Source organism: Streptomyces sp. NPDC056883, assembly GCF_042788835.1.
Taxonomy (GTDB): domain Bacteria; phylum Actinomycetota; class Actinomycetes; order Streptomycetales; family Streptomycetaceae; genus Streptomyces; species Streptomyces stoeckheimensis.
Window position 1 is genome coordinate 1 of the sequence record NZ_JBHUBS010000003.1, and the last position, 55,592, is coordinate 55,592.

49 protein-coding genes and 1 pseudogene (1 of these 50 running past the window's edge) are annotated in these 55,592 nt (G+C 73.7%); 26 read left to right on the top strand and 24 right to left on the bottom strand.

Features of this window, described 5'->3' with window-relative positions:
- The first annotated feature begins 755 nt into the window (after positions 1 to 755).
- Both ACFRU2_RS09045 and ptsP read left to right on the top strand, forming a co-directional pair.
- On the top strand, positions 756 to 1,205 hold the full coding sequence (locus tag ACFRU2_RS09045) for a PTS glucose transporter subunit IIA (protein WP_250751358.1): 450 nt from the start codon (positions 756 to 758) through the stop codon (positions 1,203 to 1,205).
- Between the two features lie 74 nt (positions 1,206 to 1,279).
- Positions 1,280 to 2,950, top strand: coding sequence for a phosphoenolpyruvate--protein phosphotransferase (gene ptsP / locus ACFRU2_RS09050; RefSeq protein WP_274547812.1), 1,671 nt, complete (start codon positions 1,280 to 1,282; stop codon positions 2,948 to 2,950).
- Positions 2,951 to 3,052: 102 nt separating this feature from the next.
- On the opposite strand, the gene ACFRU2_RS09055 is transcribed toward ptsP, so the two are convergent.
- Together ACFRU2_RS09055 and ACFRU2_RS09060 are read right to left on the bottom strand one after the other, a co-directional pair.
- Positions 3,053 to 3,970 (bottom strand): hypothetical protein, encoded by a 918-nt coding sequence (locus ACFRU2_RS09055; RefSeq protein ID WP_351441105.1) that lies wholly within the window; start codon positions 3,968 to 3,970, stop codon positions 3,053 to 3,055.
- A gap of 70 nt (positions 3,971 to 4,040) precedes the next feature.
- Positions 4,041 to 6,020 carry an acetoacetate--CoA ligase gene (locus tag ACFRU2_RS09060; protein WP_382969665.1) on the bottom strand — a complete coding sequence of 660 codons (1,980 nt, stop codon included), beginning with the start codon at positions 6,018 to 6,020 and terminating at the stop codon, positions 4,041 to 4,043.
- Between the two features lie 249 nt (positions 6,021 to 6,269).
- Here ACFRU2_RS09060 and ACFRU2_RS09065 point away from each other — a divergent pair, with 249 nt between their 5' ends.
- The gene (locus ACFRU2_RS09065) at positions 6,270 to 8,720 is read left to right on the top strand and encodes a glycoside hydrolase family 31 protein (RefSeq protein WP_382969668.1); all 2,451 of its coding nucleotides are present in this window, start codon (positions 6,270 to 6,272) and stop codon (positions 8,718 to 8,720) included.
- Between the two features lie 46 nt (positions 8,721 to 8,766).
- Here the strand turns inward: ACFRU2_RS09065 and ACFRU2_RS09070 are convergent, their stop codons facing one another.
- A complete protein-coding gene (locus ACFRU2_RS09070) occupies positions 8,767 to 9,285 on the bottom strand; it encodes an NUDIX domain-containing protein (RefSeq protein ID WP_382969671.1) in 519 nt (172 codons plus the stop codon).
- A 272-nt stretch (positions 9,286 to 9,557) separates the two neighbouring features.
- On the opposite strand from ACFRU2_RS09070, the gene ACFRU2_RS09075 reads away from it, so the two are divergent.
- The 4 genes from ACFRU2_RS09075 (at position 9,558) to ACFRU2_RS09090 (ending at position 12,381) form a co-directional block, all read left to right on the top strand.
- On the top strand, positions 9,558 to 10,277 hold the full coding sequence (locus tag ACFRU2_RS09075; RefSeq protein WP_382970802.1) for a M15 family metallopeptidase: 720 nt from the start codon (positions 9,558 to 9,560) through the stop codon (positions 10,275 to 10,277).
- Between the two features lie 13 nt (positions 10,278 to 10,290).
- Entirely contained in the window at positions 10,291 to 10,641 is a 351-nt protein-coding gene (locus tag ACFRU2_RS09080) for an Mpo1-like protein (protein ID WP_382969674.1), read from the top strand.
- An 85-nt stretch (positions 10,642 to 10,726) separates the two neighbouring features.
- A complete protein-coding gene (locus ACFRU2_RS09085) occupies positions 10,727 to 11,194 on the top strand; it encodes a Zn-ribbon domain-containing OB-fold protein (RefSeq protein WP_382969676.1) in 468 nt (155 codons plus the stop codon).
- Positions 11,191 to 12,381, top strand: a complete 1,191-nt coding sequence (locus ACFRU2_RS09090; protein WP_274547821.1) for a lipid-transfer protein — start codon at positions 11,191 to 11,193, stop codon at positions 12,379 to 12,381. Before ACFRU2_RS09085 ends, ACFRU2_RS09090 begins: the two co-directional genes overlap by 4 nt.
- A 222-nt stretch (positions 12,382 to 12,603) precedes the next feature.
- On the opposite strand, the gene ACFRU2_RS09095 is transcribed toward ACFRU2_RS09090, so the two are convergent.
- From ACFRU2_RS09095 to ACFRU2_RS09110, 4 genes are read right to left on the bottom strand one after another with little or no spacing between them, the layout of a single operon-like run.
- Entirely contained in the window at positions 12,604 to 13,227 is a 624-nt protein-coding gene (locus ACFRU2_RS09095) for an ATP/GTP-binding protein (RefSeq protein WP_382969679.1), read from the bottom strand.
- Entirely contained in the window at positions 13,208 to 13,654 is a 447-nt protein-coding gene (locus ACFRU2_RS09100) for a DUF742 domain-containing protein (protein WP_274547822.1), read from the bottom strand. Before ACFRU2_RS09100 ends, ACFRU2_RS09095 begins: the two co-directional genes overlap by 20 nt.
- A gap of 10 nt (positions 13,655 to 13,664) precedes the next feature.
- Complete coding sequence (locus ACFRU2_RS09105; protein ID WP_250751327.1) at positions 13,665 to 14,102, bottom strand: roadblock/LC7 domain-containing protein; 438 nt, start codon at positions 14,100 to 14,102, stop codon at positions 13,665 to 13,667.
- A complete protein-coding gene (locus ACFRU2_RS09110; protein ID WP_382969682.1) occupies positions 14,099 to 17,158 on the bottom strand; it encodes a nitrate- and nitrite sensing domain-containing protein in 3,060 nt (1,019 codons plus the stop codon). Before ACFRU2_RS09110 ends, ACFRU2_RS09105 begins: the two co-directional genes overlap by 4 nt.
- A 359-nt stretch (positions 17,159 to 17,517) precedes the next feature.
- Between ACFRU2_RS09110 and ACFRU2_RS09115 the strand changes: the two genes are divergently transcribed.
- A complete protein-coding gene (locus ACFRU2_RS09115; protein WP_382969685.1) occupies positions 17,518 to 18,000 on the top strand; it encodes a hypothetical protein in 483 nt (160 codons plus the stop codon).
- Between the two features lie 359 nt (positions 18,001 to 18,359).
- Here ACFRU2_RS09115 and ACFRU2_RS09120 read toward each other — a convergent pair whose 3' ends face one another.
- The 3 genes from ACFRU2_RS09120 to ACFRU2_RS09130 form a co-directional block, all read right to left on the bottom strand.
- Positions 18,360 to 23,090 (bottom strand): hypothetical protein, encoded by a 4,731-nt coding sequence (locus ACFRU2_RS09120; protein ID WP_382969688.1) that lies wholly within the window; start codon positions 23,088 to 23,090, stop codon positions 18,360 to 18,362.
- 83 nt (positions 23,091 to 23,173) lie between these two features.
- The gene (locus ACFRU2_RS09125) at positions 23,174 to 24,106 is read right to left on the bottom strand and encodes a hypothetical protein (RefSeq protein ID WP_382969690.1); all 933 of its coding nucleotides are present in this window, start codon (positions 24,104 to 24,106) and stop codon (positions 23,174 to 23,176) included.
- A 322-nt stretch (positions 24,107 to 24,428) separates the two neighbouring features.
- A complete protein-coding gene (locus ACFRU2_RS09130) occupies positions 24,429 to 25,934 on the bottom strand; it encodes a hypothetical protein (protein ID WP_382969693.1) in 1,506 nt (501 codons plus the stop codon).
- A gap of 119 nt (positions 25,935 to 26,053) precedes the next feature.
- Here ACFRU2_RS09130 and ACFRU2_RS09135 point away from each other — a divergent pair, with 119 nt between their 5' ends.
- From ACFRU2_RS09135 to ACFRU2_RS09155, 5 genes are all read left to right on the top strand, one after another.
- A complete protein-coding gene (locus ACFRU2_RS09135) occupies positions 26,054 to 26,866 on the top strand; it encodes a LamB/YcsF family protein (RefSeq protein ID WP_382969695.1) in 813 nt (270 codons plus the stop codon).
- A complete protein-coding gene (locus ACFRU2_RS09140) occupies positions 26,863 to 27,489 on the top strand; it encodes an allophanate hydrolase subunit 1 (protein WP_382969698.1) in 627 nt (208 codons plus the stop codon). The genes ACFRU2_RS09135 and ACFRU2_RS09140 overlap by 4 nt, the downstream gene beginning before the upstream one ends.
- Positions 27,486 to 28,364 (top strand): biotin-dependent carboxyltransferase family protein, encoded by an 879-nt coding sequence (locus ACFRU2_RS09145; protein ID WP_382969700.1) that lies wholly within the window; start codon positions 27,486 to 27,488, stop codon positions 28,362 to 28,364. Before ACFRU2_RS09140 ends, ACFRU2_RS09145 begins: the two co-directional genes overlap by 4 nt.
- Before the next feature lie 72 nt (positions 28,365 to 28,436).
- Entirely contained in the window at positions 28,437 to 29,009 is a 573-nt protein-coding gene (locus ACFRU2_RS09150; protein WP_382969702.1) for an RNA polymerase sigma factor, read from the top strand.
- Positions 29,006 to 29,674 (top strand): hypothetical protein, encoded by a 669-nt coding sequence (locus ACFRU2_RS09155; RefSeq protein ID WP_382969704.1) that lies wholly within the window; start codon positions 29,006 to 29,008, stop codon positions 29,672 to 29,674. Before ACFRU2_RS09150 ends, ACFRU2_RS09155 begins: the two co-directional genes overlap by 4 nt.
- Before the next feature lie 136 nt (positions 29,675 to 29,810).
- Here ACFRU2_RS09155 and ACFRU2_RS09160 read toward each other — a convergent pair whose 3' ends face one another.
- Together ACFRU2_RS09160 and ACFRU2_RS09165 are read right to left on the bottom strand one after the other, a co-directional pair.
- Entirely contained in the window at positions 29,811 to 31,208 is a 1,398-nt protein-coding gene (locus tag ACFRU2_RS09160) for a HEAT repeat domain-containing protein (RefSeq protein WP_382969706.1), read from the bottom strand.
- A gap of 344 nt (positions 31,209 to 31,552) precedes the next feature.
- Positions 31,553 to 32,014 (bottom strand): ankyrin repeat domain-containing protein, encoded by a 462-nt coding sequence (locus ACFRU2_RS09165; RefSeq protein ID WP_382969708.1) that lies wholly within the window; start codon positions 32,012 to 32,014, stop codon positions 31,553 to 31,555.
- A gap of 280 nt (positions 32,015 to 32,294) precedes the next feature.
- Here ACFRU2_RS09165 and ACFRU2_RS09170 point away from each other — a divergent pair, with 280 nt between their 5' ends.
- Both ACFRU2_RS09170 and ACFRU2_RS09175 read left to right on the top strand, forming a co-directional pair.
- The gene (locus ACFRU2_RS09170; RefSeq protein ID WP_007262923.1) at positions 32,295 to 32,489 is read left to right on the top strand and encodes a hypothetical protein; all 195 of its coding nucleotides are present in this window, start codon (positions 32,295 to 32,297) and stop codon (positions 32,487 to 32,489) included.
- 50 nt (positions 32,490 to 32,539) lie between these two features.
- Positions 32,540 to 34,180, top strand: coding sequence for a hypothetical protein (locus ACFRU2_RS09175; RefSeq protein ID WP_382969711.1), 1,641 nt, complete (start codon positions 32,540 to 32,542; stop codon positions 34,178 to 34,180).
- Positions 34,181 to 34,183: 3 nt separating this feature from the next.
- Here ACFRU2_RS09175 and ACFRU2_RS09180 read toward each other — a convergent pair whose 3' ends face one another.
- Positions 34,184 to 35,686 (bottom strand): PLP-dependent aminotransferase family protein, encoded by a 1,503-nt coding sequence (locus tag ACFRU2_RS09180; protein ID WP_274547833.1) that lies wholly within the window; start codon positions 35,684 to 35,686, stop codon positions 34,184 to 34,186.
- Positions 35,687 to 35,832: 146 nt separating this feature from the next.
- On the opposite strand from ACFRU2_RS09180, the gene ACFRU2_RS09185 reads away from it, so the two are divergent.
- The 4 genes from ACFRU2_RS09185 (at position 35,833) to ACFRU2_RS09200 (ending at position 39,476) form a co-directional block, all read left to right on the top strand.
- Entirely contained in the window at positions 35,833 to 36,492 is a 660-nt protein-coding gene (locus ACFRU2_RS09185) for a hypothetical protein (RefSeq protein WP_382969714.1), read from the top strand.
- Between the two features lie 73 nt (positions 36,493 to 36,565).
- The gene (locus tag ACFRU2_RS09190; RefSeq protein WP_382969717.1) at positions 36,566 to 37,336 is read left to right on the top strand and encodes a glycerophosphodiester phosphodiesterase; all 771 of its coding nucleotides are present in this window, start codon (positions 36,566 to 36,568) and stop codon (positions 37,334 to 37,336) included.
- 68 nt (positions 37,337 to 37,404) lie between these two features.
- A complete protein-coding gene (locus tag ACFRU2_RS09195) occupies positions 37,405 to 38,781 on the top strand; it encodes an MFS transporter (protein WP_382969719.1) in 1,377 nt (458 codons plus the stop codon).
- Positions 38,782 to 39,101: 320 nt separating this feature from the next.
- Positions 39,102 to 39,476: an RNA polymerase-binding protein RbpA gene (locus ACFRU2_RS09200; RefSeq protein WP_007262928.1), complete on the top strand. Its 375-nt coding sequence runs from the start codon at positions 39,102 to 39,104 to the stop codon at positions 39,474 to 39,476.
- 157 nt (positions 39,477 to 39,633) lie between these two features.
- Here ACFRU2_RS09200 and fxsA read toward each other — a convergent pair whose 3' ends face one another.
- The 4 genes from fxsA to ACFRU2_RS09220 all read right to left on the bottom strand — a co-directional run bounded on the left by fxsA (position 39,634) and on the right by ACFRU2_RS09220 (position 43,769).
- Positions 39,634 to 40,227, bottom strand: a complete 594-nt coding sequence (gene fxsA / locus ACFRU2_RS09205) for an FxsA family membrane protein (RefSeq protein ID WP_382969722.1) — start codon at positions 40,225 to 40,227, stop codon at positions 39,634 to 39,636.
- A gap of 112 nt (positions 40,228 to 40,339) precedes the next feature.
- Complete coding sequence (locus ACFRU2_RS09210) at positions 40,340 to 41,122, bottom strand: polyprenol monophosphomannose synthase (RefSeq protein ID WP_382969725.1); 783 nt, start codon at positions 41,120 to 41,122, stop codon at positions 40,340 to 40,342.
- Between the two features lie 336 nt (positions 41,123 to 41,458).
- Entirely contained in the window at positions 41,459 to 43,120 is a 1,662-nt protein-coding gene (locus ACFRU2_RS09215) for an amidohydrolase (RefSeq protein ID WP_382969727.1), read from the bottom strand.
- 208 nt (positions 43,121 to 43,328) lie between these two features.
- Positions 43,329 to 43,769: an Lrp/AsnC family transcriptional regulator gene (locus ACFRU2_RS09220; RefSeq protein ID WP_030240692.1), complete on the bottom strand. Its 441-nt coding sequence runs from the start codon at positions 43,767 to 43,769 to the stop codon at positions 43,329 to 43,331.
- A gap of 218 nt (positions 43,770 to 43,987) precedes the next feature.
- Between ACFRU2_RS09220 and ACFRU2_RS09225 the strand changes: the two genes are divergently transcribed.
- Entirely contained in the window at positions 43,988 to 44,437 is a 450-nt protein-coding gene (locus ACFRU2_RS09225; protein WP_382969730.1) for a hypothetical protein, read from the top strand.
- A 27-nt stretch (positions 44,438 to 44,464) separates the two neighbouring features.
- On the opposite strand, the gene ACFRU2_RS09230 is transcribed toward ACFRU2_RS09225, so the two are convergent.
- Together ACFRU2_RS09230 and ACFRU2_RS09235 are read right to left on the bottom strand one after the other, a co-directional pair.
- A complete protein-coding gene (locus ACFRU2_RS09230) occupies positions 44,465 to 45,568 on the bottom strand; it encodes a phosphotransferase family protein (RefSeq protein ID WP_382969733.1) in 1,104 nt (367 codons plus the stop codon).
- An 85-nt stretch (positions 45,569 to 45,653) separates the two neighbouring features.
- On the bottom strand, positions 45,654 to 46,787 hold the full coding sequence (locus tag ACFRU2_RS09235) for a hypothetical protein (RefSeq protein ID WP_382969736.1): 1,134 nt from the start codon (positions 46,785 to 46,787) through the stop codon (positions 45,654 to 45,656).
- Between the two features lie 1,348 nt (positions 46,788 to 48,135).
- On the opposite strand from ACFRU2_RS09235, the gene ACFRU2_RS09240 reads away from it, so the two are divergent.
- From ACFRU2_RS09240 to ACFRU2_RS09250, 3 genes and pseudogenes are all read left to right on the top strand, one after another.
- Positions 48,136 to 48,351 carry a hypothetical protein gene (locus ACFRU2_RS09240; RefSeq protein WP_382969738.1) on the top strand — a complete coding sequence of 72 codons (216 nt, stop codon included), beginning with the start codon at positions 48,136 to 48,138 and terminating at the stop codon, positions 48,349 to 48,351.
- Between the two features lie 366 nt (positions 48,352 to 48,717).
- Positions 48,718 to 48,804 (top strand): annotated as a pseudogene (locus ACFRU2_RS09245) (IS5/IS1182 family transposase); the annotation flags it as partial.
- Positions 48,805 to 49,006: 202 nt separating this feature from the next.
- Positions 49,007 to 49,771 (top strand): maleylpyruvate isomerase family mycothiol-dependent enzyme, encoded by a 765-nt coding sequence (locus tag ACFRU2_RS09250; protein WP_382969741.1) that lies wholly within the window; start codon positions 49,007 to 49,009, stop codon positions 49,769 to 49,771.
- Between the two features lie 86 nt (positions 49,772 to 49,857).
- Here ACFRU2_RS09250 and ACFRU2_RS09255 read toward each other — a convergent pair whose 3' ends face one another.
- The 3 genes from ACFRU2_RS09255 to ACFRU2_RS09265 all read right to left on the bottom strand — a co-directional run bounded on the left by ACFRU2_RS09255 (position 49,858) and on the right by ACFRU2_RS09265 (position 52,593).
- On the bottom strand, positions 49,858 to 50,382 hold the full coding sequence (locus tag ACFRU2_RS09255; RefSeq protein WP_382969744.1) for a hypothetical protein: 525 nt from the start codon (positions 50,380 to 50,382) through the stop codon (positions 49,858 to 49,860).
- Between the two features lie 150 nt (positions 50,383 to 50,532).
- A complete protein-coding gene (locus ACFRU2_RS09260) occupies positions 50,533 to 51,702 on the bottom strand; it encodes an acyl-CoA dehydrogenase family protein (protein WP_382969745.1) in 1,170 nt (389 codons plus the stop codon).
- A 144-nt stretch (positions 51,703 to 51,846) separates the two neighbouring features.
- Positions 51,847 to 52,593: a TetR/AcrR family transcriptional regulator gene (locus ACFRU2_RS09265; RefSeq protein ID WP_382969748.1), complete on the bottom strand. Its 747-nt coding sequence runs from the start codon at positions 52,591 to 52,593 to the stop codon at positions 51,847 to 51,849.
- Positions 52,594 to 52,799: 206 nt separating this feature from the next.
- On the opposite strand from ACFRU2_RS09265, the gene ACFRU2_RS09270 reads away from it, so the two are divergent.
- Genes ACFRU2_RS09270 through ACFRU2_RS09280 form a run of 3 tightly spaced genes read left to right on the top strand, consistent with a single transcriptional unit; the run spans position 52,800 to position 55,215 of the window.
- Complete coding sequence (locus ACFRU2_RS09270; protein WP_274551695.1) at positions 52,800 to 53,348, top strand: DUF6230 family protein; 549 nt, start codon at positions 52,800 to 52,802, stop codon at positions 53,346 to 53,348.
- Positions 53,339 to 54,304: a DUF6114 domain-containing protein gene (locus ACFRU2_RS09275; protein WP_382969751.1), complete on the top strand. Its 966-nt coding sequence runs from the start codon at positions 53,339 to 53,341 to the stop codon at positions 54,302 to 54,304. The genes ACFRU2_RS09270 and ACFRU2_RS09275 overlap by 10 nt, the downstream gene beginning before the upstream one ends.
- Positions 54,301 to 55,215, top strand: coding sequence for a hypothetical protein (locus ACFRU2_RS09280; protein WP_382969753.1), 915 nt, complete (start codon positions 54,301 to 54,303; stop codon positions 55,213 to 55,215). Before ACFRU2_RS09275 ends, ACFRU2_RS09280 begins: the two co-directional genes overlap by 4 nt.
- Here ACFRU2_RS09280 and ACFRU2_RS09285 read toward each other — a convergent pair.
- On the bottom strand, positions 55,190 to 55,348 hold the full coding sequence (locus tag ACFRU2_RS09285) for an SCO1431 family membrane protein (protein WP_382969756.1): 159 nt from the start codon (positions 55,346 to 55,348) through the stop codon (positions 55,190 to 55,192). The two genes, ACFRU2_RS09280 and ACFRU2_RS09285, sit on opposite strands and share 26 nt — an antisense overlap.
- 119 nt (positions 55,349 to 55,467) lie before the next feature.
- Positions 55,468 to 55,592 carry the end of an SPW repeat protein gene (locus tag ACFRU2_RS09290; protein WP_382969758.1) on the bottom strand. Its footprint extends 301 nt past the window's final position, so 125 of the gene's 426 nt are visible here — the last part of the coding sequence; its start codon lies off the right edge, out of view; its stop codon occupies positions 55,468 to 55,470.

Sequence of the window (55,592 nt, forward strand, 5' to 3'; positions counted from 1 at the left end):
GTTTACCCGTAATCGGGTGCACACGCACTTAGAGCGGGACAGTCATGTCGGAATAAGACCGACCGTCCACTGCGTCCTCGCTGTGTAATTGCCTGCAAGCGAAGCAGCCGAAGCTGCGACCTCACAGGTCTTTTTTCAAAGGAACCTCATCCACCGAGGTGGACGGGGTATCAACTTTTTGGCGTTGATTTTTGGCACGCTGTTGAGTTCTCAAGGAACGGACGCTTCCTTTGTACTCACCCTCAGTAACAATTACTGGGGCTTTCCTCCGGGCTTTCGTTCTGTTCTGTTCTTGCGTTTCAGACTCTATCAGAGTCTGTCTCGCTTGTTTTCCGCCTTCCAGGTCATCCGCTTTCGCGGCTTCCCTTTCCGGCGAGTCCGACTCTATCAGTCCTTTTCCTTCTCCCTGACCACTCTCCGTTTTGCCGAATAGGCATGCGGAAAGAACGCAGAGATCAAGATCGGAAACTAGAGAGAGGGGGAGTCCCGTCCATCTGCCGTTCGCGAAATGTTCACGCGGGGCTTCCTGGCGGGAGTCACGACAGTACAGGTCGGGCAGGGCCCAAGCAAATCGATTCAGGCGTATGGTCTAGTCCACCGGTCTAGTCCACTAGTCTCCGTGCCGAAGGACCAGTCCAGTTCGGGACCAACATCGGGCGAACCCGAACATCTTGTGACTTATCCTTCTGGAGAGTACGCCGTTCGCGACAGGTAGTGACGGCGACACGACGAAGCCCCACCCCTGGGAGGCCCCCATGACCAGCGTGACGTCCCCACTTGCCGGGACCGCGATCGGACTCGCGGCAGTGCCCGATCCGGTGTTCTCCGGCGCGATGGTGGGACCGGGTACCGCCATTGATCCCGTGCGCGAGCCTTCGGCGGCTGTGTCCCCCGTGGACGGTGTAGTGGTCTCCCTGCACCCGCACGCGTACGTGGTCGTCGACAGTGAAGGCCACGGTGTGCTCACGCACCTGGGCATCGACACCGTTCAGCTCAACGGCGAGGGCTTCGAGCTGCTCGTCAACAAGGGCGACACCGTGACCCGCGGCCAGGAGGTCATTCGCTGGGACCCCGCGGCCGTCGAGGCTGCCGGCAAGTCCCCCATCTGCCCCGTCGTGGCGCTGGAAGCGACTGCCGACTCCCTCACTGACGTCGTCGAGGCCGGAGACATGAAGGCCGGAGACGTTCTCTTCGGCTGGCAGTGACGTATCCGCCTGCTCAGGCGAACTGGACATCCAACGCGGCGGGTGGACCCGCCGCTCAATCGGAGACGGGTGAAATGGAGACAACGCTGCGAGGCGTCGGCGTGAGCCACGGTGTGGCGATCGGCGAGGTTCGGCACATGGGCACGGCGGTTCTCGAACCGCCGGCGAAGCAGATCACCGCGGACGAGGCGGAGCGCGAGCAGGGGCGCGCCCGTCAGGCCGTGGAAGCCGTATCGGCCGACCTGATCGCCCGGGGCCAGCTGGCCGGTGGCGAGGCCCAGCACGTGCTCGAGGCCCAGGCGATGATCGCCACGGACCCCGAGCTCATGGCGGACGTCGACCGGCGCATCGCCGTCGGCAGCACCGCCGAGCGCGGTGTGTACGACGCGTTCGCCGCCTACCGTGACCTGCTCGCCGGTGCGGGTGAGTACATGGCGGGCCGCGTGGCCGACCTGGACGACGTGCGCAACCGCATCGTCGCGCGCCTGCTCGGCGTGCCGATGCCGGGTGTGCCCGACAGCGACGAGCCGTACGTGCTGATCGCTCGGGACCTGGCTCCCGCCGACACCGCTCTGCTCGACCCGGCGCTGGTCCTCGGTTTCGTGACCGAGGAAGGCGGCCCGACCAGCCACAGCGCGATCCTCGCGCGGGCGCTGGGCGTGCCGGCCATCGTGGCGCTGCCGGGTGCCGGTGAGATCGCCGAAGGTACGGTCATCGCCGTCGACGGCAGCACCGGCGACCTGTTCGTGGAGCCGAGCGCGGCGAAGCGGGCCGAGCTGGAGGCGGCGGCCGCCGAGCGCAAGGCGGCTCTCTCCGCTTCTTCCGGTCCGGGCGCCACGTCCGACGGTCACAAGGTTCCGCTGCTCGCCAACATCGGCGGTCCCGCGGACGTGCCGGCGGCCGTCGATGCCGGGGCCGAGGGTGTGGGCCTGTTCCGCACCGAGTTCCTCTTCCTGGACGACAGCAAGCACGCGCCGACCGAGCAGAAGCAGGTCGAGTCGTACCGCAAGGTCCTCGAAGCCTTCCCCGAGGGTCGTGTCGTCGTACGCGTTCTGGATGCCGGCGCCGACAAGCCGCTGGACTTCCTGACCCCGGCCGACGAGCCGAACCCGGCTCTGGGTGTCCGTGGCCTGCGTTCGCTGCTCGACCACCCGGACGTGCTGCGTACGCAGCTCACCGCGCTGGCCAAGGCCGCCGAGGGGCTGCCCGTCTACCTCGAGGTCATGGCCCCGATGGTGGCCGACCGCATCGACGCCAAGGCGTTCGCGGACGCCTGCCGCGAGGCCGGTCTGAAGGCGAAGTTCGGTGCGATGGTGGAGATCCCCTCCGCCGCGCTGCGGGCGCGCTCGATCCTCCAGGAGGTCGAGTTCCTCTCGCTGGGCACCAACGACCTGGCCCAGTACGCCTTCGCCGCCGACCGTCAGGTCGGTGCCGTATCGCGGCTGCAGGACCCGTGGCAGCCCGCGCTGCTCGACCTGATCGCCATGTCGGCCGAGGCCGCCAAGGCCGAGGGCAAGAGCTGCGGCGTCTGTGGCGAGGCCGCCTCCGACCCGCTGCTGGCCTGTGTGCTGACGGGTCTGGGTGTCACCTCTCTCTCGATGGGTGCCGCTTCGATTCCCTACGTGCGGGCGACGCTGGCCAAGTACACCCTCGCTCAGTGCGAGCGTGCGGCTGCCGCCGCGCGTGCCTCGGACACCGCCGAGGAGGCCCGGGTGGCCGCCCAGGCAGTGCTGTCCGGGGAGTAGGAAGAGGAAGCACCGCGCCGGTTGGTGTGGAGTGACGTTCGAGGGGCCTTCGCCGGTGGCGGGGGCCCCTCGGCCGTTGCCTGCGGGTGGGGTGCGCCCGGCTCAGTGGTGCGGGCCCGGCTCGTCCACCTCGTAGCCGGGGCAGTATTCGACGCCGGGCTCGGGGCCCACGGGCTCTCCGGTGTCGGCGTCGGTGCAGTAGGCGTTGAAGACTGCGGCTGCCGAGAGGGGTACCAGGCGGCCGCGGTCCAGGCGCCAGCCGTGGACGCGGTCCCGGTCTCCCTCGGTGGTGGTGCGCAGGACCAGTCCCCCGGGTCCGCCGAGGGCCAGGCCCGCGGCGAGTACGGTCACGAAGTCGAGGCCGTCGCGGCCGTCGACCCGGGGCCGGCCGCCGGGGCCGGTGTCGGCGTGCAGGACCGCCACGAGCTGTTCCTCCGGGGCCGGGACGCTGCACACCAGGTGGTGGTGGCCCGGACCGGCCCGGTCCACGAGGCGCCGGAGCGCCTCGGCGGCACGCTCGAAGGAGGCGGTCCCGATGTCCTCCCCGCAGTCGGCGCAGCGGCCCACTTCGGCCAGCAGCGAGCTCGCGTACTCCCAGGTGGCCTGCCGGACGGCCGAGTCCACGAGGAGCGGGACCAGTTCGTCGATGGGCTGGCCGGCATAGGGGAGGCCGCCGGTGGCGCCGCCCAGTTCGGCGGTGAAGCGGGTGCGGGCTCCTGGGGTGTCCGGGTCCAGTCCGCGGTCCGCGCAGAAGTCGGCGTACTCCACCGGGTCGAAGAGGGCGACGGTGATGTGGATGCCCCGGGCCGCGAGGGAGCGGAGCAGCCGGTCCACGTGGTCCAGGTAGTCGCGGTGGTCGTCGAAGGTGAAGCTGCGGTACCCGCGCATGGCCGCGAAGTCCCCGGCGTCGGCCAGGAGGCCGACGGTGCTGGGGACTTCGCGGCGCAGGGTGCGGCGCCTGCCGGTGCGGGCGGGACGGCCCGTGGTGGTGGCGGTCCCGGTGTCGTTCGAGCGTGGCATGGTTCCCCCTGAGTGAAGCGATCGCTTGCTCACTCAGAGTAATCATGGCCACTGACAGTGGCCGCTCGCGTCAGCCGCGGGTGCGGGCGAGCTCCTCGTAGAAGCGCAGGAGGTCGAGGTTGTCCACCGAGCCGGGGTTGACCGCCTTGGCCATCGGGGCGCCCTGGAGGAGGCGCTTGACCGGGACCTCGATGCGCTTGCCGGTGAGGGTGTGGGGGATCCCGGGGACCTCGATGATCTCGTCGGGGACGTGGCGGGGGGAGAGCTCCTCGCGGATCGTGGCCTTGATCCGGGAGCGGAGGGCGTCGTCGAGGACGGCGCCGGGCACGAGGTGGACGAAGAGCGGCATCCAGTACCCGCCGTTCGGCTCCTCCAGACCGATGACCAGCGATTCCTTGATTTCGGGCAGTCGCTCTACGGCCTCGTAGATATCGGCGGAGCCCATCCGGACGCCCTGCCGGTTCAGGGTGGAGTCGGAGCGGCCGTGGATGACGACGGAGCCGTGGTCGGTGATCGTGATCCAGTCACCGTGGCGCCAGGTGCCCGGGAACATCTCGAAGTAGCTGTCGCGGTAGCGGCTGCCGTCCGGGTCGTTCCAGAAGCGGATCGGCATGGACGGCATGGGGTTGGTGACGACGAGCTCGCCGACCTCGCCGATGACGGGCTTGCCGGAGGGGTCCCAGGCCTGGAGGTCCGTGCCCAGGCAGGCGGCCTGGAGCTCGCCGATGTGGACGGGGAGGGTGGGGACGGCGCCGGCGAAGCAGCTGCAGACGTCGGTGCCGCCGCTGACGGAGGCGATCCAGAGGTCCTCGGCCACCTCGTCGTGGAGCCAGCGGAAGCCGTCGGGCGGCAGCGGGGATCCGGTGGTGGCCACGCACTTCACCGCGGAGAGGTCGAAGTCGCGGGAGGGGTGGACCTCGGCCTTGCGGCAGGCCATCACGTAGGCGGCGGAGGTCCCGTAGAGCGTGGCCCCGGTCCGCTCCGCGATGCGCCATTGGGCACCGGTGTCGGGGAAGCCCGGGCTGCCGTCGTAGAGCACGACGGTCGTTCCGGTGAGCAGGCCGGAGACGAGGAAGTTCCACATCATCCAGCCGGTGGAGGTGTACCAGAAGAAGCGGTCCTCGGGGCCCAGGTCGCAGTGCAGGCCGAGCTGCTTGAGGTGTTCGAGGAGGATGCCGCCCTGGGACTGGACGATGGCCTTGGGCAGGCCGGTGGTGCCGGAGGAGTAGAGGACCCAGAGCGGGTGGTCGAAGGGGACCGGTTCGAAGACCGGCTCGGTCTCGGCCGCGGTGAGGGCCGACCATTCGAGGGCGCCCGCGGGGGCCGGCGTACCGAGGAGCGGAATGTGGACGACGGCGCGCAGCGAGGGGAGCTCGGCGCGCAGTTCGGCGACGGTGTCGCGGCGGTCGTGTTCCTTGCCGCCGTAGCGGTAGCCGTCGACGGTGAAGAGGACCACCGGCTCCACCTGCTGGAAGCGGTCCAGAACGCTGCGCGCGCCGAAATCGGGGGCGCAGGAGGTCCAGACGGCGCCGACGGCTGCGGTGGCGAGGAGGGCGGTGACGGCCTCGGGGATGTTGGGGAGGTAGCCGCTGACCCGGTCGCCGGGGCGCACGCCGAGGGCGCGCAGTTCGGCGGCGAGCGAGCCGACCTGGCGGCGGAGCTCGGCCCAGGTGACGGGGGTGGGCTCGTGGGTCTCGTCCACGTGGAGCAGCGCCGCGTCGGCGGCGCGGGCCGGGTCCTCGGCGGCGCGCAGGGCGTGCTCGGCGTAGTTGAGGGTGGCGCCCTTGAACCAGACGGCCCCCGGCATGGAGCGGTCCGCGAGGACGGACTCGTAGGGGGTGGTGAACCGTACGTCGAACCACTCGGCGACGGCCTGCCAGAAGGTGTCCAGCGCGTCGACGGACCAGCTGTGCAGGGCCGGGTAGCCGCCGTCCGCGGGGGCGCCGTGGTGTTCGGCGGCCCAGGACTGGAAGGCGGTGATCCGGGCCGCGGCGATCCGGTCGGGGCCCGGGGACCAGAGGGGCTCGGAGGAGGTGGCTGCTGCGGTCATGCGTCGGCTCCCGGTCACGTCTGCGGTTCGCGCTTCGTGGGCGTGTCGTGGTCTGGCGTGTGGTGTGACATGTGGTGTTCGTACGGTGCCATCGCGCGCGGGGTGTGCGCACGGGGGCTCACAGGGACGATGCCATGTGATCGACATCCGCACCAGAGCCGTCATCGGCGGTCGGCCGTGATCCTTTTGCGGGTGAACGGCAGTTGAACGGCGCCTTCTGGGCCAGGTGGCGGTGGCAGGGTGGGCGCCATGGATGGTCGTGGGCTGGTGCGTGCGGTGAAGGACCTGGGCGGCGAGCGGGGACGGCGCGCCTGGCGCTCGGCCTGGCGCAACCGGCGCGTGGACGCGGCGGGGCTCGCGCCCCGGGGTGCGGAGCGGGCGCGGGTGCCGGGCCTGCTGACCGGTACCGAGGCCCGGCCGGGCGGCGGGGTGCTCCGGTTCACCCGTTCGGAGCTGCTGATCCGGGTCACCGTGGGCGGGGCGGTGTTCTGGGGCTGGGACGGTGCCGCGCCGACGCCCTCGTACGCGGTGGTGGGCAGCGGCCCGGAGCCGGATCCGCGCGCCGAGCTGGAGCCGGACACCGACGGCGGGTGGCGGGTGGTGTCCGAGCGCGTGACGGTGGCGGTCTCCCGGCACGGGGCGGTGGAGGTGCGCACCCCCGGCGGGACGGTGCTGCGGCGGGATCTGCCGCCGCGGTGGTGGGACCCGGTACCGGGGGGCTCCGCCGGGTCCGGGAGCGGTGCGGCGGGCGGCTCCGCCGGCGGTGGCGGGGCGGGCGGAGCCGGGGGGACGGGCGGCGGCGACGGTGCGAGCGGGCGGGGCCGTGGCGCGCGGTGGCTGTTGCGGAGCGAGGTGGCGGCGGACGCGCGGGTGTTCGGGCTGGGCGGGCGGGCGGTGGGGCCGCGGTTGCGGGACGGGAGCTACCGGCTGTGGAACACCGATCCCGAGGGCGGGTTCGGGTCCGGGCCCGGCGAGGACCCCCTGTACATCACGATGCCGGTACAGCTGGTGGTCGCGGACGCGGGTACGCACCTGGTGTTCCACGACAACTCCTGGGACGGGCGGGTGGTGTTGCGGGAGGGCGAGGAGGGCGCCGGCTCGGGGGCGGACCGGCCCGGCTCCTGTGAACTGCGCATGGAGGGCGGCCCCTTGCGGTGCTGGGTGCTGGTGGGGCCGCCCGGGCGCGTGCTGCAGGGCTGGTCCGGACTGACGGGTGGGGCCGCCGTGCCTCCGGACTGGGCGCTCGGGTACCAGCACGCCCGCTGGGGGTTCGGCAGCGCGGCGGAGGTGCGCCGGATCGTGGCGGGGTACGCGGAGCACGGGCTGCCGCTGTCGGCCGTACATCTGGACATCGACCACTACGACGGCCACCGGGTCTTCACCGTGGACCGCGGGCGCTTCCCCGATCTGCCGGGGCTGGCACGGGAGTTGGCGGATGGCGGCGTCCGGCTGGTCTCCATCGTCGACCCGGCGGTGAAGGCCGGGGATCCGGTGCACACCGCGGGGCTCGCGGTCGGCGCGCACGGAGCCTTCGTACGGGACCGGGCGGGCCGGGAGGTCCGCGGCGAGGTGTGGCCGGGCGAGTGCGCGTACCCGGACTTCACGGATCCGGCGGTGCGGCGGTGGTGGGGCGGGCTGTACGAGGAGCGGCTCGCGCAGGGCTTCGCCGGGGTCTGGCACGACATGAACGAGCCGGTCTCCTTCGCCCCGTTCGGGGAGCGGACGCTCCCCCGTTCGGCGCGGCACGCACTGGAGGGGGCCGGCGGGGACCACCGCGAGGCGCACAACGTGTACGCCCTCGCGATGGCGCGCGCCGGCTGGGAGGGGCTCGTACGGCTGCGGCCGGCCGAGCGGCCGTTCCTCTTCTCCCGGTCGGGGTGGGCGGGGATGCAGCGGTACGGGGGCACGTGGTCGGGTGACGTGGCGAGCAGCTGGGACGGGCTGCGGGCCTCGCTGGCCCTGGTGCTGGGCCTCGGGCTGTGCGGGGTGCCGTACTCGGGGCCGGACGTCGGGGGCTTCTGGGGTTCGCCCTCGCCGGAGTTGTACCTGCGGTGGCTGCAACTGGGGGCGTACCTGCCGCTGTTCCGCACCCACTCGGCGATCTTCGCCGGCCGTCGGGAGCCGTGGGAGTTCGGGGAGGAGACCACCCGGGCCGCGCGGGCCGTCCTGGCGGAACGGGAGCGGCTGCGCCCGTACTTCGTGACGCTGGCCCATCTGGCGCGGCGGACCGGGGCGCCGTACGTGCGGCCGTTGTGGTGGGGGGCTCCGGAGGACCGGGCGCTACGGGACTGCGAGGACGCGTTCCTGCTCGGTGACGCCCTGCTGGTGGCTCCGGTGCTGGAGTGCGGGTCGGACCGGCGGGCGGTGCGGTTGCCGCGCGGGCGCTGGTACGACACGGCGACGGGCCGGGCGTACGAGGGACCCGGCCAGATCCTGCTGGACGCCCCGGCCGACCGGATCCCGGTGCTGGCACGGGCGGGCGCGCTGCTGCCGGTGCGGGCGGCCGACGGGTCGGTGGCCCTGGAGGTGTGGGCTCCGGCGCGGGGCCGCACGGGCGGCGGGGTGGTGATCCGGGACCCGGGGCCGGGCTTCGAGCCGGGGGAGGTGGAACGGTACGTGGTGCGGTGGTCCGGGGACGCGGTGGTGGTGGAGGACGAGGCCGGGGAGCGGGTGGACGGGGTGGTGCTGCGGGGGCTCTGAGCGGCCGGGGGCAGCGGCTGGGGCCCGGCCGGCCCGGCCCGGCCCCCTAGGGCGTACGCGTGTACCGGCCCTCGAACCAGGCTCCGGCGGCCTGCGTGTGGAGCGGGAACGCCAGCTGCTCCGGGCCTCGCAGGATGTGCCAGCCGGTGGTTTCATCCGTCGGGGCCGACGCCGGGAGGGAGGCGGCGGGGCGGACGGGCAGGAGGCCGAAGACGAGCAGGTGGCCGGCCGGGGAGCTGAGGGTGTCGGCGAGGGCGACCTCGGAGGCCGGGGCGTGGATGCCGGTCTCCTCGCGGAGTTCGCGGACGACCGACTCGCGCCAGTCCTCGCCGAAGTCCATGAACCCGCCGGGCAGGGCGATGCCGCCGAGGGCGGGCTCGATGGTGCGGGTGATGACCACCAGGCCGGTGCCGAGCTCGTCCTCGACGGGGAGCAGGGCGACGGCGACCGGGAGGGGATTGCGGTAGGCGACGGCGCCGCACGAGGGGCAGGTACGGGGCCAGTCGGCCGAATCGAACAGGGCTCCACAGGCGGAGCAGTGCGAGTCCTTCAGGTGCGCCGGCATGCGGTGATGGTATGCCAAGGGGCATGCGGATGGCTGTCGTTGCGGGATGGGTGGGCGCACTGGGACTGCTGGCGGCGGCGGTCACGCCGGGCGCGGCGGCTGCGCCAGGGGTAGCGGCAGCGCCAGAGGCGGTGATCCCGTCTGGAGCGCACGCGCCGGGAACCGGGACCGGGCCCCGAACAGCAGGGGCGCCCGGGGCGGTGACTGCGCCGGGCACGGTGGGCACTGTGACTGCGCCAGGCGCGGTGAGCGAGGTGGCTGCGCCGGACGCGATGGCTGCGGCGGAGGCGGTGAGGGCGGCGGGCGCGGTGAGGGCGGCGGGAGTAGTGGCCCCGGGCGGTGTCGTTGGGGTGAGGTCGGGCGGGGTCGGGGGCCGGGGGTTCGCCGTGGTTGCCGAGGTGGATGCGACTATCGGGCAGGACATGCGGTACGCCACGGCGCGGAACTTCACCGGGGCGGTCGTGGACGGATACGAGGAGCCCGTCTGCCTGCTCGCCCGGCCCGCCGCCGAGGCGTTGCGGCGGGCGCAGCGGGAGGTGCTGCGGCGGGGGTACTCGCTGCTGGTGTACGACTGCTACCGGCCGCAGCGGGCCGTCGACCGGTTCGTGCGCTGGGCCGGGGACGTGGCGGATCAGCGGACCAAGGCGGAGTTCTATCCGGAGGTGGCCAAGGACCGGCTGATCCCGGAGGGGTACATCGCCGAGAAGTCCGGGCACAGCCGTGGCAGCACCGTCGACGTGACCTTGACCCGGCTCGGGCGGGGGCCGCTCGACATGGGGACTCCGTTCGACTTCTTCGATCCGCTCGCGCACACCGACAGCCCGCGGGTGACGGGTCCGGCCCGTGAGAACCGGGACCTCCTCAGGCGGGTGCTCGGCCGGCAGGGGTTCGTGAACCTGCCCCAGGAGTGGTGGCATTTCACCTACCGGCCGGAGGCGTTCCCGGACGCGTACTTCGATTTCCCCGTCTCTGTCGCCTCCGTGCACCGCTGAGTACCGTGCCCGCATGACATTCAGTTCGTACGAGGAGTTCTGGCCCTACTACGTCGCCATGCACTCCCGCGCCGCCACCCGCTGGATCCACCTGACCGGCACCCTCTCCGGCCTCGTCCTCACCGTCTACGGGCTGGCCCGCGGCCGGAAGCGGTACCTCGCCGCGCTCCCGCTGATCGGGTACGGGACGGCGTGGCCGGCGCACTTCCTGATCGAGCGGAACAACCCGGCCACCTTCGGCAACCCGGGGTGGTCGCTGCGCGGGGACGCGCAGATGATCCGGATGATGCTGGCCGGGCGGGACGCGGAGCTCGGCGAGATCGCGCGGAAGTGGCTCGCCGAGAACCCGCGTGAGAAGGCGTAGGAGGACCGCGTTCCCGGGGGTGCGCTCCCGCTCGTTCCCTGACAGACTTCTGACGCTTCGTCAGATGTCGGTTTCGGGAGGGGTCTTGGAACGCACACGCACACCCGTGGTCAGCGGGTGGTTCACCGGGGATGCCGCGGACGGCGCGGACGGCGGGTTCCGGCTGCTCGGCACCCGGTGCTCCGCCTGCGCCGCCGTGTTCTTCCCGCGCGAGGACGCGTACTGCCGCAATCCGGGCTGCCCGGGCGGCGGTGAGCTCGCCGAGACCCCGCTGTCCCCGCGCGGCCGGGTCTGGTCCTACACGGACGGGCGGTACCGGCCGCCCGCGCCGTACGTGTCCGACCCGGACGCGCCCTGGACCCCGTACACCCTGGTCGCCGTGGAGCTGGAGGCCGAGGGGATGGTCGTGCTCGGGCAGGCCGCGCCCGGGGTGGGCGTCGGTGACCTGGCGGTCGGGATGGAGGTCGAGGTGGTCGGCGGCGTGCTGAACGAGGATGCCGACGGCACCGCCTGGACCACCTGGAACTTCCGCCCCGTGGGGGTGGAGCAGTGAGCGCCGACATCGCCGTCCTCGGGGCCGGCATGCACCCGTGGGGCAAGTGGGGCCGCAGCTTCGTCGAGTACGGGCGGGCCGCCGCGCGGGCCGCGCTCGCCGACGCCGGGCTGGACTGGACCGACGTGCAGTCCATCGTGGGGGCCGACACCGTGCGCTCGGGCTACCCCGGCTACGTGGCCGGAGCCACCTTCGCGCAGGCACTCGGCTGGCAGGGCGCACGCGTGACCAGCGTGTACGCGGCCTGCGCGTCCGGCGCCCAGGCCATCGGCGCGGCCCGGGCGCAGATCCTGGCCGGGCTCGCCGACGTGGTGCTGGTGGTCGGGGCGGACGCCGCCCCGAAGGGGTTCTTCGCGCCCGCGGGCGGGGACCGCCCCGACGACCCCGACTGGTTGCGCTTCCGGGTCCTGGGGGCCACGAACCCGGCGTACTTCGCGCTGTACGCCCGGCGCCGGATGGCCCTGTACGGGGACACCGGTGAGGACTTCGCGCAGGTCAAGGTGAAGAACGCGGCGGCGGGGCTGCTGAACCCGAACGCCCGCTACCGCAAGGCCGTGACCGCAGAGGAGGTGGCCGCCTCGGCGATCGTCGCCGATCCGCTGCGGCTGCTCGACATCTGCGCCACCTCCGACGGGGGCGCGGCGCTGGTGCTGAGCAGCATGGACTTCGCACGCTCGCGCGGGGTCGCGGACCCGGTGCGGATCCGGGCCGTGTCCACGGTGACGCCCACCTATCCCCGTACCGTCCTGGACCTGCCGGACATCGCCACCGACTCGGTGACGGCCGGGGTGGCGGGGTCCGGCTCCTTCCGCGCCTCGATCGCACGGGCCGCGTACGAGGAGGCGGGGCTCGGGCCGGACGACCTCTCGCTCGCCGAGGTCTACGACCTGTCCACCGCACTGGAGTTGGAGTGGTACGAGGACATCGGCCTGTGCGGCGAGGGCGAAGGGGCCAAGCTCGTGCGTGAGGGCGCGACCGCGCTGGGCGGGCGGATCCCGGTCAACACCAGTGGTGGACTGGCCTCGTTCGGGGAGGCCGTGCCGGCGCAGGCCATCGCCCAGGTGTGCGAGCTGACCTGGCAGCTCCGGGGCACGGCCGGGGAGCGGCAGGTGGCGGGGGCGCGGGCCGGAATCACCGCGAACCAGGGCCTGTTCGGGCACGGATCGGCGGTCGTCGCCGTGCGTTGAGCGGCGGTCCATGCCGGTGGGGCCGCTGAACTGCGGCTGCTGTCCGAACGCTTGACGGCCCCCGGTGGCGGGTTCACACTCTCTCCACGGTCCCGCGACGCGACCGGGATCCCCTGATCCCCCCATGAGAGCTGCGGCCCGTACCCCAGTCGGCGGGGGTACGGGCCGCCTCCATGTCGCGGCCCGGTCCGAGGGAGGCGCCGGGAGGCGCCGGGAGACGGCCTAGGGCGTCGTCAGGCTCTGGCGGCGGGCCCTGGCCAGGGTCATCGCGTGTTCCACGACCCCCACCAGGACGTCCTTCACCGACTCCCGGTCCCGTGCGTCGCACAGCAGCACCGGTACCTCGGGAACGAGGTCCAGGGCTTCCCGCACGGTCACCACGGGGTACTGCTCCGCTCCGTCGAAGCAGTTCACGGCGACCACGAAGGGGATCTCGCGGCGCTCGAAGTAGTCGATGGCGGCGAAGCAGTCGGAGAGCCGCCGGGTGTCCGCGAGGACGACGGCGCCGAGCGAGCCCTGGGCCAGCTCGTCCCACAGGAACCAGAAGCGGTCCTGTCCGGGGGTGCCGAACAGGTACAGCACCAGGTCCTCGCGCAGGGTGATGCGCCCGAAGTCCATGGCCACCGTGGTGGTGCTCTTGCCCTCCACTCCCCCGGTGTCGTCGATGGTGCGGCCCGGCTCGGAGAGGCGTTCCTCCGTCCGGAGCGGTCTGATCTCGCTCACCGCACTGACCAGGGTGGTCTTGCCCACCCCGAAACCGCCCGCGACCAGGATCTTCAGGGTCAGCGGCTCGACCGGCGTCACGGCATGCATGGCGCCGGTGCGGCTAGAGCGCCCGAAGGCCATCGATCACCTCACGCAGAATGGATTCGTCGGGCAGTTCGGCCGGGGGGACCGGCCGGGTCACGTGCACCAGTTCGTCATCGACGAGATCGCCGATCAGCACGCGTACGACCCCGACCGCGAGGTCGAGTTCGGCCGCGAGTTCCGCGACGGACTGCGGGCGGAGCAGGCAGAGCCCGAGGATGTCGGCGTGTTCCGGGGACAGCGTCGTGTCCCAGACCGGGTCGTCGGCCGCGGACTCGGCGACCACCAGTGCGATCAGGTCGAGGCGGTGCTGCCCGGCGTGGCTGGTCCGGCCGCGGGTCATCGCGTACGGACGCACCACCGGACCCGCGTCGTCGTCGAACCACTGCTCGGCGGCGGCGTCGGAAGCCGCGTCGGCGGCGGTGCCGGGCGGGTGGGCGGGGTGGTCCTGGCCAGGATCGCTCATGCCGTCCGACTCACCCTCCGGCTGGCAGCCCGGTGCGCGGGGCGGTCGCCAGGTGGTCACCGACCCGCTTGACCATGAGGGTCATCTCGTACGCGACCTGGCCGACGTCGGAGTCGGAGTCCGCGAGCACGGCCAGGCAGCTTCCGTCGCCGGCCGCCATGACGAACAGGAACGCCTCGTCCAGCTCGACCACGGTCTGGCGGACCCGACCGGAGTCGAAGTGGCGGCCGACGCCCTTGGCCAGGCTGTGGAAACCGGAGGCCACGGCGGCCAGGTGCTCGCTGTCCTCCCGGGTGAGGTCCTTGGAGCTGCCGGTGGGCAGGCCGTCGCCCGAGAGGACCACTGCCTTGCGGATGCTGGCGACCCGGTCGACGAGCTCGTCGAGGAGCCAGTTGAGGGGGCCGGAGCCACGGCCCCTGGTGTCGTTGCCGGACTGCGGTGCGGTCATCGACCGTCCCCTTCGTTCTCGCTACCGGAACCGGTGGCGGCAGGAGTGCCGGCCTCGGTCACGGACTGGTGTGGTGCGTTCTGCTGCGCTTGGCGTGTCTGTTCGGCCTGCTGAGGGTGCGGGGCCTGCGTGGTCTGCTGCGCCGGTGCGGCCTGTTCCGCCCGTTGCCGCGCGTGGTGGTCGCGGCCCGCGGTCCAGCCGCGCTGGAGCGAGGACATGCGACGGCGTACGTCCTCGGCGTCGCGGTCGGCCACCGGCTCGGCGGCGGCTCCGGCGGGTGCCTTGGCCGGCCCGTCCTTGAGCTGGGGCGCGAGGCTGGCCTGGCGGATCCGCCGGGGCAGGGTCGCCCCGGCGGGCGCCGTCGCGGGGTGGACCGGGCCGTTCGGAACCGGCCCCCCCTGCGCGGGGTCGGGGACCGCCGATACGGGGCGGGGCTCGACGCGGCGGCCGTGCTCGGCCACCAGGGTCGGGGTGGGGCGGCGGCGCGGGAGCGGTACGGCGCCGGGCGAGCGGGCGCCGTCGGGGCGGACGGATTCCGCGCGCGCCGGCTCCAGGCGGACCGGGCCGGTGGGCGGCAGGGGCTCCCGCTCGCGGTCGCGGTGGTCGCGGTCCCGGTGGTCGCGGTCGCGGCGGTCACGGCTGCGGTCGCGGTCGCGGAAGCCCTCGCCGAGCCGGGCGCCGCCCCGCTCGGCGGGAGCTTCGGCGGACCGGTCGCCCTTCCAGAGGCCCGTGCGGTCGCCGGAGCCGTCCGCGGCCCGCTCGCCCTTGCGGGAGCCGCCTCGGTCGGCGTGCCGGTCCGTGTGCGGGCGAGCGCCCGGGCGCAGGCCGAGCAGGGAGTTGCGCGAGATGCCGTTCGGCGGGGTCTCGTCGTCGAGGGTGGCCATGGCGGGCCTGCCGTTGGCTCCGGAGACCCCGGTGAGCCCGATGGTTCCGGCGGAGCCCGCGCGGGCGGTGGCGGTGTCTTCCTGGGCCGGGACGGGCTCGTCCAGCCCCAGCATGCCGATCGGGGCCTCCAGCTCGACGGGGCCGCGCAGTTCGGCGCCGGCCGGGAGCAGGCGGTCGGTGCCGTTGCCCTCGGCGACGGCCTTCGGGCGGGCGGGGCCGACCGCGCCTCCGGACACCCTGCCGCCGGCCAGCCGGATGCCGGTGCCGTTGGTCTCGGGAGCCTCCGTCAGCAGGGTCACCGGGAGGAAGACCACCGCGGTGGTGCCTCCGTAGGGGCTGATCTGGAGCCGGACCTTGACCTCGTGCCGGTGCGCGAGGCGGCTGACGACGAACAGGCCGAGCCGGTCGGTGTCGGAGAGTTCGAAGTCGGAGGTCTCGCTGAGCCGGAGGTTCGCGTCGAAGAGCGCCTCGGGGGTCATGCCGAGGCCGCGGTCGTGGATCTCCAGGGTGAAGCCGTTGGCCACGCGCTCACCGAGCACCTGGACCGCCGTGTGCGGCGGGGAGAAGACGGTGGCGTTCTCCAGGAGTTCGGCGATGAGGTGGGTGACGTCGGCCACGGCCGGACCGGCGATGCCCAGGCGCGGCAGCCGGCGTACCTCGACGCGCTCGTAGTCCTCCACCTCGGCGACGGCGGCCCGTACGACGTCCATCAGCTGGATGGGCTTGCGCCACTGGCGGGAGGGCGCGGCGCCGGAGAGGATCACCAGGCCCTCGGCGTGGCGGCGCATGCGGGTGGTCATGTGGTCGAGGCGGAAGAGGTCGGCGAGCTCCTCGGTGTCCTCGGTGCGCCGCTCCATGGTGTCGAGCAGGGTGAGCTGGCGGTGCAGCAGCACCTGGTTGCGGCGGGCCAGGTTGACGAACACCTCGGACACGCCGCGACGGAGCTCCGCCTGCTTGACGGCGGCCTCGATGGCCGCGCGCTGGAGGGAGTTGAGGGCCTGGCCGACCTGGCCGACCTCGTCCTTCTCGTACTCCAGACGCGGGGCCTCGGTCTCCACGTCCACGTGCTCGCCCGCGGCGAGGCGGCGCATCACGCCGGGGAGGCGGATGCCGGAGACCTCGTGGGCCTCCTTGCGGAGCCGGGACAGGTCGCGGATCAGGTCCCGGCCGACGCGCACGGACAGGACGAGGGAGACGACGAGGGCGATGAACCCGAGCACCCCGGCGAGGGCGGCCTGGATGAGGACGTCCATGGCGACGGGCTCGACGCGCTTCTGGTAGCGGTCGCCCGCGGCGGTGCCCATGACGGCGAGGTCCTGGAGCACCTTGGAGGTTGCCTCGTCCCACTGGGCGGCGGTCACGTTGCGCGGGCTGTGGGTCGCGCCCTGGACGAGGAACCGTTCCTCCGCCTCGCGCAGGGCGCGGCTCTCCGGACTGGTCCAGTACTGCTCGAACTGCTCCCGGTCGGCGGCGGGGAGGATCGCGAGGTTGAACTCGTAGAGCAGCTTGCGGTTGGCCACGAAGTCGGAGACGTGCCGGACGTCCGCCTGGCTGACGTTGCGGGCGGCCAGGGCTCCGGCGACGAGGGCGTCCTGGCGGGAGAGCGTTTCGCGGGCGCGGGTGATGCCGACGAGGGCGCGGCCCTGCTTGTCCATCTCCACGTCCTCGAGCGCGTGGAGGTTCATGAGGAAGTCGTAGCAGGGGTCCACGAGCCGGTTGTAGAGCTCCAGCGCCTGGTTGGTGTCGACGGAGCCCCCGTCCACCGCGCTGCGCAGTGCCCCGATGCTGCGGAAGGCTTCGAGGATGGAGCTCAGGTGCCGGGCGCTGGACGGCTCGAGTTCGTCGACGACCTCGGGGTCCTTGGCGTCGGCGGAGATCCTCTCCACCGCCTCGTCGGTGGCCGCACGGCTCTTGGCCAGCTCGGAGGTGGCGTTGGAGGCGCGCGGGTCGCCGATGACCACGAGGGTCTGGCGGCGTTCCTTCTGGATGACGCGGACGACGTCCTCCACCGGGTAGCCGACCTTGTCGATGACGTAGGCGACACCGAGCAGTTGGACGGCCTGGCGGCCGGTGATCACCGTTGCGAAGCCCCAGAGGGCGGTCAGGGAGACGAGCGGCACAAGGAGCAACGCCACGATCTTCCGGCGGATGGACTTCCCGCGAAAGCGCATGGCCTCCCCAGCCTCCCCCAGCTCAACCCCGTTACCGGGGGTTGGTGTTCCGTCATTTAAACGGCGTGAGCCTACTACTGCCACGGCGAACCTTCGAAGGCCTGTCCGGACGTTTTCGGCCTGACCCCTGGGCGAAGATCACGAGTTGTCCGGAAGATCCGGTGAAGTGCGGCCCGATATGTGGCAGATGACACTTGGTGGGGCCTCGGTCCCCGTCGCAGAATGGATGGCTGGAATTCTTCGTTCCGCGATACTTCGGGGCGTCCCGCGCGTCCGGGATCCGGGAATCTCTCGGCGTCTTCGTGCGTCTACCTGTTCGGGGCGGGCATGAGCGGCCGCGAGGAGGGGAGGGAGCGACCATGGCGAAGAAGTACGAGGACGGCGGCGACGGCGCCAACAGCACGGACGGCACGGGGCCCGGGGGGCAGCGGGGGCGGGTCCTGTGGGTGGACCAGCCGGCGGGACGACGGCGCATGCCGGATCCGGTGCGGACGTCCGCCGTGCGGGCGGTGCTGATCGTCGCCGTGACGCTGACGGACGCGACGATCGCCTTCTTCCTGACGGTCACCGGCTCCTGGCTGGCCCTTCCGCTGTCGCTGTGCGGGATAGCGGGGGTGGTCGTGGCCACCTGGGGCGTGCTCGACGTCATGATCACCCGGCAGGCGTGGAACCAGCGCTACGGAGTGCTCTCGGAGCCCAGCAGCACGGCGCGCGGCCGGCGGCGCGAGCGCCGCAGGGCGCGCCGGGAGGCCCGCTCGGCGCCTCCGCTGCCGCCCCGCGCACCCGGGCGCGGCGAGGCGACCGGCATCTGGCCGCCGCCGACGGGCACCGGGCGGGGCTGAGCCGCGCCCGCGCCGATGCCCTGGCCGGCGCCCCCGGACTCCGGCGCCCCCGGACTCCGGCCCGCCGGACGGAGTCCGGCGCAGCGGCGCGAAGCCGGGGAGGCCCGCCAGGGCCGAGCCGTGCGAGCGGCGCGTCAACAAGGCTGGGCCCGCCAGGGCCGAGCCTCGCGAGCGGCGCGTCAACAAGGCTGGGCCCGCCAGGGCCGAGCCTCGCGAGCGGCGCGCCAAGAAGGCTGGGCCCGCCAGGGCCGAGCCTCGCGAGCGGCGCGTCAACAAGGCTGGGCCCGCCAGGGCCGAGCCTCGCGAGCGGCGCGTCAAGAAGGCTGGGCCCGCCAGGGCCGAGCCTCGCGAGCGGCGCGTCAAGAAGGCTGGGCCCGCCAGGAAGGCTGGGCGCTCCGGCGGTACATGCGGGTCGCCGTGATCTCGCCGTGGATGGTCTCCCCCTCCGCGAACTGCTGGGGCAGGCCCGGGCGCAGGTGTTCCTCGACGCTGATGTACTTGAGCCCCGCGCGCAGGTCGGCGTCGTTGCGGAGCCGGATGACCAGCGGGAACTCGGCGAGCGCCGTGGTGTCGAACAGGCCCGTGGTGTAGAGCAGCTGGACGCCGAGCGCGTCCGAGACGGCCCGCTGGAGTTCCAGCAGGTACGTGGCGTTCGCGCGCCCGATCGGGTTGTCGAGGAAGAGCGTGCCCGCGTGCCGGTGCTTGTCGCGGCCCCGGTCGTTGCTGCGCAGCGCCGCCATCGTGCAGTACAGCGCGATCGCTGCGGTGAGCAGCTGGCCGCCGGAGAACACATCGCCCATCTGGCCCACCGGGACCCGCTCGGCGCGGAGCACCGCGTCGGGCTTGAGGATCTCCACCGCGATGCCCTTGGGCTCCAGGGCCGCCTGGACCCCGTGCAGCAGCAGCGACATGCCGTCGCGGCGGCCCTCGCCGAAGGAGGCGGTGCTGTTCTTCTTCACGGCGGCGCGGGTCGCCTCGTCGATGACCTCGCCGAGCCGCTCGGTGAGGGTGGCCTGGTCGGGCTCCTCGAAGCGGATGCGCAGGAACTCCTGGCCCGACCACTCCCCCAGGCCCTCGGGGAGCTGGGAGAGCCGCTGGGCGGAGCGCAGGGTGGCCAGGGCGGACTCCACGAGGCCGCGCAGCCGGTCCACGATGCTGTCCCGGTTGCGCTCCAGCTGCGCCAGCTCGTCGGTGAGGACGCGCAGCCGGGGGGCGAAGGCCACGGCCCAGGCCGCCGCGTGCTCGGGCAGGGCGGAGGCGGGCAGTTCGCGGATCTGCTGGCGCGCGGGGGTGCGCACCTGCTCGTAGCGGTTGGCGTTGGCGTGCCGGACCAGGATGTCGCTCGCCTCGCGGACGGCGGCCTCGGCGGCCGACAGGTCGGCGGCGCAGCCCCGTAGCGAACGGCGGGCCTCGGTGGCCGACTGGCGGGCCTCCTCCAGGCTGCCGGGGTGGGCCACCGGCTCCTGCTCGTCCTCCTGGTGGGTGTGGTCCCGCAGGAGGTCGCGGAGCATGGCCGCGGTCTCGTCGAAGCCGCCCGCGCCCTCCTCGGCGGTGCGGTGGGCGCGCAGCAGGTCGGCGTGGGCCGCGCGGGCGGACTCCACGGCGGCGGTGTGGGCGGCGAGTTGGGCGGTGGCGGTGCGGAGCCTGGCCTGGGCCTCCTCGACGTTGTCGGGGATCAGCTCCTCGGGCAGCTCGGTGTGTGCCTCGCCCTCGGCGGGGGCGTGCCGTTCGGCCTCGCCGCGCAGTCGGCCGAGCTGCTCGCTCGCGGTGGAGGCGCGGGTCTCCAGCATCTGCACGAGGGCTTCGGCGCGGGCGGCGGCGGCCTGCCGGGAGGGGCCGTCGGCTCCGTCGGTGCCTTCGAGGAGCTGGGCGGCGCGGGTACGGACCTTGTTGGTGAGGCGGTCGAGTTCGGCGAGGGCCACCGACTCGTCGCTCTCGGCGCGGGCCTGTTCGGAGCGCAGGTCGGCGCCGACGCCGACCTTTTCGTAGAGCTGGGAGGCGGCGCGGTAGGCCTCGCGGAGGGCGGGGAGCGGCGCCTTGGCCGTGGCGCCGTTGCCTGCGGGCGCCTCGGGCAGCGGGTCGGGGGCTCCGGCGATCTCGGCGCGCTCGGCGCGCAGGGCCCGGGCGGTGCGGCGGGCGTCGTCGGCGGCGCGCTGGGCGGCGCGGCGGTCCTCGTCGGCGGCCCGGGCCCGGTCGAGGCAGACCTCGGCGCGGGCTTCGGACTCGGCGGCGTCGTCGGCGAGTTCGCGCAGCTTGGTCTGCCAGCCGGCGCGTTCGCGGAGCCGGTAGGCGAGGCCCGCGAGGGCGTCCGCGACCCGGCGGGCGCGCTGGGCGGTGTCCTGGCGCTCGTCGCGGACGCGGGCGGCGTCGGCGGCGGCCTCGTCGGCCTCGGCGCGTACGGTACGGGCCTCCGCGAGCTCGGCGTCGGTCTCCTCGGCGAAGCCGCGGGCGGCGGCGGCCTGCTCCGCGAGCTCGGCGAGGCGGCCGGGCGGGCAGCCGGTGCGCCAGGACAGCAGCCGGGCGGCGAGCTCGCGGTCGCCGGACAGGCGGGCGGCGAGCTCGCGGATCTCGGTGTCGCGGGCGGTGGCCCGGGCGCGCAGCGCCTGGCGCTCCTCGTCGGCGGCGTGCTCGTCGTGCATGGCCGGGTTCGGAGGCACGATGAAGATGCCGGACCCCGTGGCGTCCCCGGCCGGGGGGACCGGCGCCAGCAGGGCCGCGGCGGTGCCGACGGCGACGGTGGAGCGGGGCAGCAGGGCGGCGCCGGAGAGGACCTCGCGGGCCCGGGAGTGGGTGTCGGGGTCGGTGATGACCACGCCGTCGACGAGTTCGGGGCGGGCGGCGAGGACCGCGGCGTGGTCGGCCGGGTCCACGGACTGGGCGAGGTAGCGCCAGCCGGGGAGGGCCGGGATGCCGTGTTCGCCGAGGAACTCCACGGTCGCGAGGACGTCGGGGCCGGGCGGCAGCAGGCCGCCGTCACCGAGGGCGCCCAGGATGCGGGAGTCGTCGGCGGCGGCGGTGCGCAGGTCGAAGAGCTGGCGTTCGGCCGATGCGACTGCGCGGGTGAGCAGTTCGCGCAGCTCGTCGGCGCCCCGGTCGAGGTCCTCGACGGTGAGCCAGCCGGTGGTGGCGGCGTTGCGGGGCGTGCCCGGACCCGTGGCGGGGTCCTGGGAGGCGCCCGCGGCGTCGGTCCCGTCGGCCTGCGTACCGCCGTCGGTACGCGGGGAGGCGCCCTCGGCGCCGGGGGCCGACGGGGCGCCCAGCAGGGCGGCCAGGCGCGGGGCCCCGGCGAGGGAGGCGGCGGCCCGGTGCTCGGCGTCGTGGGCGGCCTCGGCCGCGTCGGCGGCGTCCGCCGCACGGGCGGCGGTGAGTTCCGCGCGGGATTCCGCCGCGGCGGCCTCGCGGGCGGCCTCGGCGGCTGCGCGGGCGGCGTCGCGGGACTCGTCCCAGGCGGCCACGGCCGTCTTCTCCGCGTCGGCGGCGGCCAGCGCGGCGCGCGCCGGGTCGGCGTCGGGGGCGGAGTCGTCGAGCCAGCCGGCCCGGACGGCCTCGGCGGTCTCCTGCTGGACCTCGGCGAGGCGGGCGCGCAGGTGCTCGGCCTCGCTGCGGGCCCGCTGGGCGGCCGTGGCTGCGGCGGTGGCCGCGCGGTGGGATGCCTCGCCGGTCTCCTGGAGGACGGCGGAACGCTCCTCCTCCTCGTTGGCGGCCCGCTCGCCCTGCTCGGCGGCGGCGTGCAGGGCCCGTACGAGCTCGGTGGCGGCGGTGGCCCGGGCGGCGAGCGCCGGGGCGGCGTCCCGTTCGGCCTCCAGGATCGCGGCGGCGACCCGGGCGGAGCGGTCGGCGGCGGAGCGGTGGCGCAGGACGTGCTCGGCGGCCTGCCAGGCGGAGTGCAGGGTGCGGGCTTCGAGGAGTTCGCGGCGCTGCGCGGCGGCGGCCTTGTCGGCGACGGTCAGGGCCAGCGAGGCGTGTCGGTAGGCGAGTTCGGCCGAGACGGCGGCGCTGCGGGCGCGCGCGGATTCGGCGGCGGTGACCTGGTGGGCGGCGCCGGTGACGCGCTGCGCGAGGTCGGCGGCGCGGCCGCGCTCTTCACCGGCGCGGGCGGACAGGCGCCGGGCGAGGGTGCGCGTACGGCGTTCGGCACCGGCGTGGACGTCGCGCAGCCGGGAACGGGCCGCGGCGGCCTCGACGATCTTGTTCAGGAGTTCCACCGAGCCCGCGGTGAAGTCCCGTTCGGCCATCAGCTCGGCGCGGCGGCCGAGCTTGTTGCCGAAGCCGTGGACGAGGTCGGCGAGGCCGTCGGTGTCCCGGGTGTCGGTGACGGCGCGCAGCAGCAGGTCGGTGAAGTCGGAGTCCTTCTTGACCGCGAAGAGGCCGGCGGCCTCGCCCTCGTCCGCGTTCATCTCGCGCTGGTAGCGGAAGAGTTCGGGGTCGAGTCCGAGCTCGGTGAGGTGCTCGTTCCAGCGGTCGTGGATCTCCTCGAAGTACACCTCGAGGTGCGGGTACGCCTTGCCCGCTTCGGTCAGGGCGTCGCGGAAGCCCTTCATGGTGCGGCGCCGCCCCTGGGCGCCGGAGGCGCCTTCCACGGGCGGGCGGACCGAAGTGGCCTCGGCCACCGGGAGGTTGTCCAGGCTGAGGCCCGGGCCGGGGCGGAAGGAGTACCAGGCCTCGGCGAACTTGCGCGGGTCGTTGGAGACTTGGCGGCCGCGCCATTCGCTGACCTTGCCGACGACCACGCACTCGCCGGTCTGCGTGTGCTGCCATTCCAGTGCCACGTGGCCGCAGTCGTCGGCCAGCAGGAACTTGCGCAGGACGCCGGAGCTGGCGCCGCCCAGGGTGTTGCGGTGGCCGGGCAGCATCACCGAGAAGATCAGCTTGAGCAGGACCGACTTGCCGCCGCCGTTCTCCAGGAAGAGCACTCCGGCGGGCGCGGGGCGGCGCGGCGGGCCGGTGGGCTCGTCCTCGAAGAACTCCGCCTGGGTGGGCGCCGGGTGGGGCACCGGCTCGCCGACTCCGCGCAGGTCGAGCACGGTGTCGGCGTAGCGCGCGCCGGCGGGCCCGATGGAGTAGAGGCGGATCCGGGACAGCTCGTACATGGCGGCGGACTCTCGTCGTTTTTCGTAGGTCGTACGGAGGCCGTACGGGGACGGGTGGCGGGCGGTGGCCGGGGGCGGGCGGCTCAGGCGTGGAAGGGCAGGCCCGCGTCGGCGGCGAGTTCGAGGTCGTCGCCCTCGGGCGGCGGCAGGAGGCTGGCGGAGCCGTCGCTGACGGGGACGACGCCCAGGTCGAGGAGCTCGGCCATGGCCGCGCTGCCCGCCATGTCGCGGACCTGGAGCTGGTAGCGGGGGGTGGTGCGGTACGTGCCTCCGGCCTCGTCGCCGGTGCGCTGGAGGAAGCCGGAGTCGGTGAGGAAGGCGGCGGCCTTGCCGACGATGCCGGTGGTGGAACCGGCCAGGCGGCGGGCGTCCTTGGTGGCGCCGGTCGCGCTGCGGCGGGCGTAGACCCGCCAGGCGGCCTCCAGGCCGGGGGCGTCGGAGGCCGGGTCGGTGTTCTCGCCGAGTTCCTCGGCGCGCTCCTCCAGGCGGCGGCAGGTCTGCCGGACGAAGGCGTCGACGCCGTTGACGGTGATCCGGCCGATGTAGCCGTCGTCGGCGAGGTCCTCGGGGCGGGGGAAGGCCAGGGCGGCGACGGCGAGGTGGGCGAGCCCGTGCAGGAAGCGGTCCGCGGAGTCGGCGGTGGTGCGGCGGGCGTAGTCGCCCATGCGGACGGCGAAGACGGAGTCCTCGCCGGCGGCCACCGCCATGCCGGCGCGGGAGGACACCTCCAGGACGACCAGGCCGAGGCCGGTGGCGACGGCGTCGGCGAGCCGGGCGAAGGCGGGGTCCTCGCGGTAGCGGCGCAGCAGTTCGGCGTACTCGGCGTCGCGGGCGGGCAGCAGCTTGGGCTGGAGCCCGAAGGCGACGAGGCGGGCCGCGTCCGCGGCGTCCGCCGGGGTGACGGCTCCCTGCGGGGCCGGGGCCGGCGCCTGTGGGTGTGCCTGGACCGGAGCCGGGGCCTCGTGGGCGTCGGGCTCGCTCCACGCGGGGTGCTGCTCGGCGTGGTGGTCGCTCACGGGTGGGTCTCCTTGGCGGTGCGGGTGGGGCTCACGCGGGTGGGGCTCAGGTGGGTTCGGCTCAGGCCAGTGGGGCTCAGGTGGGTTCGGCTCAGGCCAGTGGGGCTCAGGTGGGTTCGGCTCGGGCCGGTGGCGTGCTGCGGGGCGGTGGCTTCGGCGGCGGGGGGTCTTCCCCCACCCCGCCCCTTCCCGAAAGCAGGGGCAAGCCCCCACACCCCCGGGTGGGACCGGGCCCCCAGGGGCTCCGCCCCGGCGACGCAGCCTGCGGCCGCGGCCGCACGAAGGGCCGGACCCGTACAGCACAGACCCGGCAGGTGCGGGGTCATGCCGCCTCCGTGCGGTCTGCCGTCATGGCTGCTGCGTCCAGGAGGGCGGTGCCGACGATGAGGTCCGCGCCGCCGAATTCCGGGTCTTCGAGTTCCGTGCCGTCGTCGACCGCGAAGAGGAGCCGCTCCTCGCCCTGGCGGTACGCCGTGCCCACCGCCGGGCTCGCCGCGTGGACGGCCAGCAGGGCGACCAGGTACGGCAGGTCCGGGTCGGAGCGGCGGGCCTCCGCCAGGAGGCCGGACAGGCGGCGCGGGGCGTCGTGCGGGAGTTCGAGGAGTGCCATCGCGGCGGCGAGCTGCTCCTCGCTGAAGCGGCTGTCGTCGGGGGTGGCGATCAGGTCGGGCTCCGGCATCTCCAGACCCAGGTGCTCGCGCTCCACGGGCGGGGTGAGGAGGATCTCCACCAGGTCCGCGACGCGGACCGAGACGGGGGTGCGCAGGCCCGCGCCCGACGCGAAGAAGGCGTCCGTGACCCGGATGGCCTGGGCGACGGGGAGGGGGAGGGCGGGAGCCACCAGCTGTCCGTACAGGTCGATCCCGGAGCGCGGCGCGGGGGCCGCGAAGGCCTGGCGGTCCTGTTCGGCGCGGAAGAGCGGGCCCGCGTCCAGCAGTCGGGACTGGAGCTGGGTGTGGCGGCGGATGCAGTCCTTGACGATGTCGACCAGTTCGGCGGCGCGCCGCTTGTTGTCCGGCTCCTCCGCCTCGTCGCGGGCCTTGCGGATGTTGGTCAGGATCGCGTTCTCGTGGCGGTAGCGGTCGGCGACGTGGTCGAGGGCCTCCGCGATCATGTCGGGGACCGTCACCAGCCAGTCCACCGCCCGTACGTTGCGCCGGGTCGCGTCCAGCGTGCGGCGCAGGGTCTCGGCGTACTGGACGGTGCGGTAGCGGGCCTGCTCGGCGGCGAGTTGGGCGTCGGCGAGCCGGCCCCGGCTGATCAGGACCTCCAGCTTCACCTCGGCGGCGATCTGCGCGCTGGTGACGTCCGTGTCGAGGGCGCCGACCAGGACGTTGACGGCCTCGTCCGTCGTGCGCAGGTACACCGCGCCGCCGTAGCCCGGGACTTCCTCGATCAGCTTGAAGTCGTAGTCGCGGCGGACGTACACCCCGTCCGGGCCGAACGTGCCGTAGATCGCGCGGAATCCGCGGTCGACGCTGCCGACGTTGATCAGGTTCTCCAGCACCCAGCGGGCCACCCGCTCGTGCTCGGCCGCGGGGCGCGCCGGTGCCTGGGCGGCGACGCGGGGCAGCAGGCGGGCCACTATCTGCTCGTGGTCCGCGCCGGTGTCGAAGTCCATGTTGAGCGTGACCAGGTCGATCGCGGAGAGCGCGACCTCCGCCATCGCGTAGACCCCGTACTCGCCGGCCAGATTGGCCTTGCGCACGTCGAGGTCGTGGAGCGGGGCGGTGCAGGCGAGCGCGCGCAGCCGCCGGGCCAGGCCCTCGTCGGCGGCCGGGCCCGGCGCCGGGGAGGGAAGGGTCTTCGCCGGGGCAGGGAGAGTCACGGGCAAAGACTAGGCGCTGACCCTGACAACATCCCAAACGGGATGGTTCGCCCGATCCTCCCGCCGGCCCTCCCGCCGTCGGCGAGAACGCGGCCCGCGCCCTGTTCTACGCTCACCGCATGGCTCCCATGATCACGCCGGAACCCCCGGCGGCCACCCAGGCGGACGTCCCCGTGATCGATCTCAACGCCGACCTCGGCGAAGGCTTCGGCCGGTGGACGCTGACCGACGACGAGGCCCTGCTGTCCGTCGTCACGAGCGCCAACGTCGCCTGCGGCTTCCACGCCGGCGACCCGTCCATCATGCGCCGCGTCTGCGAGCTGGCGGCCGCGCGCGGGGTACGGATCGGCGCGCAGGTCTCGTACCGGGACCTGGCGGGCTTCGGCCGCCGCTCCATGGACGTGCCGGCCGGTGAGCTGGCCGACGAGGTGGCCTACCAGATCGGGGCGCTGGAGGTCTTCGCGCGGGCGGCCGGCTCCCGGGTGTCGTACGTGAAACCGCACGGCGCGCTCTACAACCGCACCGTGCACGACTCCGGCCAGGCCGGGGCCGTGGTGGCCGGCGTGCTGCTCGCGGCCGGTCCCGCCGGGCTCCCGGTGCTCGGGCTGCCCGGATCCCTGCTGCTCGCCGCCGCCGGGCGGGCCGGGCTGTCGGCCGTCCCGGAGGCCTTCGCCGACCGCGCCTACACCCCCGCGGGCACCCTCGTACCGCGCGGCGAGCCGGGCGCCGTGGTCCACGACCCGGACGCGGTGGTGGCCCGCGCGGTGGAAATGGCCGCCGGGCACGCGGTGACGGCCGCCGACGGCTCCCGGATCCCGGTGGCCGCCCGCTCCCTGTGCCTGCACGGGGACACCCCCGGCGCCGCCGACCTGGCCCTGCGCGTGCGCGGGGCGCTCGCTGGGGCCGGGGTCCGGGTGGAGGCCTTCGCGTGAGGGCGCTGGAAGCCGGCGCCGGGGCGCTGCTGCTGGAGGTGGACTCCGCCGAGGAGGTGGCCGCGCTCCACGCGGAGCTGCTGCGTCGGCGGGACGCCGGCGACGAGCTGGGCGGCGTACGGGAGATCGTGCCGGCGGCCCGGACCGTCCTGCTGGACGGGGTGCGGGAGCCGCGCGCCCTCGCGGCCCGGATCGCCCGCTGGCGGGTCCCCCCGCTCGCACCGGCCGACGGGCCGCCCCCGGTGACGGTCGCGGTGCGCTACGACGGCCCGGACCTCGCGGAGGTGGCCGCCCTGTGGGAGGTGTCGCCCGAGGAGGTGCCCGGCATCGTCGGCGCGGTCACCTTCCGGGTGGCCTTCTGCGGGTTCGCCCCGGGCTTCGGCTACCTGACGGGCCTGCCCGCCCGCCTCCGCCTGCCCCGGCGCGCGACGCCCCGTACGGCGGTACCGGCGGGCTCGCTGGCCCTCGCGGGCGAGTACGCGGGGGTCTACCCGCGCTCCTCCCCCGGCGGCTGGCAGCTGATCGGATCCACCGACGCGGTGCTGTGGGACCCGGCGCGCGAGCCGGCCGCGCTGTTCGCGCCGGGGGTACGGGTGCGGTTCGCCGAGGAGGGATCGGCATGAGGGGGCTCGAGGTCGTACGGGCGGGCGCGCTGACCACCGTCCAGGACCTCGGGCGGCCCGGGTACGCCCACCTCGGCGTTCCCCGCTCCGGGGCCCTCGACACGGGGGCGCGGGCGCTGGCCAACCGGCTGCTGGGCAATCCGCCCGGGGCGGCCGTCCTGGAGACGACCCTGGACGGCGTGGAACTGCGGGCGGTGGGCGGCCCGGTGACGGTGGCGGTGACCGGAGCGCCCTGTGCGGTACGGGTCTGCGGGCGCGCGGTGGCCTGGGGAGCCCCGGTCCTGCTGCGCGCCGGGGCGGAGCTGGAGGTGGGCCGGGCGGAGTCCGGGGTGCGCGGCTACGTGGCGGTGCGGGGAGGGTTCGCGGTCGAGCCGGTGCTGGGCAGTCGCTCGACCGATCTGCTGTCGGGCCTCGGGCCGCCGGTCCTGGCGGTGGGGGCGCTGCTCCCCGTGGGCGCTCCGGGTCCGGATCCGGTGGCCGGGGTGGATGGTCCGGCGGCGCCGGGTCCGCCCTCGGAACTGGTGCTTCCGCTGCGGCTGGGGCCGCGGGCCGACTGGTTCACGGCGGAGTCGGTGACGGGGCGGCTGCTGCGGGCGGCGTACCGGGTCTCGGCCGCTTCGAACCGCATCGGGCTGCGTACGGAGGGGGCGCCGCTGGTTCGGGCGCGGGGTGGTGAGCTGCCGAGCGAGGGGATGGTGCTGGGGGCTGTGCAGGTGCCGCCGGACGGGCAGCCGGTGGTGTTCCTGGCCGACCATCCCGTGACGGGCGGCTACCCGGTGGTGGGCGTGGTCCCGCCGGGCCCGGCCCTGGACGCGGCGGCGCAGGCCCGGCCGGGCACTCCCGTCAGGTTCCTCCGGTCCCCGGGGTCCCGATGAAACACTTTCCGGCGCTCCGGCCAATTACTGGGTGAGGGGGCCGACCGGGCCCCTGCACAGGGGAGGAACCGGGTGCACATCCCACGACACGAGACCGGGCCACCGGATCTCACCACGCCCGAGGGGTTCGGGGCGTTCTACGAGGACCATGTCGACGCCGTAGTCGGCTTCGTCACCCGCCGGGTCGCCGATCCGCACCTGGCGGCCGATCTGACGGCGGACGTCTTCCTCGCGGCGATGGAATCGGCCGGGGCCCACCGGAGCCGCAGGGGAGCTCCGGTCGCTTGGCTGTTCGGCATAGCCGGCAACGTCCTGTCGGGCCACGCCCGGGGGCTGACCCGCGAGAGCGCGGCGCCGACCCGGCTGAGCGGGCGCCGGCTGCTCGATGCCGAGGACATCGCGGCGCTGGAGGAGCGCATAGCCGCCGAGCGGGCCTTCCGCGACCTGGCAGAGCGCCACGCCACGCTCTCCGAACCGCTCCGGGCCGCCCTCGACCTGGTCGTCCTCGACCAGCTCACCCCCGCCGAGGCCGCCCGGGCACTCGGTGTCACCCGGGCGACGGTCCGCGTCCGCCTGCACCGGGCCCGGCGCGCCCTGCGCGGCCCGGCCCCCGTCACCGATAGCCAGTTGGAGGCAGTCCGATGAGTACCCGGCCCAGCGGCTTCGAGGACCGCCTGAAGTCCGCCCTCCTCGCCCGCCTCCCGGAGCCCGCGCCCGTGACGCCCGCCCGGTCCTTCGCCCGGCGGTACGGCGTCCCGCTCGCGATAGGCATCGCCACGGCCTCCGTGGTTGCCGTCATGGCCCTCCCGGGCAGCGCCCGCACCGCCTCGATACCGGGCGGCGGCCCGGCGAAATCGCCGAGCCCCTCGGGCACGGACGCACCCGAGATCAAGAAGGATCCGGACGGATCGCTCAGTTTCTCGCTGCCCACGCACGACCAGGTCCCGGCTCTGGTGCAACGGCTGAAGGCACTGGGGGTTCCGGCGGTCGTGGTCCCGAAGCAGCCGCGGTCGCAGTGCTCCGAACTCGGGGGCGGGGGCCGCGGACCGCAGGCCGACCCCGAGGCCGAGATCCTGCAGAACGGCGGTGACGGCTTCATCATCAAGATCAACGCGAAGACGGTCCCACCCGGGCACACGCTCATGTTTCCGTTTGCGGAGCACTACCTGCCGGGCGCACCGGGGATCGCCTTCGGCGTGGTCGAGACCGCCAAGCTCCCGTCCTGCGTGATCGACTACTCCGACGGCCAGGATCAGTTCCCGCCGCCGGCGGCGGGGACCCCGGGCACCAGCCCGACCCCGGCCCCCTGACCACCCCCGCGCCACGGGATCGCTCGGCCCCGCGGGATCGCTCGGCCCCGCGGGGTCGTGGCCGCACAGCACACGGCCCGGCCCCCCTCGGGTCAGGGGGCCGGGCCGTATGCGTGTCGGTGGGAGGCCGGCGGGGCTACATCGCCGACTCCGGGGTGATGCGGCTGCGGACCGCCGACTGGACGTCCTCTTCCTCGGCCGGGTCGGCCGCCAGGCGGCGCAGGCGGGGGGCCACTCGGGCGTCGGCCGTTTCCGCGTGGCGGGCGGCCACCTCTCGGGTGGTCTCCTCGCAGTCCCAGAGGCACTCGACGGCGAAGCCCGCCGCGAAGGAGGGGTCCGTCGCCGCCAGGGCCCGCGCGGCGCGGCCGCGGAGAGCGGAGGAGGCCGTCTCGCGGTAGATGTGGCGCAGGACGGGCGCCGCACAGGCGATGCGGAGCCGGCCGGCTCCGTCGACCAGGGTGAACAGCGGCGTCGAGTCCGGGCCGGAGCCGCGGACGGTGGAGCGCAGGGCGCCGAGGACGAGGGGGGCGTCCTCGATGTCGCCGCGGGCGGCCAGGAGGGTCGCTGCGGCCGTTCCGAGGGCGTCGGGGCGCTGGACCCAGCGCCGGGCCCGCTCGACGGCGGCGGGGCCGCACATGCGCTCGTAGGCGGCCACGGCCGGCTCGTCGCCGGCGGCTTCGATGAGGTCCAGTACGGCCGGGTTCTCCGGCTCGGCGAGGACCAGGTGGTGCAGCGCGGTGGCGCGGGCGGCCTCTCCGGATGCCCCGGCGGCGGCCGCCAGGATCGCGGAGCGGTCCTCGGGGGTGGCGACGGCGGCGAGGCAGCGGGCGGCCGGGACGTGCAGGGGGGTGCCCCGGCGCAGTCCGTCGGCGGCCCAGTCGAAGACGGCCTGGACGCCCCAGCCGGGCTGGGGGCCGCGCGGGGTCAGCTGGCGCTGCCAGCGGTCGAAGGAGCCCTGCTGGCGGGCGGCGCGCAACCGCTCCCCGTATGCGGGGTCCTCCTCCCACAGGCACCAGGGCCTGGGTTCGTAGGCGTCGCGGACGGCGGCGGCGAGCCGCGCCTCACCCTCGGCGTCAGCGGGGAAGCGGGCCAGTACGGGGGCGCCCAGCGAGCGCAGCCCCTCGTCGTCGTCGCGCAGGGCGAGCTCGTCGAGGGCCCAGGCCCAGTTGGCGCCCGTGGCGGCGTAACGGCGCAGCAGCATGAGCGCGTCGTCGCGGCCGTACGAGGCCAGGTGGCCCAGGACGGACAGGGCGAGGCCCGTGCGGTGGTCGTCCTCGTCGACGAGGTCGTCGACGCTGAAGAGGTGGGCCTCGATCTCGCCCAGGGGGCCGTCGAGGTCCAGGTACAGGCGTGCGTAGTACAGGGAGCGGTTCTCGACCTGCCAGTCCTGGCGCGGATCGCCGGCCACGCAGAGGTTGAGCGCCGCGAGGGCCTCGCCCCTGGGCGCCGCGAGTGCGTGCAGCGTGCCGTCGCCGCGGCCGCGCTGGAGGAGCCCGAGCAGGGTGCCGCTCGGCGCTATGACTGGTTCGAACATGGGAATGGCCTCAAATCAAGCTGGGGACGCAACCGGGAATCGGAATTCACAGGGCCGCGTAACAGCATGCGAGGACGTCCGCCGTCAGGTTCCGCTCGATGTAGACCATTGCCTTCTCACTCTCGTCGGTGCTTCGCGGCCAGGGCGGCGGTCCCCCGGCAGGAGTGGGGGTCGGACACCCGTTGTGTCCTGCCCGCTCCTGCCCGTCCGTCCTGTCCGCGAATCGAATCCGACGCCATGATGACCCAGGCGGTTTGTGCGCCGCGACCACATTTAAGGCCGCCGTGACCAACCCGTGAGGTCTGGACCAGCACAGAACCGGCCAGGGAGCGGCCAAAACCGGACTACTTGGCTCCGAAAAGCTCCAGCAGGTCGGCCTTGGCGAACATGCGGGCCGTGTCCACGGCGGAGGGCGTTCCGGCGTTCGGGTCGGCGCCGCCGGCGAGCAGCGCGCGGATGACGGCCTCCTCGCCCTTGAAGACCGCCCCGGCGAGCGGGGTCTGGCCGCGGTCGTTCGCGCGGTCGGCCTCGGCTCCGCGGGCCAGCAGGGCCGTGACGGCTTCGGCGTGGCCGTGGTAGGCGGCGAGCATGACGAGGGTGTCGCCGCGGTCGTTGGTGAGGTTCGCCGGGACGCCCGCGTCGACGTACGCGGCCAGGGTCTCGGTCTCGCCCCGACGGGCGAGGTCGAAGATCTTGGTCGCCAGCTCGACCACGTCCTCGTCGGGAACGTCCGGGGAGCTCGGAGCGCCCTGGGAGCCCTGGGGGGCCTGGGAGTCCTGGGAGCCGTTCTCGACGTGCTCACTCATCGGTCGTACCGCCTTTCACGGGCAGGGCTGCGCACGGCACTGCCTCCGTACGGGTGAAGCGTCAGCGTAGCGCCCGGACCTGCACATGAGAGGCACGGGCCGAGGCAATGATCACCTTGCGGCCCGCGTGCCCCGATCCCGCCAGGCGCGCCAGCCGGGATGGGCCGGTCAAGTGAAAAATTGCCAGATTCACCCGTATGCACCTTTTATCGCATTGATACTTCCTGTGAGCCTGGAAGAACTGATGGTGACTGTCCCCACCCACCAGGAGAACTGACTCATGGTCCTGTCCATCTCAGGTGTCGTCCTGCTCGGCATCATCTGCTTCCTGTTCTTCAAGAAGGACGGCATGAAGCTCACGCACGCGTTCGTGTGCGCGCTCTTCGGCTTCTTCCTCGCCGGTTCCGCCATCGCCCCCAGCATCACGGCGAGCACGGCGAGCCTCGCGAGCCTTCTCGGCGGGATCAAGCTCTAGCGGCCGGCCCCGGCACCCACCCGAAGCTTCCACAACTCCAGGAGACGCCCGTGGCCCGGCGCCCACTTCCCCGCATCCTCAAGCGCGGCAGCGTGTCGCTGACCCGGGGCCGCGACTTCGCTCGCACGGCCGCCGACAGCGCCACGGACGTCCTCCATCCGCTCCTCACCATCGGACGCGGCCTGCGCGTCCTGGCCTCGGCCGGACGCCGCAAATGGTGCGACACCCCCAAGGACAAGCGTGGTCCCGCGCTGTTCCTGGGTGCCGCTTGCGTCCTCGTGGTCGCACTCGTCCCCTACGGCCCGCTCACCGCCCTGATCACCCTCATGGCGGCGGCGGCCTGGCAGGGACGCGACCGCACCCCGGTGAAGACCGGGCCCAGCGATGCCGAGACCGAACGGCTCGGCTCCCTCTACGAAGCCCTCGTGCCGTACTTCTCCATCCCGGAGGACCCGAGCCCCCTCTTCGCCCACGGCGGGGAGTGGGACAAGGCCTTCAGCGGCTACGAGTTCGACGAGGCGGGCCGCGTCACCCGGCTCCACATCCGCTACCCGGCCTACTTCACCGATGGCGAGGCCGCGTCACGGGCCCGGATCGAGGCACTGCTGCACGCCAAGTCCGGGCGCGGACGGGAGTATCTCTTCGACTGGGACGAGGAGGGCAACCAGCTCGACCTGAGCGTGCTGGCGGCGCTGCCCACAGGCATCGCCGCCCAGCCTTTCGTCACCTCCCCCGGTGAGACCGTGCTCGGCTTCACCGACCCCGGCAGCGTGCAGCGCACCCTGCCCGTCCTGGACGGCGACGAGCCCCGGGACATGCCGCCGGTCATCTGGCGCACCGGCTCCCGCTCCGCCGAACCCCATCTGCTGGCCGTGGGCCAGCCCGGCAGCGGTACGTCCACGCTGCTGCGCTCCATCGCCCTGCAGGCCCTGCGGCACGGGGGCGAGGTACTGATCGTGGAGGGTGGCGGCACCGGCGAGTACTCCTGCCTCTCCGGCCGCGCCGGCGTCCTCGCCGTGGAGTGCGGGCCGAGCGGGGCGCTGGCCACCCTGGAATGGGCCGCCCGCGAGACCGAGCGGCGCCTGATCGCCACCCACCGGGCCCGCGAAGCCGGCCGGCCCGCCCCCGAGGACACCCGGCGCCCGCTGTGGATCCTGCTCGACCGGCCCAGCGTGCTGGCCCACCTGGCCACCGCCGAGGGCGCCCCCGACCCGATCGTGCAGCTCCAGGTGCCGCTGCGGCACGGGCGCGCCGCGCACGTCACCGTGGTGGTGGCCGAGCAATTCGACCACCTGGAGCTGCTGAACGACTCCGTCTGGCAGCACACGAGGGCCCGGGCCGTGCTCGGAGCCGCCACGATCCAGCAGATCGCCGACGTGCTGGGACTGCCCCCGCACACCACGCCGACGGCCGTACTGCCGCCGGGGCGCGGGTACGCCCGGCTCGGCGCCGGTCCCGTGCACCGGCTCCAGGTGCCGGCCACCCCGGACCCGTACGACGAGGCCACCCACCCGGGACACCGCCAGGCGGTACTCGGCCTGCTGCCCGAGCGGCAGGCGCCGCCCAAGCCCGTCCCGGACCACGTCACCCTGGGCAAGCCGCTGCACATCGTCCAGGCGCCCGCCCAGGCGCAGGGCCCGGCGATCGACGCCTCGGACATCCCCGAGGTCCCGGCGGACGCCCCGACGTAGGCCCTACGCGACGAAGGTGCGCGGCGGCTCCGCCCCGCCGCCGCCCGCTCCGGTGGCGACCAGCCGGGCCGCGGCGGCCAGCCGGGCGGCCGCTTCCTCGGCCACCGGGCCGCCGACGGTGAACGGAAGCCTGACGTATCCCTCGAAGGCCCCGTCGACACCGAACCGGGGCCCCGAGGGGACCCGTACGCCCACCCGCTCCCCCACCTCGGCCAGCCGGGAGCCGGAGAGCCCGCCGGCGCGGGCCCACAGGGTCAGGCCGCCGAGCGGGACCCGGAACTCCCAGTCGGGCAGCTCCCGGCGGACCGCCGCCACCAGCGCGTCCCGGTTCTCCCGGGCCTGGTCGCGGCGGATCTCCACGGCCTGCTCCCAGCCTCCGGTGCGCATCAGCCAGTCCACCGCGAGCTGTTCCAGCACGGGCGTGCCCAGGTCGGCGTAGGCGCGGGCGGCCACGAGGCTGCGGATGACGTCGGGGGCCGCACGGACCCACCCGATGCGCATGCCGGCCCAGAAGGCCTTGCTGGCGGAGCCGACGGTGATGACGGTGGAGCCGGCCGGGTCGAAGGAACAGACGGGGCGGGGCATCTCCAGCGCCGGGTCGAGCTGGAGCTCGACCATGGTCTCGTCGGCGACGAGGACGGTGCCGGCCGAGCGGGCCGCGTCCACCATCGCGCGGCGCTGTTCGTCGGAGGCCAGGGCCCCGGTCGGATTGTGGAAGTCGGCGACCACGTAGGCGAGGCGGGGGGCGGAGTCGCGGAGCACCTGGCGCCAGACGTCCATGTCCCAGCCGGTCAGCCCCTCCCCCATGGCGACGGGCACGAGGCGGACGCCGGCGGCGCGCATGAGCTGGAGGATGTTGGCGTAGGACGGGGATTCGACGGCGATGCGTTCTCCGCGCCCCGCGAAGAGGCTGCAGATGGCGTCGATGGCGCCCATCGCGCCCGTGGTGACCATGATCTGCTCGGGCATGGTCGGGATGCCGCGCTCGGTGTAGCGGTCGGCGAGCATCCGGCGCAGCGCGGGCAGCCCGGCCGGGTAGTCCCCGTGGGTGTGGGCGTACGGGGGGAGTTCCTCCAGGGCGCCCTGGACGGCCTTGGTGAGCCAGGGCTCGGGGGCCGGGAGGGCGGCGCAGCCGAGGTCGATCATCGAGCCGAGGGACTCGGGGGGCAGGGGCTCCAGGCCGCGGGCCGGCATGGGGTTGCCGGCGGGCACCGAGGTCCAGCTGCCCGCGCCCCGCCGGGATTCGAGGAACCCCTCGCCGCGCAGGGCCTCGTAGGCGGCGGCGACGGTGGTGCGGCTGACGGAGAGGGCCACGGCCAGCTCCCGCTCGGCGGGGAGCCGGGCGGCGACGGGGATGCGGCCTTCGAGGACGAGCAGGCGGATGCCGTCGGCGAGCGTGCGGTACGCGGGCAGCTTGCGCCCGCCGGGCGCGGCGGCCCGGCCCTGCTGGGAGGTGATGAGCCGGCCGAGCTGTGCGGCACCGACGGCCGAGGTCCACTGCGCCATGCGTTCGGGTCCACCTTCGTCGAATTGGCTTCCACCGGACCCTGGCGGGCCGGTATTGGATTGCTTCTACCGGTCCAGAGTGCCACGGAGCGCTCCGGGGGAAATGGGGAGGCCCCCTGCGGGGTCTAGTCGGTAGCGTCCGGAGGGTGGCCATCGACCTCTTTCCCCACGGCGCCGCCGTCCCGGACGGGCTGACCCGGCGGGCCCTGTCCTTCCTCTGGATCCACTGCGTCCGGGTGCCCCCGGGGGATATTCGCTCCCATCGGGAGAGCTGGCTCGCCCACGGGGTGCCGGCGCGGGAGATCGACCGGGCGGAGGCATACTCGGCACGCTGGGGCGGCCTGGTCCTGCCACCTTCGCGCCACTTCGAGGGCGGCCCCAAGGTCCTGGATTCCGACTTTCCGGAGGGTTCGCCGGAGGAGGGGTGGTGGATCCCCGCGGGACCGGTCCGGTGCTCGGTCAATTTCGGCTTCCTGATCGGTCCGGACGGCGAGTTCGGCGTCCACGGCATCCGCTGGACCCCCCTGCACGCCACGGTCGAGGGGTGGATCGAGGCCCAGGCCCTGGACCAGCACGCCTCCCGGTGGGCGCGGAAAGTCACCCGGCTCAGCGGTGACGCGGTGGACGAGCTCGACCTCACCGGCTTCGAGCGGGTGCCCGAGGTCGCGGGGCTGGCCGACGACTGGTGGCGGGGGCCGGACTCCCTCGTTGCGGTCCTCGGGGGCGAGGCCGAGTACTACGGCGAGCCGCGCGACCGAACCGCGTACGTGTATGCGGGCCTCCCGCCGCACGCACTGCGGGACTGATCCCCCGCGGCCGTTCACCGGCCGGACACGGGGGCGGTCCCGGTCCGGTACGGGCAGGGGGCATACTGCCGCGGTGACGCACGTACGCCTACCCCACCCTTATCTCGACCACCCCGGCCCGATCCCCTTCGCGCATCGCGGCGGGGCCGCGGACGGGCTGGAGAACACCGCCGCCGCCTTCCGGGCGGCGGCCGCCGCGGGCTACCGGTACTTCGAGACCGATGTGCACGCCAGCGCCGACGGGAAACTGGTCGCCTTCCACGACGCCACCCTGGACCGGGTCACCGACGGGCAGGGGCGCATCCGCGAGCTGCCGTGGAGCCGGCTCCGCGAGGTCCGGGCGGGCGGCAGCGAGCCCCTCGCGCTCTTCGAGGACCTGCTGGAGGAGTTCCCCGACGCGCGGTGGAACGTGGACATCAAGGACGAGTCCGCCGTGCACCCGCTGGTCGGCCTGATCGCGCGGGCCGGGGTCTGGGACCGGGTGTGCGTGGGCTCCTTCTCCGAGCGCCGGGTCGCCCGGGCCCAGAAGATCGCCGGCCCGCGGCTGGCGACCTCGTACGGGATGGCGGGGGTGGTCGGGCTGCGGCTGCGGTCGTACGCGATCCCGGCCGCGCTGCGCGCGGGCGCGGTGGCGGCGCAGGTGCCGGAGACCCAGGCGGGCATCCGCGTGGTGGACCGCAGGTTCGTGCGGACGGCCCACGAGCGGGGGCTCCAGGTGCACGTGTGGACCGTGAACGAACCGGAACGTATGGAGGCTCTCCTGGACCTGGGAGTCGATGGCATCATGACCGACCGGATCGACATCTTGCGCACGGTGCTGGACCGACGCGGAGCCTGGGCCTGACCGGCCCTTTCGGCTGCGCGCCCGGTGGAAGCGGCCGCAGCGGTACGGGGACCAGCGAGGGGGCACCAATGAGTGCGCAGACGACGGAAGACGCAGAACCGGGGGCCGAGGACGGCAGAGCCGCCGCCACGGCCGCGCGCAAGCGCGAGCAGCGTGGCTGGTACTTCTACGACTTCGCGGTGTCCGTCTACTCGGCGAGCGTGCTCACCGTGTTCCTCGGGCCGTACCTCACCTCGATCGCCAAGGCCGCGGCGGACGCCGAGGGCTTCGTGCATCCGCTGGGGATCCCGGTGCGGGCCGGTTCCTTCTTCGCCTACACGGTGTCCGCCTCGGTGATCCTGGCCGTGCTGCTCATGCCGCTGGCGGGGGCGGTCGCCGACCGGACCGGCCGCAAGAAGCCGCTGCTGGCCGTGGCCGCGTACACGGGGGCCGCGGCGACGGCCGGCATGTTCTTCCTGGCCGGCGAGCGCTACCTGCTGGGCGGGCTGCTCCTGATCGTCGCGAACGCCTCGCTGTCGGTCTCGATGGTGCTGTACAACGCCTATCTGCCGCAGATCTCGACGCCGGACGAGCGGGACACGGTCTCCTCGCGCGGCTGGGCCTTCGGATACACCTCGGGCTCGCTGATGCTCGTGATGAACCTGGCGCTGTACATGGGCCACGACTCCTTCGGTCTCACCGAAGGCATGGCGATCCGCATCTGCCTGGCCTCCGCGGGCCTGTGGTGGGGGGCCTTCGCGCTGATCCCGCTGCGCCGGCTGCGGGACCGCGCCGTGGTCCGGGAGCCGGGCGCGGCCCCGGCGGTCAGCGGCTGGAAGCAGCTCGTCGCCACACTGAAGGACATGCGGCGCTACCCGCTGACCCTGTCGTTCCTGCTGGCGTACCTGATCTACAACGACGGCGTGCAGACGGTGATCTCCCAGGCCTCGATCTACGGGTCGGAGGAGCTGAAGCTGGAGCAGTCCACCCTCATCGGGGCGATCCTGCTCGTCCAGGTCCTCGCGGTGGCCGGTGCGCTGGGGATGGGCCGGCTGGCCCTCCGGTACGGCGCCAAGCGGACGATCCTCGGCTCGCTGGCGGCCTGGGGCCTGACGCTGGCCGCCGGATACTTCCTGCCGGCCCGGACCCCGGTGTGGTTCTTCGCACTCGCCGCGATGATCGGACTGGTGCTCGGCGGCAGTCAGGCGCTGTCGCGCTCGCTGTTCTCGCACCTGGTTCCGGCAGGCAAGGAGGCCGAGTACTTCTCGGCGTACGAGATGAGCGACCGGGGGCTGAGCTGGGTGGGCCCGCTGGTTTTCGGGCTCACTTACCAGGTCACGGGCAGCTACCGGGACGCGATCATCTCGTTGGTGGTCTTCTTCGCACTGGGTTTCGTGCTGCTCGCCCGAGTGCCGGTGCGGCGCGCGGTGGAGGCGGCGGGGAATCCTGTACCCGAGCGGATCTGACCGGGGATCCGACGCAACCGACGGATCCGAGGGGTCACAGCCGCGCGAATTCGGAACGAATTTCGACGTTCAAGCTAAGGGCCGGTAGTGTACGCCTTTGGCCTGCCAGGCGGACCGTTACTGCGTGCTTATGAAGTGAAGACGTTGGGTGACATCTGCTGCCAGATGTGACAAAACGGGCACTGGTGGGTACAACAAGGGGCGGTACGACGGGCGACGCATGACCCGGAGCGGGAATCTATACCGCCGACCGGACGTTGACCGGATGACGACGACAGCGACACCTGTCCTGTGGGCGACAAGCCCGGGAGGCACGATTCATGAGTGAGCGAGCTCTCCGCGGTACGCGGCTCGTGGTTACCAGCTACGAGACGGACCGCGGCATCGATCTGGCCCCGCGCCAGGCGGTGGAGTACGCATGCCAGAACGGACATCGATTTGAGATGCCGTTCTCGGTTGAGGCAGAAATTCCGCCGGAGTGGGAGTGCAAGGCGTGTGGCGCCATGGCACTCCTGGTTGACGGGGATGGGCCCGAAGAGAAGAAGGGCAAGCCTGCGCGAACGCACTGGGACATGCTCATGGAGCGGCGCACCCGCGAGGAGCTGGAGGAAGTGCTGGCCGAGAGGCTCGCGGTCCTTCGTTCCGGCGCCATGAACATTGCCGTGCATCCGCGCGACAGCCGTAAGTCCGCCTGACAGCCGGACGCCACACAGCGGCAAGCAGCACCCGCAGCACCGTAAGACAGCACGAAGCCGAGGGGCCCCACCACACACTGTGTGGTGGGGCCCCTCGGCTTTGTCGTGTGCGCCGTGCGACGCCGTGCGGCTTCGCCGTGTGCGCCGTGCCGGTCCCTCAGGGGGTCAGCGGCGGCCGGTAGCCGTTGTCGGGCCGCTGCGGGCCGTCCTCGCGGATGACCTCGCCGTGGATGACCTCGCCCGGGACGATCTTGCCGTCCGGGTAGTGGATCCGGGCCTGCTGGAAGGCGTCGCCGAAGGTACCGGCCGGCGCGGAGGCCATCTTCCGCTCCAGGGAGCGGGCGGCCCGGCGGCCGATCAGGGCGCGGACGGGCGGGAGCAGGAGCAGCAGGCCGGCCGCGTCCGAGATCAGGCCGGGCATCATCAGGAGCAGACCGGCCAGCATGGTCAGGCCGTTGCCCGTGCCGGGCTTGCCGGGCTGCGGCGGGGTCGGCTGACGGCCCTCCTGGGCCTGCTGGAAGGTGTCCGTCAGGTTCTTGAAGGCACGTCGTCCGGCCCGCTTGATGACCACCGCACCCAGCACCAGTCCGCCCGCGAGCAGCAGGGCGACACCACCGCCGCCGATCAGTCCGGCGACCTGGCCGAGCAGCCAGATCTCCAGGATCAGCCAGGCCGCGATGGCCAGGGGAAGGTACGTACGGGCGGGCGAACGCCGCCGGGGGGCCGTAGAGGTCGGAACTCCGGTCGTCATACCCCCAGTGTGCCTGGGCCGGGGTAAAGACGTCCTCAGCCGGAGGTACCGGACATCCCCTAGGGGTGCCGGACCGCCCGGCGCGGGCTCGCGTCCCCGGCCCCGGCGCGGGCTACTTGTTCCGGGGATTGCCCGTCAGCTTGTCCGAGAGCTTGCCGGCGTGCTCCTTGAGACCCCACTGGGTGACCCTCCAGAGGGCCTCCACCACGATGTCCTTGCTCATCTTGCTGTCGCCGAACTCGCGCTCGACGAAGGTGATGGGCACCTCGACCACGCGGAAGCCCTTCTGCACCGCGCGGCGGGCCAGGTCGACCTGGAAGCAGTACCCGGCGGAGGCCACGTCGGCCAGGCCCAGCCCTTCGAGGGTCTCGCGCCGGAAGGCCCGGTAGCCGCCGGTGACGTCGCGGATCGGGACGCCCAGCATCAGCCGGGAGTAGGTGGACCCGCCCCGGGAGAGGAACTCGCGGCTCTTGGGCCAGTTGACGACCCGGCCGCCCGGCACCCAGCGGGAGCCCAGCACCAGGTCGGCACCCTCCAGGGCGGTGAGCAGCCTGGGCAGCTCCTCGGGCTGGTGGGAGCCATCCGCGTCCATCTCGATGATGACGCCGTAGCCGTTCTCCAGGCCCCACCCGAAGCCGGCCAGGTAGGCGGCCCCGAGGCCTTCCTTGCCCTTGCGGTGCAGGACGTGGACCTGGTCGTCCGCGGCCGCCAGCTCGTCGGCGAGCTTTCCGGTGCCGTCCGGGCTGTTGTCGTCGGCGACCAGGACGTGGGCCCCGGGTGCAGCCGCGCGGACGCGGCCGACGATCAGCCCGATGTTCTCCGCCTCGTTGTAGGTCGGAATGATCACCAAGGCCGTGCCGAGCGGTCCGTAGCTTCGCTGTCCGCCGTCGCTCACTGATTCCCCTTTTGCGTTCTCGTACATCCTGTACGTCGTGTCGCAGAGGATGATTTTAGAACAGCGATCGGGGCCCGCGGTCCTTCGGGCCGGACCGGCTCCCGCTGGCTGCGGGCCGCCTGACCGTTGTCTACTGGACCGCAGGGCCCCGATCTGAGGCCACCGCCCCCAAGTCTCCTGCGGAGCAGGGGGGACACCCTTGCGGCGAAACCTTCCCTCGCCCCCGAGGCGCGGGCGCGGCTGAGCGATCGGCTCCGTCCGGTTCGGACGTCCGGTGGTGGACCCGGCCGAACCTATCCGGGTCCGGCCGCCCTCACCGAACCACGGCCACCCGGATCACCCCTGTGGCCGTACGAATACCTCCCGGCCGCCGACCACGGTGGCGAGGCAGACCGGCAGCTCGCCGCCGGGGGTCAGGTCCGGCAGTCCGGGGGTACCGGAACGGGGGTCCGTGGACCAGCGGGCGACCCGGTCGTCCGGGGCCTGGACCACCAGTTCGGCGGTGTCCCAGACCGCGTAGTCGGCCGGGGCGCCGGGGACGAGGATGCCCGCGTCGTCGCGGCCCAGGGCCCGCCAGCCGCCGCGGGTGTGGGCGGCGAAGGCCGCCCGTGCGGAGATGCGGTGGGCGGGGGTGTGGTGGAAGGCGGCCGCGCGGACGGTGCCCCAGGGGTCGAGGGGGGTGACCGGGGCGTCGGAGCCGAAGGCGAGGGGGACGCCGGCCTTGAGCATGGCCGCGTAGGGGTTGAGGGTGCGGGCGCGCTCGGCGCCGAGCCGGTCGGCGTACATGCCCTCCTCGCCGCCCCACAGCGCGTCGAAGGCGGGCTGCACGGAGGCCGTGAGGCCGAGTTCCGCGAAGGCGGCGATGGTGGCCGGGGTCATCATCTCGGCGTGCTCGACGCGGTGCCGGGCCGCACGGACCCGGTCCAGTCCGACCTTGTCGGCGGCGGCCCGGACCCCGGTGACCACGGCGGTGATCGCGGCGTCGCCGATGGCGTGGAAGCCCGCCTGGAGGCCCGCCTCGGTGCAGGCGACCACGTGGTCGGCGACGGCCCGCGCGTCGAGGTAGTCGGTGCCGGTGTGGTCCGCGTCGGCGTACGGGGCGTGCAGGCAGGCGGTGTGCGAGCCGAGGGCTCCGTCGACGAAGAGGTCGCCGGCCGCCCCGACGGCGCCGAGTTCCTTGACCCGGGCGAGGTCCCGGTCGGCCCAGTAGCCGAAGACCCGCGGGCCGGGGTGGGTCTGCGCCAGCTCCAGGAGGCCGCTGAAGTCCTCCGGGGAGGAGATCTCCGGGCCGCCGCACTCGTGGACGGAGCCGATCCCGAGGGAAGCCGCACGGTCGAGGGCGGCCCGCTGTGCCTCGGCGCGCTGGGCCGCGGTGAGGGCGCCGAGCGCGGCGCGGCGTACGGCGTGGTGGGCGTCGCGGGTCAGCGGCTCGTCGGCGTCCGCGCGCACCTCGGGCACGAGCCGGAGCAGGGCCGTGGTCACCACGGCGGAGTGTGCGTCGATGCGGCTGAGGTAGAGCGGGCGGCCGCCGGTGGCCTCGTCGAGCTCCTGCCTGCGGGGGGCGCGGCGTTCGGGCCACCGGGCGGCGTCCCAGCCGTGCCCGAGCAGCACCCGGTCGGCGGGGCGGGCGTCCGCGTACGCGCGCACGCGGAGGAGGGCTTCGGAGAGGGAGGCGGCCGTGGACAGGTCCAGGCCGGTCAGGGCGAGGCCCGCGGAGGTGGTGTGCACGTGGGCGTCGGTGAAGGCGGGGGTGACGAGCGCCCCTCCGAGGTCGACGACCTCGTCCACGCCCTGCGCGAAGGCGTCGGCGGCACCCTCGGAGCCGACCCAGGCGATGTGGCCGCGCTCGACGACCATCGCGGTGGCGAAGGGGTCGGCGGGGCTGTGGACCTCTCCGCCGCGGAGGAGGACGGTACGGGGGCCTCCGGCGGTGGGGGCGGAGTCGGCGGTGCGGGGGCCTCCGGCGGCGTTGGCGGAGTCGGCGGTGCGGTCTGTCATGCCGACAGTCTGGCGGGTGCGCTGCGCGCCGCGGACCACGGCCCCTTCGGGAGGGAGTCCCCTACCCGCCCTTCGCCCGTTCCCCGGGGCTGCGCCCCGGACCCGTTGCCGGGTGCGGCGCCGTTCCCGGGGGCCGGCCCCCGGACCCCCGCTCCTCAAACGCCGGAGGGGCTGGGTTTGGCCGGAGGGGCTGGGTTTGGCCGGAGGGTTACACGCGGGGCGGGCGGGCCTCGTACGGGGTGGAGAGGACCACCGTCGTGCGGGTGGAGACGTGAGCCAGGGCGCGGAGGCGGCCCAGGAGGTCTTCCAGTTCCAGCGGGGTGGCCACGCGGACCTTGAGGATGTAGTTCTCGTCGCCCGCGACGCTGTGGCAGGCCTCGATCTCGGGAACGCCGGCCAGCCGCTCCGCGATGTCGTCCGGCGCGCTCGGATCGAAGGGCTTGACCGAGATGAAGGCCGTCAGGGGAAGACCGACGGCCTCGGGGTCGACGACCGCCGCGTAACCGCGGATGACCCCGCGCTGCTCCAGGCGGCGTACTCGCTGATGGACCGCCGACGTGGACAGTCCGGTGGCCTTGCCCAGGTCCGTGTAGCTCATCCGCCCGTCCCGCACGAGCAGATCCACGATCTGGCGGTCCAGCTCCTCCATTGCGCTCATAGCCGCACAACTTACGGCCCCGAACCGTTTAGGCCCACCCGTGTCCACGGATTGAGGTGGCACCTGCGGCAGGCATGTGACCAAAGCCACAGGGGTATGCGGGCGTACGGCGGCCGGATGTGGTTACTCGTGCCGCGCGACGGGAAGTGCTTGGGGTGGCCGTGGCCGAAGAACCTGCCCGCCCGGCCCACCCAAGGGGGAGTACATCCATGCTGAACACCAAGCGCGCCGGTCGCATCGAACCGGAGCCCCTGGAAATCGTCGAGAGCGGTTACGCCGACGACGACGAGTACCTCGAATACGACGCCGAGGGATTCGAGATCCACCACGCGACCTGCCCCGACTGCGGCCAGTCGATCGCCCTCGTCGCGGACGAGGAGTTCCTGCCGGAGCACGCCCTCTGCCTGACCCCGTGGAACCCCTTCGGGCTCACGGTGTGCGCGGGCACCGGGCGGCCCGCCTCCGACGCGCTGCCCACCCTCGGCTTCGGCGACGACGGGGCCCCGGAGCTGGAGCCCGTCGTCCACCTGGCGCTTCCGCAGGGTCTGGACTGGCGGACCCAGCCCTTCTCGCACGTCGGCGGCCCCGGCTCGCGTCCCGTGCGGATGCCGGCGCCCGCGGTGATGCCGCAGATGCGCCAGCACGCGCAGGCCGCCTGAGCCCGGGCCGAGCGGCCTCCCGGTCGCCTACCAGTACGTTCCCTGCACCATGGCGGTGAGACTGGCATGGTGCAGGATCAGGCTGTCGGGATCCGCCGGGACCTCGACCTCGCCGAAGTGCGCCTGCCGGTAGGCGATGCGCAGCATCACGATCCCGTGCCGCAGGGCGGCGTAGAGCGTGTGGAACTCCATGTCCCGCGGTGTGTGCCCGGTGAGTTCGGCGTACCGGCGTTCGATGTCCTCGCGGCGCAGGAAGCCCGGCAGGCCCGGCTGGCCGAAACTGACCGTCAGGTCCTGGAAGAAGCAGTGCAGGTAGACGGTCCAGCCCAGGTCCACCTCGCGCGGGGCGCAGGCCGCCATCTCCCAGTCGAGGACGGCCACCGGTTCGAAGCCGTCCTTCTCGTAGATGACGTTGCCGATGCGCGCGTCGCCCCAGTTGAGGACGGCCGGGCCGCCCTCGTCCGCGGGCCAGAGCTCTTCGAGCCGGGCGAACGCCCGCTCCAGCAGCGGTGACCGGGACTTCCCCTCCACCACCCAGTCGTAGTAGGCGCGTTGGGCTTCCACGTGGCGGCGCAGCGGGCTCCCGTCTCCCTCCGGGAGGAGGAACCGCGCCTCCTCGGGCGGGAACTGGTCGTGCAGCCGGGCGAGCAGCGCGATGCTCGCCTCCTGCAGTACGGCGCGCTGTGCGTCGGTCGCTGCGTGCAGCCAGTTGCCCTCGTAGGTGTAGGGCATCACGTCGGGCGGTACGCGCCCTTCGGCGCGGGCCATCACGAAGAACGGCGCCCCGAGCGGGCCGGGGTCCTCTTCCAGCCACTGCACGCGCGGGACCGGCAGATCGGTGTGGGCGGCGACCAGGCTCATGACCCGGTGCTGGCGGGGCATGTCGTAGGTGGGGAACACGGTGTAGGCGGCCGGGTCGGCGGCGAGGCGCAGCGCGCAGGCGTGGATCGGGGCGTCGGGGTGCTCTATGTCGAAGAGCAGGGTCTCGCTGGACATGCCGTTGGAACCGGGGACGGAGATGTTGGTGACCTTCGCGCCGGGAAGCTCGGTGTCGAGCCAGGCGGCGAGGCGCCGGCCCAGCTCCTCGGGTTCGCGGGTGGAGGTACGGGGGCGCGGTGCCGGTCCTGCCATGGGAAACCCCTTCTCTGGCTTGGCTGTTGAGGCGTGAGGCGTGAGGCTGGTGGTGGTGCCGGCCCTCCCGTCCGGGAGGGCCGGGCTACGGGGCCACCGAGCCGTAGTCGGCGAAGCCGCTGGGGTCGTGGCGGCCGAAGCTGCCGTGCTCGAAGATGCCGTAGCCGGTGCGGCCTTCGAGGGTGAAGCGGGCCGAGTGGTCGGTGACCCCGAAGGCGGCCATGGGGTGGGCCGCGGGGTCGGAGAGGTCGTAGGTGCGGCGGTCGGTCCAGCCGCGGCCCTGCCAGGTGCCGTGCTGCCAGTCGGAGGAGGGCGGGTAGCCGGCCCCGACGGCGAGCGGGGAGGAGGCCAGGATCTCCACGCCGAGTTCCAGGGGTTTGCGGCCGGCCGGGTCGGTGAGGTGGACGACGGCGCTCTCGGGGTGGCGGCCGCCCGGGCGGTAGCGGATGTCGGTGTGCGGCCAGCCGAGTTGTACGTCGTGGCGGCCACTGCCTTCGGGGAAGACCTGGACGGCTTCGCTGAGGGCCCGGTGGCCGTCGGCGTCCTCCTGGGTGATGACCATCAGGAAGCGGTCCTCGAACCGGACGGGGATCCAGAGCCAGTGGAAGCCCTCGGGCCGGTGCTCCTCGGCCGCCCGGCCGCCCTCCTCGCCGGGGATCGGGCGCACCCCCCAGCTCCGGTCGCGGGTGCCGGTCCAGTCGGCGTCGAGGGTGAACTCCTCGCCCTTGGCGCGGATGGTGCCGGTGACTCCGCCCGCCTGGACGAAGCGGCGGCCTTCGAGGATGAGGCGGTCGCCCCGGCGCTGGGTGTGGTGCGGCTCCCAGACGGCGGGGAACTCGGCGGTCCAGGTGATGTCGTACGAGAGTCCGTCGGGGTCATCGGGGTCTGCGGCGCAGGTGAGGGTGATCCGCCGGAGGGGTTCGTCGACGGTGATGCGGAGCGGGCCGACGGAGAGGTTCATCCGGTCGTCGGTGAGGGCGTCGGAGGCGCGGACCGCGAGCAGTTCGTCGCCGACGCGGAGGGTGGCGTAGGCGTCGATGACACCGGCGTTGGGGTAGACGCCGAGGCCGAGGATCAGGACGGCGCGGCCTGCGTGGTCGAAGACGTGGAAGATGCAGCGGTCGTAGGCGTTGCGGTCGCCGGTGACGAGGTGCTTCATCGACAACGGGGCCTGGTGGATGGGGTATTCGTCGAGCGGTACGGGCCGGTCGGCGGGCATGGCGAACCTCCGGGGACGGGTGCGAGGGATGACACCTGGGCGGAAATGACGGTACGTCAGATTGCCGGGTGGGGAACAGGGTTGTGGCACAGACTGGCAGGGAGACACACCGTGCGGGGGCCCGGTTGGGGCGGGCCTTCGACGGGGTGGCCGGGGGGCCGGGGCGGGGCGGGGTCACCGGGAGGGCCCGGGGTTGACCCCCCGGCGGGCCGGCTGCGCCCGCCCGGGGGGGCTTCCCCGGGCGGGATGCCCGGAGCGCTGCTCGGTCGGCACCGGCTCCGCTTGCGCGCCGGGGTGGGCACCCGGCGGCCCGGCTGCGCCCGCCGGTGGCGCTCCCTGCCGGGACGCCCTGAGCCCGGCTCCGTTGGCACCGGCTCCGCTTGCGCGCCGGGGTGGGCACCCGGCGGCACGGCCGTACCCGCCGGTGGCGCTCCCTGCCGGGACGCCCTGAGCCCGGCTCCGTTGGCACCGGCTCCGTGCGCGCCGGGGTGGGCACCCGGCGGCACGGCCGTACCCGCCGGTGGCGCTCCCTGGCGGGACGCCCTGAGCGCTGCTCGGTGGGCACCGGATCCGTGCCCGGTCATGGGGGGGCGCGCCGTGTCGGCGGGAGGGGGCCGGGTGGGGCCCTGCGGGGCTGTCCCCTACCCGCCCTTCCACCGTTCCCCGGGCTCCGCCCGGACCCGTTCCCGCGTGCGGCGCCGTACCTGGGGGCCCACCCGGACCCGCTCCCCCGCACCGCGCCATACCCGGGGCCCACCCGGACCCGTTCACGCGTGCGGCGCCGTACCTGGGGGCCCGCCCGGACCCGCTCCCCTGTGCCGCGCCATACCCGGGGCCCACCCGGACCCGCTCCCCCATGCCGCGCCATACCTGGGGGCCCACCCGGACCCGCTCCCCCGCACCGCGCCATACCCGGGGCCCACCCGGACCCGCTCCCCCATGCCGCGCCATACCTGGGGGCCCACCCGGACCCGTTCCCGCGTGCGGCGCCGCACCTGGGGGCCCGCCCGGGCCCGCTCCCCTGTGCCGCGCCGCACTCGGGGCCCGCCCGGACCCGCTCCCCTGTGCCGCGCCGCGGCCGGGGCCCACCCGGACCCGCTCCCCCATGCCGCGCCGCGCTCGGGGGCCCGACCGGACCCGTTCCATCGCGCCGCGCCACACCCGGGGGCCCGCCCCCGGAGCTGCGCTCCTCGAACGCCGGAGGGGGTGATTTGGGCTGGTTCGGCTCGCAGGGCGTGTCGTATGTGGTTCGCATCGCCGAGGGCGGCGCCCGGTCGGTGGGGACAGGTCGAACGGATGGGCGGGGTTACCCGTGGGTCCGGTGGCGCGTTGGCCCGGTATGACCACGATGGAGACTTCCACGCCGAGGGTGGGCCGCCGGCGGCGGGCGCCTGCCGCAGGGCACGAAGAATCGGTTCGGCAGACCCCCGACCCGCCCATCTACCGCGCGCTGCTCACCCGCTGGGAGGAGGACGGGCGGACCGTGCCGGGGCGGCGCGATCCGGAGTGGTCCCGGATCGCCTCCTCCCCGATCTGGCCGACCGGCCCCCTCTTCGGCGGCTGAACGCTGACAACGCGAGCGTCCCGCCGCCGGCCGCCCGACGCCGGAAACCGCACCGGGCACGTAGCTCGCCCGACGTGCGCATCCTCGACGGCTTGGAGCGACCGGCAAGAGGTGTCGGCAAGGTGGCCCGTGCTGGCGTCTTGGCTGCCGTCTTGGCTGCTCGAGACCCTCGGGGACCAGTTCGCCGAACTCCTTCACACACGGCCGGAGTTCGCCACCGCCGCAGAATCCCCGACCGGATATGGGTTGCGAGCGCCCGTCCAGTCCCGGTTCCGGATGCTCCGGCCACACCATCCACTCAAAGAGTGGGCCGCGCAGGGCACTTCCGAGGCCGTCCACACCCTGGAGCCGGCCGAGATGTCCGTCGACGGCTGCATCACCAAGGCCCCGTGCGGCGGCGAGTGCGCAGGCCGGTCCCCGGTCGACCGCGGGAAGCAGGGTCTGAAGCGCTCGCTCGCCTCCCAGAGGAACGGCGCGGTCGTCGAGTTCCGCCTCCACCTCGCCGCGGCTCTCGTCAGGCTCCGCGTGCTCATCCGCCGCTCGACGAGCGCTACCGCCGGGACGGCCGCCCCACCACCCCGCGCCTCGAGTGATCCATCTGCCGGTCGGTCTTAATCGAGTGCGAGGGTCCCGATCCGGGTGATAGAAGGTCCGCGTGACTGATCATCTTCCCTTCCCCACCTTGCTGCGGATGATTGACGAGCGTTCCGCCGCGTTCCGAGCCGCCGTCGCCGCGGCCACCAGCCTCGACGCCGACGTCCCGTCCTGCCCGGGCTGGACGCTGTACGACCTGGCGAACCACCTGAGTGAGGGGGACCGTTTCTGGGCCTACATCGTGCTGAACACCGCGCCGGGCGGCGAGCGGCCGAGCAAGGACGGTCTGGCGGCGCCCAGGGAGCGCGAGGCCCTCATAACCTGGCTGGCCGACTCGACGGAGCAGCTGCTCACCGCTCTGCGCGAGGCCGGCCCGGACCGGGGCTGCTGGGCCTGGTGGGAGCCGCTGGCCTCACCGCACACGGTGGCCGCCGCGGCCCGCCGCCGCGTCGCGGAATCGCTGATCCACACCTACGACGCCCAGCTGGCCTCCGGCACCCCGCAGGAGCTGCCGGCGACCGAGGCGGTCGACGCCATCGAGGAGTTCCTCGCCACCGTCTGCACCGGCACGGTCCCGTGGCCGGGTGAGCCCGCCACCATGGACTACCACGCAGCCGAGGCCGGCTCCTGGCGCCAGACGGTGGACGCCGCCGGTTCCCGCTTCACCCGCCTCACTGCCGCGGAGGCCGCCGAGAACAAGCCCACCGCCGCCATCTACGGCACGTCGAGCGAGATGGCCCTGCTCATGTACATGCGCATCCCGGCCGGCTCGCTGCGGATCGAGGGCGACGCCGACCTGCTCCAGCAGCTGCAGGACTGGGGCTGAGCCCGACCGGCAGACGGATCACTTGAGGCGTCGGGTGGTGGGGCGGCCGTCCCAGCGGTAGCCCCACCCGCCATGTGCCGGTCGGCCTAAGCCGCGGACCCATCCACGTTCCATTCCTGCGGCAGGTCCCCGTCGCAGAAGACGCAGACGAAGTCCTCCTCCCGCACGATGTTCAGCTGACTGCAGGAGGGGCAGCGCCGGAACACCACCTCGTGGGTGAAGGCGGGAGGGTGCGCGATGCCGGCTGCGTCCAGAGCCTTCGCGACGGCCGACCACGAGCTGATGTCCGGGCAGTATCCGGTCGACTGGTTGCTCGATTCGGCGACCACCCACTGCCCGGACTCTTCGCGGAAGCTCATCTCCCCGGCGCCCAGAACAGGGCCGCCGCCGGCACACACCACGTGCTCGCTCCGGCGCGGGGCGAGCCGCAGCACGCCCGCCGAGTCGATGACGAACGTGAAGGGCTCGGCCGACTCCACCTTTGCCAGAGCCGAAGCCCAGTCTTCGAGGTCGGCCGCCGAGTGGATGCGTCGGCCCTCGGCCTCAGGTCGGACGAGGGGCAGCAGGTCAGGCGGCCCCACGTACCGATAGCTCCGTGCCGGCAAGCTCACGTCGGCCAACCTAGCGTCCGCCCGCGGCCGGGGCTTGGGGAACGGTTTCTCGGGGCTTGGTCGCCGGCTTGGTCCCCGGCGCCGGGGACGGCCCTGCCGCTTCGGCAGGGCCGGCCAGCGGTGGCGCGGCATCGCTCCCGGGTCGGGTCGTCAGCGGGTTTCCGGGCCTGCCAGGTGGCGGGCGATCACCATGCGCTGGATCTGGTTCGTGCCTTCCACGATCTGGAGGACCTTCGCTTCGCGCATGAGCCGCTCGACCGGGAAGTCCGCCGTGTAGCCGTAGCCGCCCAGGACCTGGACCGCGTCCGTCGTGACGGCCATCGCCGCGTCGGTGCAGAAGAGCTTGGCCATCGCAGCCTGGCGGGAGAAGGGCTTGCCCGCGTCCCGCAGCCGGGCCGCCGCGAGGTAGAGGGAGCGGCCGGCCTCGATCTTCGTGGCCATGTCGGCCAGCATGAACCGCAGGCCTTGGAAGTCCGCGATGGGGTGCCCGAACTGCTTGCGGTCCAGGGCGTACGCCAGGGCCTCGTCGAGCGCGGCCTGGGCCACGCCGATCGCACAGGCGGCGATGCCGAGGCGACCCGCGTCCAGGGCGGCCAGGGCGATGGTGAAGCCCTGGCCCTCCTCGCCGATGCGGCGCGTGTCGGGGACCCGTACGCCGTCGAAGTGCAGCTGGGCAGTGGGCGAGCCCTTCATGCCCATCTTCTTCTCGGGGACCGCCGCCGTGAGGCCTTCCGCGTCGCCCGGGACCAGGAAGGCGGTGATGCCCTTCGGGCCGTCGACGCCCGTGCGGGCCAGCACCGTGTAGAAGTCGGCGACCCCGCCGTGGGTGATCCATGCCTTCGTGCCGGTGATCACCCAGTCGTCGCCGTCCCGGACCGCCTTGGTGGTCAGGGAAGCCGCGTCCGAGCCGGAGGCCGGCTCGGAGAGGCAGTACGCGCCGAGCAGGCCGCCGCCGAGCATCTCGGGCAGGTGGGCGCCCTTCTGCTCCTTGGTTCCGTAGCCGGCCAGGCCGTGGCAGGCCAGCGAGTGCACGCTGACGCCGAGCCCGACGGTCAGGCGGGCCGCGGCCAGCTCCTCCAGCACCTGGAGGTAGACCTCGTACGGCTGGTCGCCGCCGCCGAACTCGCCGGCGTACGGGAGCCCCAGCAGACCGGACTCGGAGAGGAGCGCGAAGACCTCCCGGGGGAAGCGGCCGGCATCCTCCTCCTCGGCGGCCCGGGGGCGGATCTCCCGCTGCGCGATCTCGCGTACGAGCGCGAGCAGGTCTCGGGACTCCTCGGTGGGCAGCGATCGGTCCACCTGCGGCGCGCGGTCGGTCATGGCGGCGCTCTCCTCACGTTCAAGCACGGGGCGGCGCGTGAGGGTGGTACGCGTCGCCGGGTCTCGGGGGCTCACAGCCGATGGTGCCCTCCCGGATCGCGGGAAGGTCCAGTTCAAGGGGCTGCGGCGGTTGAGTATGCCCGATCAGGGGCTTCCCGTCACGGGTACGAGATCATCCTCGGGGACGGGCGGGGCCGGGCATTCGGGGACGAACTCCTCGATCACCGTCAGGGTCGCGCGCAGCGTGCGCACCAGCAAGGCGCCGAACTCCGCCCGGCCGGGGTGGGTGGGGTGGATGGGGTGGGTGGGGTGGTCGGGGTGGTCGGGAGCGTCCGCCGCCGGGGCCTGCGCCGGGACCGGCGCCGGGGCGTCCGCCGGGCCGATCCAGTCGAGGGTGCTGCCCTCGACGCCCGCCAGCCAGCCGACCAGGGCCAGCCGGGCGATCGGCGGGATCTCGCGACGGCCGTACGCGCCTTCCGCGATGGTCGCGATGAGTTCCTCGCGCACGGCGTCGCGGATGGCGAGGACCTCGGAGTCCGAGCCGACGCCTCCGGTGACGATGGTGCGGTAGGCGGCCTGGTGGTGCTCGGCGTAGTACAGGTAGCCGTCGATGGTCGTGCGCACGCGCTGCGCGTTGGGCTGCTCGCTCTCGCCCGCGGCTCGGGCCACGAGCTCGGCCACCGAGTCCTCGACGATGGCCAGGTAGTAGCCGCGTTTGCTCTTGAAGTAGTAGTAGATGAGCCCCTTGGCCACGCCCGCGTGCTTGGCGATGTCGTCCATGGAGAGCGCGTCGTACGAGGTGTCGGCGAACAACTTCCGCCCGATCGCTATGAGTTCGGCCCGCCGAACCTGCGAACGTCCGGTCGTTCCGCGCTGTTGACTATTATTCAAATTCAGCCCTAGCCTCGAACTGCCACAGGAAGCCCGCAGTATGGCAGACCCCTGTGCACCCCCCTTTGCACTCCCCCTGCGCACCGGACGACGTACGGGAGGAACACATCATGGGCAACGGCACGACGAGCACGCCGAGCACGACGGGCAAGAAGAGAAGGACGCCCGAGGGGCGGGTCGACTGGAAGAAGACGGCCGCCGTCGCGATGCCCGCGGTCGTCGCGGTCGGGGCGATGGCGATGGTCATGGCACAGGGCGCGCTCGCCGCCTCCTTCGCCGTCTCGGGGACCAGCTTCCAGGTCTCCTCGTCCAAACTGAGCAGCAAGGGCCTGGCCTCCTACGTGCAGACGGACCGCTCCGTCGACGGCAAGGGCCATCCCGTCGCGCTGCTCGGCATCGGCGAGGCCACCCTCACGGACATCTGCCAGGCCGCCGAGGTGGACACCCCGGTGGGCAAGGTGGTCTTCAAGCTGACCGCGGGCGGCCCGGCCGGCACCGTCACGGCCAGCAATCTCGTCATCGACGGCGAGGACCTGGCCGGCGACGCCGTCTTCGGGACGGCCCAGATCGGCCGCGACGCCTCCACCCTCGACCAGGTCGGCGGGATCAAGGGCGAGGCCGGCAAGTTCGGCCTCCAGGCCGGGGACATCGAGGTCGTGGACGTGAAGTCGCACGCCTGGTCGGCGACCGGCGGCAACTTCCACCTCAAGGGCCTGAAGCTGAACGTCAGCCTGGACGGCAAGAAGTGCTTCTAGGCCTGCGCGGGCCCGCCGGGCCGGGCAGCGGGTGGCTGGATCGCCGGCTCCCGCTGCCCGGCCCTCGGCGGCGGCTGCGCGCCTGGCGCCGCACCCGTCCCTTCTGGGGCGGACTGCTGGTGATCCTGGGCGGGACCGAGCTGCTGCTGGTCCCGCTCTCCCCACTCACCGTGCTGGTCAGCCTGGGTCTCGGCGGGATCGCGGCCATCGGGATCGGACTCGCGCTGATCGCCGCCGGCCTGTTCCTGTGGCTGCTGCCGCAGACCCGGGCCTACGTCTCGATCCACGCGCTGCTGCTCTCGGTGCTGTCCTTCGTGGCGACCAACCTCGGGGGCTTCCTCGTCGGGATGCTGCTCGGCATCGCGGGCAGTGCGCTGGCCTTCGGCTGGACCCCGCGGCCCGATCCGGAGGCGGGCGAGGAGGGCCTGTACGTCCCGAGTCTGGACGGCAGCGGGCCGCGCACCCTGGCCGCCGCGCTGCCGGTGGTGCTGCTCGCCTCGCTGGTGGCGGGCACCGGGGAGGCGCGGGCCGCCGCCCCGGCCGGTCCGCCGATGGCCGCGCGCACTCCCCCGACCGTGACCACCGCGCTCTTCGCCCCGCAGGGGTTCGCCTTCGCGGGGGTCACCCACGTGCCCACGGTGGACGGGCCGCTGAAGGTGCTGGTGCTGCGGATGCGGGCGGCCACGCTCACCGACTACGAGCTGCGCAGCCGCGACGGCCGCGAGGAGTACGGGCTCGCCGCGAAGAGGCTGGACCTGAGCGGCGATGTGACCTTGTACCTGACGAGGTTCAGCGGGTGCATCGAAGGGCTGCTGTGCGTGACCTTCAGCCCGGACGGTCTGCCCGCTCCCCCGGTCATCCCGCCGTTCGTCTTCATGACCCGGGTGAGCGCGGAGCAGGCGCTCGTCACCTCCGACGTGATCAAGACCGACAACCTGCGGCTGGTGGCCTCGTGATCCCCGTCCAGGCCGCGCCGCTGTGGGCGTACGGCATCGGCGCCACCTTCGCGGTGGCCGCCGGGCGCCAGCTCCAGTGGTGGGAGCGGTCGGTCCGGGGCGAGGGGGTCCGTACGAGGAGCCGCGCGGCCAATCCGTACCTGGCGCTCACCCTGCTCTACGCGGCGCTGCTGCCCGCCCCGACCGGGGCGTACCTGATGTGGCAGAACCCGGCCTGGTCGACGATGCACGCGGCCCGCGGCCACGACGGGGTGTGGGCCGGCTTCGCGCTCTTCTACGGGGCTTCGGTGGTGCTCGGCGCGCTGCTCGGGTTCCTGGTGGCGCGGCTGTTCGTCCTGGTCGGGGCCGGCTACTGGGGGTACCTCCAGGCGGTCGCCGGGTACTTCCTGCTGTTCTTCACCCTGATCCACGGGTGGGACGGCACGGGGTACGAGCGGCTGCTGAGCGCCGATCCGCAGGCCTTCGCCGACTGGTCCGCGGAGGGGGTCGTCAACGGCGCGCTGGCCTTCGCGACCTCGGGCACCTTCCTGGCCGTGCTGATCTTCGGGACGGCCGTGATCGGCACGATGCTGCTGGCCGAGATCGGCTGGCTGGTGGAGGGCTGGCGGCTGCCGGGCGCCGCGGCGGACCTCAAGGTGCCCAGGGTGATCGCGGTGGCGATCGCCGGGGCGGGGGTCTACGGGCTGCCGTTCGCGGGGGCGCTGGGCGCGAGCGTCCTGGTCCGGCTGCTCGGCTGGTGGGCCGGGATCGGGGTGTTCGCCCTGGTGGCCGGGGTGGTGCTGCTGCCGGCTCGCTCGCCCGTACGGGCGCTGTACGGGCTGGTGGGCGTTCCGGACCGGCACTGGCGGGTGGAGCCGGAGGCCGGGGCGGGGGCAGAGCCTGGGGTTAGAAGAACCAGCCGACCTGGGTGACGAACATGGCCACGACCACGACCAGGGTCCAGCCGAGCACGTGCTCCAGCCAGGAGGAGGAATCGTCCTCGGGTCCGCCGGTGCGGACCAGGTTGCGGGCGGGGGCGGTGGGGGCGGCGCTGTGTGCGGTCATGCCCTCCAATGTGACAGCGGAGGCGGCCCGCGCGGTAGAGACGATGGTCACGGGTGGCATGTCTCACGCCCCCGGCCGCGTGGTGCGGGCCGGGGGCGCGAGGGGTCGTGCGTACCGGATCAGGTGGTGCGGTCGCGGCCCGCCATGCCCGCCATGGCCAGGGCCAGGCACAGGGCGATACCGCCGGCGAGGACGTTGCTCCACACCGTGCGGGTGGTGCTCACGTCGCCGGAGATGACGAAGG

Excerpts from the sequence above, each read along its gene's own strand:
- ACFRU2_RS09070 (WP_382969671.1), bottom strand. The coding sequence starts at position 9,285 with ATGCCGGCGCACCTGAAGGACTCGCACTGCTCCGCCTGTGGAGCCCTG.
- ACFRU2_RS09115 (WP_382969685.1), top strand. The coding sequence starts at position 17,518 with ATGGCGAAGAAGTACGAGGACGGCGGCGACGGCGCCAACAGCACGGAC.
- ACFRU2_RS09145 (WP_382969700.1), top strand. The coding sequence starts at position 27,486 with ATGAGGGGGCTCGAGGTCGTACGGGCGGGCGCGCTGACCACCGTCCAG.
- ACFRU2_RS09260 (WP_382969745.1), bottom strand. The coding sequence starts at position 51,702 with ATGACCGACCGCGCGCCGCAGGTGGACCGATCGCTGCCCACCGAGGAG.
- ACFRU2_RS09105 (WP_250751327.1), bottom strand. The coding sequence starts at position 14,102 with ATGACCGCACCGCAGTCCGGCAACGACACCAGGGGCCGTGGCTCCGGC.
- ACFRU2_RS09270 (WP_274551695.1), top strand. The coding sequence starts at position 52,800 with ATGCCCGCGGTCGTCGCGGTCGGGGCGATGGCGATGGTCATGGCACAG.
- ACFRU2_RS09285 (WP_382969756.1), bottom strand. The coding sequence starts at position 55,348 with ATGACCGCACACAGCGCCGCCCCCACCGCCCCCGCCCGCAACCTGGTC.
- ACFRU2_RS09240 (WP_382969738.1), top strand. The coding sequence starts at position 48,136 with ATGGAGACTTCCACGCCGAGGGTGGGCCGCCGGCGGCGGGCGCCTGCC.
- ACFRU2_RS09075 (WP_382970802.1), top strand. The coding sequence starts at position 9,558 with ATGGCTGCGGCGGAGGCGGTGAGGGCGGCGGGCGCGGTGAGGGCGGCG.
- ACFRU2_RS09195 (WP_382969719.1), top strand. The coding sequence starts at position 37,405 with ATGAGTGCGCAGACGACGGAAGACGCAGAACCGGGGGCCGAGGACGGC.
- ACFRU2_RS09135 (WP_382969695.1), top strand. The coding sequence starts at position 26,054 with ATGGCTCCCATGATCACGCCGGAACCCCCGGCGGCCACCCAGGCGGAC.
- ACFRU2_RS09215 (WP_382969727.1), bottom strand. The coding sequence starts at position 43,120 with ATGACAGACCGCACCGCCGACTCCGCCAACGCCGCCGGAGGCCCCCGC.
- ACFRU2_RS09095 (WP_382969679.1), bottom strand. The coding sequence starts at position 13,227 with ATGGCCTTCGGGCGCTCTAGCCGCACCGGCGCCATGCATGCCGTGACG.
- ACFRU2_RS09080 (WP_382969674.1), top strand. The coding sequence starts at position 10,291 with ATGACATTCAGTTCGTACGAGGAGTTCTGGCCCTACTACGTCGCCATG.
- ACFRU2_RS09055 (WP_351441105.1), bottom strand. The coding sequence starts at position 3,970 with ATGCCACGCTCGAACGACACCGGGACCGCCACCACCACGGGCCGTCCC.
- ACFRU2_RS09165 (WP_382969708.1), bottom strand. The coding sequence starts at position 32,014 with ATGAGTGAGCACGTCGAGAACGGCTCCCAGGACTCCCAGGCCCCCCAG.
- ACFRU2_RS09065 (WP_382969668.1), top strand. The coding sequence starts at position 6,270 with ATGGATGGTCGTGGGCTGGTGCGTGCGGTGAAGGACCTGGGCGGCGAG.
- ACFRU2_RS09045 (WP_250751358.1), top strand. The coding sequence starts at position 756 with ATGACCAGCGTGACGTCCCCACTTGCCGGGACCGCGATCGGACTCGCG.
- ACFRU2_RS09155 (WP_382969704.1), top strand. The coding sequence starts at position 29,006 with ATGAGTACCCGGCCCAGCGGCTTCGAGGACCGCCTGAAGTCCGCCCTC.
- ptsP (WP_274547812.1), top strand. The coding sequence starts at position 1,280 with ATGGAGACAACGCTGCGAGGCGTCGGCGTGAGCCACGGTGTGGCGATC.
- ACFRU2_RS09220 (WP_030240692.1), bottom strand. The coding sequence starts at position 43,769 with ATGGAGGAGCTGGACCGCCAGATCGTGGATCTGCTCGTGCGGGACGGG.
- ACFRU2_RS09100 (WP_274547822.1), bottom strand. The coding sequence starts at position 13,654 with ATGAGCGATCCTGGCCAGGACCACCCCGCCCACCCGCCCGGCACCGCC.
- ACFRU2_RS09200 (WP_007262928.1), top strand. The coding sequence starts at position 39,102 with ATGAGTGAGCGAGCTCTCCGCGGTACGCGGCTCGTGGTTACCAGCTAC.
- ACFRU2_RS09225 (WP_382969730.1), top strand. The coding sequence starts at position 43,988 with ATGCTGAACACCAAGCGCGCCGGTCGCATCGAACCGGAGCCCCTGGAA.
- ACFRU2_RS09120 (WP_382969688.1), bottom strand. The coding sequence starts at position 23,090 with ATGTACGAGCTGTCCCGGATCCGCCTCTACTCCATCGGGCCCGCCGGC.
- ACFRU2_RS09160 (WP_382969706.1), bottom strand. The coding sequence starts at position 31,208 with ATGTTCGAACCAGTCATAGCGCCGAGCGGCACCCTGCTCGGGCTCCTC.
- ACFRU2_RS09230 (WP_382969733.1), bottom strand. The coding sequence starts at position 45,568 with ATGGCAGGACCGGCACCGCGCCCCCGTACCTCCACCCGCGAACCCGAG.
- ACFRU2_RS09060 (WP_382969665.1), bottom strand. The coding sequence starts at position 6,020 with ATGACCGCAGCAGCCACCTCCTCCGAGCCCCTCTGGTCCCCGGGCCCC.
- ACFRU2_RS09235 (WP_382969736.1), bottom strand. The coding sequence starts at position 46,787 with ATGCCCGCCGACCGGCCCGTACCGCTCGACGAATACCCCATCCACCAG.
- fxsA (WP_382969722.1), bottom strand. The coding sequence starts at position 40,227 with ATGACGACCGGAGTTCCGACCTCTACGGCCCCCCGGCGGCGTTCGCCC.
- ACFRU2_RS09180 (WP_274547833.1), bottom strand. The coding sequence starts at position 35,686 with ATGGCGCAGTGGACCTCGGCCGTCGGTGCCGCACAGCTCGGCCGGCTC.
- ACFRU2_RS09170 (WP_007262923.1), top strand. The coding sequence starts at position 32,295 with ATGGTCCTGTCCATCTCAGGTGTCGTCCTGCTCGGCATCATCTGCTTC.
- ACFRU2_RS09110 (WP_382969682.1), bottom strand. The coding sequence starts at position 17,158 with ATGCGCTTTCGCGGGAAGTCCATCCGCCGGAAGATCGTGGCGTTGCTC.